At 60.5% G+C, this 57,671-nt stretch carries 46 protein-coding genes (1 of these 46 running past the window's edge); 24 read left to right on the top strand and 22 right to left on the bottom strand.

Translation table 11 applies throughout. The features are described from left to right. From NHU87_RS24730 to gloB, 7 genes are all read right to left on the bottom strand, one after another. Positions 1 to 770, bottom strand: the beginning of a protein-coding gene (locus NHU87_RS24730; RefSeq protein WP_253553191.1) for an ABC transporter ATP-binding protein. It extends 841 nt beyond the left edge of the window; only the first 770 of its 1,611 coding nucleotides appear in the window; the start codon lies at positions 768 to 770; the stop codon falls past the left edge of the window. 1 nt (position 771) lies between these two features. Then, on the bottom strand, positions 772 to 1,791 hold the full coding sequence (locus NHU87_RS24725) for an ABC transporter permease (protein ID WP_008074378.1): 1,020 nt from the start codon (positions 1,789 to 1,791) through the stop codon (positions 772 to 774). Position 1,792: 1 nt separating this feature from the next. Beyond that, positions 1,793 to 2,866, bottom strand: a complete 1,074-nt coding sequence (locus NHU87_RS24720) for a microcin C ABC transporter permease YejB (protein WP_095054850.1) — start codon at positions 2,864 to 2,866, stop codon at positions 1,793 to 1,795. Positions 2,867 to 2,870: 4 nt separating this feature from the next. Continuing rightward, complete coding sequence (locus tag NHU87_RS24715; protein ID WP_253553189.1) at positions 2,871 to 4,712, bottom strand: extracellular solute-binding protein; 1,842 nt, start codon at positions 4,710 to 4,712, stop codon at positions 2,871 to 2,873. Next, positions 4,709 to 6,541, bottom strand: coding sequence for an extracellular solute-binding protein (locus NHU87_RS24710; protein WP_253553187.1), 1,833 nt, complete (start codon positions 6,539 to 6,541; stop codon positions 4,709 to 4,711). Before NHU87_RS24710 ends, NHU87_RS24715 begins: the two co-directional genes overlap by 4 nt. Before the next feature lie 275 nt (positions 6,542 to 6,816). Beyond that, entirely contained in the window at positions 6,817 to 8,271 is a 1,455-nt protein-coding gene (locus NHU87_RS24705; protein WP_253553185.1) for a transglycosylase SLT domain-containing protein, read from the bottom strand. Between the two features lie 99 nt (positions 8,272 to 8,370). Further along, complete coding sequence (gene gloB, locus NHU87_RS24700; RefSeq protein WP_253553182.1) at positions 8,371 to 9,138, bottom strand: hydroxyacylglutathione hydrolase; 768 nt, start codon at positions 9,136 to 9,138, stop codon at positions 8,371 to 8,373. A gap of 65 nt (positions 9,139 to 9,203) precedes the next feature. Here gloB and NHU87_RS24695 point away from each other — a divergent pair, with 65 nt between their 5' ends. From NHU87_RS24695 to NHU87_RS24675, 5 genes are all read left to right on the top strand, one after another. After that, entirely contained in the window at positions 9,204 to 9,962 is a 759-nt protein-coding gene (locus NHU87_RS24695) for a methyltransferase domain-containing protein (RefSeq protein ID WP_008074391.1), read from the top strand. A gap of 92 nt (positions 9,963 to 10,054) precedes the next feature. Further along, positions 10,055 to 10,507, top strand: coding sequence for a ribonuclease HI (gene rnhA / locus NHU87_RS24690; protein ID WP_253553180.1), 453 nt, complete (start codon positions 10,055 to 10,057; stop codon positions 10,505 to 10,507). A 156-nt stretch (positions 10,508 to 10,663) separates the two neighbouring features. Further along, the gene (gene dnaQ / locus NHU87_RS24685) at positions 10,664 to 11,422 is read left to right on the top strand and encodes a DNA polymerase III subunit epsilon (RefSeq protein WP_052964264.1); all 759 of its coding nucleotides are present in this window, start codon (positions 10,664 to 10,666) and stop codon (positions 11,420 to 11,422) included. A gap of 280 nt (positions 11,423 to 11,702) precedes the next feature. Beyond that, entirely contained in the window at positions 11,703 to 13,958 is a 2,256-nt protein-coding gene (locus tag NHU87_RS24680) for an Orn/Lys/Arg decarboxylase N-terminal domain-containing protein (protein ID WP_253553178.1), read from the top strand. 14 nt (positions 13,959 to 13,972) lie between these two features. Next, complete coding sequence (locus NHU87_RS24675; RefSeq protein WP_253553177.1) at positions 13,973 to 14,587, top strand: GNAT family N-acetyltransferase; 615 nt, start codon at positions 13,973 to 13,975, stop codon at positions 14,585 to 14,587. Here the strand turns inward: NHU87_RS24675 and NHU87_RS24670 are convergent. Next, entirely contained in the window at positions 14,553 to 15,446 is an 894-nt protein-coding gene (locus tag NHU87_RS24670) for a LysR family transcriptional regulator (RefSeq protein ID WP_253553176.1), read from the bottom strand. The genes NHU87_RS24675 and NHU87_RS24670 overlap by 35 nt on opposite strands. An 88-nt stretch (positions 15,447 to 15,534) precedes the next feature. Beyond that, complete coding sequence (locus NHU87_RS24665; protein WP_253553175.1) at positions 15,535 to 15,771, bottom strand: hypothetical protein; 237 nt, start codon at positions 15,769 to 15,771, stop codon at positions 15,535 to 15,537. A 184-nt stretch (positions 15,772 to 15,955) separates the two neighbouring features. Between NHU87_RS24665 and NHU87_RS24660 the strand changes: the two genes are divergently transcribed. Beyond that, entirely contained in the window at positions 15,956 to 16,516 is a 561-nt protein-coding gene (locus NHU87_RS24660; RefSeq protein WP_123359687.1) for an NADPH-dependent FMN reductase, read from the top strand. Positions 16,517 to 16,710: 194 nt separating this feature from the next. Here the strand turns inward: NHU87_RS24660 and NHU87_RS24655 are convergent, their stop codons facing one another. Beyond that, positions 16,711 to 17,661, bottom strand: a complete 951-nt coding sequence (locus NHU87_RS24655) for a DUF1853 family protein (RefSeq protein WP_253553174.1) — start codon at positions 17,659 to 17,661, stop codon at positions 16,711 to 16,713. 124 nt (positions 17,662 to 17,785) lie between these two features. Between NHU87_RS24655 and NHU87_RS24650 the strand changes: the two genes are divergently transcribed. The 8 genes from NHU87_RS24650 (at position 17,786) to NHU87_RS24615 (ending at position 28,888) form a co-directional block, all read left to right on the top strand. After that, entirely contained in the window at positions 17,786 to 18,676 is an 891-nt protein-coding gene (locus NHU87_RS24650; RefSeq protein WP_030130396.1) for an NAD(+) kinase, read from the top strand. Further along, positions 18,673 to 19,647: a metallophosphoesterase gene (locus NHU87_RS24645; RefSeq protein ID WP_253553207.1), complete on the top strand. Its 975-nt coding sequence runs from the start codon at positions 18,673 to 18,675 to the stop codon at positions 19,645 to 19,647. Before NHU87_RS24650 ends, NHU87_RS24645 begins: the two co-directional genes overlap by 4 nt. Then, entirely contained in the window at positions 19,644 to 20,516 is an 873-nt protein-coding gene (locus NHU87_RS24640) for a rhomboid family intramembrane serine protease (RefSeq protein WP_253553172.1), read from the top strand. The genes NHU87_RS24645 and NHU87_RS24640 overlap by 4 nt, the downstream gene beginning before the upstream one ends. Positions 20,517 to 20,547: 31 nt before the next feature. Beyond that, complete coding sequence (locus NHU87_RS24635) at positions 20,548 to 20,808, top strand: YeaC family protein (protein ID WP_007906784.1); 261 nt, start codon at positions 20,548 to 20,550, stop codon at positions 20,806 to 20,808. Next, positions 20,805 to 21,635, top strand: coding sequence for a DUF2797 domain-containing protein (locus tag NHU87_RS24630; protein WP_253553170.1), 831 nt, complete (start codon positions 20,805 to 20,807; stop codon positions 21,633 to 21,635). The genes NHU87_RS24635 and NHU87_RS24630 overlap by 4 nt, the downstream gene beginning before the upstream one ends. A 10-nt stretch (positions 21,636 to 21,645) precedes the next feature. Beyond that, positions 21,646 to 24,303 (top strand): aminopeptidase N, encoded by a 2,658-nt coding sequence (gene pepN, locus NHU87_RS24625; protein WP_253553168.1) that lies wholly within the window; start codon positions 21,646 to 21,648, stop codon positions 24,301 to 24,303. 1,104 nt (positions 24,304 to 25,407) lie between these two features. After that, positions 25,408 to 26,475 carry a WD40/YVTN/BNR-like repeat-containing protein gene (locus tag NHU87_RS24620; RefSeq protein WP_253553166.1) on the top strand — a complete coding sequence of 356 codons (1,068 nt, stop codon included), beginning with the start codon at positions 25,408 to 25,410 and terminating at the stop codon, positions 26,473 to 26,475. Positions 26,476 to 26,503: 28 nt separating this feature from the next. Next, complete coding sequence (locus NHU87_RS24615; protein WP_253553164.1) at positions 26,504 to 28,888, top strand: efflux RND transporter permease subunit; 2,385 nt, start codon at positions 26,504 to 26,506, stop codon at positions 28,886 to 28,888. A gap of 174 nt (positions 28,889 to 29,062) precedes the next feature. On the opposite strand, the gene NHU87_RS24610 is transcribed toward NHU87_RS24615, so the two are convergent. Beyond that, positions 29,063 to 29,782, bottom strand: coding sequence for a FadR/GntR family transcriptional regulator (locus tag NHU87_RS24610; protein WP_253553162.1), 720 nt, complete (start codon positions 29,780 to 29,782; stop codon positions 29,063 to 29,065). Positions 29,783 to 29,966: 184 nt separating this feature from the next. Then, complete coding sequence (locus NHU87_RS24605; RefSeq protein WP_253553160.1) at positions 29,967 to 31,703, bottom strand: IlvD/Edd family dehydratase; 1,737 nt, start codon at positions 31,701 to 31,703, stop codon at positions 29,967 to 29,969. Between the two features lie 193 nt (positions 31,704 to 31,896). Between NHU87_RS24605 and NHU87_RS24600 the strand changes: the two genes are divergently transcribed. The 9 genes from NHU87_RS24600 (at position 31,897) to NHU87_RS24565 (ending at position 38,830) form a co-directional block, all read left to right on the top strand. Continuing rightward, positions 31,897 to 33,219 carry an MFS transporter gene (locus NHU87_RS24600; RefSeq protein ID WP_253553157.1) on the top strand — a complete coding sequence of 441 codons (1,323 nt, stop codon included), beginning with the start codon at positions 31,897 to 31,899 and terminating at the stop codon, positions 33,217 to 33,219. A gap of 150 nt (positions 33,220 to 33,369) precedes the next feature. Further along, positions 33,370 to 34,362, top strand: coding sequence for an AraD1 family protein (araD1, locus tag NHU87_RS24595; protein ID WP_253553155.1), 993 nt, complete (start codon positions 33,370 to 33,372; stop codon positions 34,360 to 34,362). Between the two features lie 10 nt (positions 34,363 to 34,372). Next, entirely contained in the window at positions 34,373 to 35,953 is a 1,581-nt protein-coding gene (locus tag NHU87_RS24590) for an aldehyde dehydrogenase (NADP(+)) (RefSeq protein ID WP_253553153.1), read from the top strand. Positions 35,954 to 36,130: 177 nt separating this feature from the next. Beyond that, positions 36,131 to 36,427 carry a DUF5629 family protein gene (locus NHU87_RS24585; RefSeq protein WP_253553150.1) on the top strand — a complete coding sequence of 99 codons (297 nt, stop codon included), beginning with the start codon at positions 36,131 to 36,133 and terminating at the stop codon, positions 36,425 to 36,427. Then, positions 36,420 to 37,589 carry a lactonase family protein gene (locus NHU87_RS24580; RefSeq protein ID WP_253553205.1) on the top strand — a complete coding sequence of 390 codons (1,170 nt, stop codon included), beginning with the start codon at positions 36,420 to 36,422 and terminating at the stop codon, positions 37,587 to 37,589. Before NHU87_RS24585 ends, NHU87_RS24580 begins: the two co-directional genes overlap by 8 nt. A gap of 155 nt (positions 37,590 to 37,744) precedes the next feature. Further along, entirely contained in the window at positions 37,745 to 37,924 is a 180-nt protein-coding gene (locus tag NHU87_RS24575) for a hypothetical protein (protein WP_253553148.1), read from the top strand. Between the two features lie 198 nt (positions 37,925 to 38,122). Next, the gene (locus NHU87_RS28430; protein WP_301271561.1) at positions 38,123 to 38,248 is read left to right on the top strand and encodes a hypothetical protein; all 126 of its coding nucleotides are present in this window, start codon (positions 38,123 to 38,125) and stop codon (positions 38,246 to 38,248) included. 115 nt (positions 38,249 to 38,363) lie between these two features. Further along, the gene (locus NHU87_RS24570) at positions 38,364 to 38,576 is read left to right on the top strand and encodes a hypothetical protein (RefSeq protein ID WP_253553146.1); all 213 of its coding nucleotides are present in this window, start codon (positions 38,364 to 38,366) and stop codon (positions 38,574 to 38,576) included. Continuing rightward, entirely contained in the window at positions 38,573 to 38,830 is a 258-nt protein-coding gene (locus NHU87_RS24565) for a hypothetical protein (RefSeq protein ID WP_253553144.1), read from the top strand. The genes NHU87_RS24570 and NHU87_RS24565 overlap by 4 nt, the downstream gene beginning before the upstream one ends. Positions 38,831 to 38,944: 114 nt before the next feature. Here the strand turns inward: NHU87_RS24565 and NHU87_RS24560 are convergent, their stop codons facing one another. The 10 genes from NHU87_RS24560 to NHU87_RS24515 form a co-directional block, all read right to left on the bottom strand. Then, positions 38,945 to 39,541, bottom strand: coding sequence for a glutathione S-transferase (locus tag NHU87_RS24560; protein ID WP_253553142.1), 597 nt, complete (start codon positions 39,539 to 39,541; stop codon positions 38,945 to 38,947). Then, a complete protein-coding gene (locus NHU87_RS24555; RefSeq protein WP_253553140.1) occupies positions 39,538 to 43,179 on the bottom strand; it encodes an AAA family ATPase in 3,642 nt (1,213 codons plus the stop codon). Before NHU87_RS24555 ends, NHU87_RS24560 begins: the two co-directional genes overlap by 4 nt. After that, positions 43,176 to 44,420 carry an exonuclease SbcCD subunit D C-terminal domain-containing protein gene (locus NHU87_RS24550; protein WP_253553138.1) on the bottom strand — a complete coding sequence of 415 codons (1,245 nt, stop codon included), beginning with the start codon at positions 44,418 to 44,420 and terminating at the stop codon, positions 43,176 to 43,178. The genes NHU87_RS24555 and NHU87_RS24550 overlap by 4 nt, the downstream gene beginning before the upstream one ends. A 241-nt stretch (positions 44,421 to 44,661) precedes the next feature. Beyond that, positions 44,662 to 46,314 carry a BatD family protein gene (locus NHU87_RS24545; RefSeq protein WP_253553136.1) on the bottom strand — a complete coding sequence of 551 codons (1,653 nt, stop codon included), beginning with the start codon at positions 46,312 to 46,314 and terminating at the stop codon, positions 44,662 to 44,664. Beyond that, the gene (locus NHU87_RS24540) at positions 46,311 to 48,047 is read right to left on the bottom strand and encodes a tetratricopeptide repeat protein (RefSeq protein WP_253553134.1); all 1,737 of its coding nucleotides are present in this window, start codon (positions 48,045 to 48,047) and stop codon (positions 46,311 to 46,313) included. The genes NHU87_RS24545 and NHU87_RS24540 overlap by 4 nt, the downstream gene beginning before the upstream one ends. Then, on the bottom strand, positions 48,044 to 49,123 hold the full coding sequence (locus NHU87_RS24535) for a vWA domain-containing protein (RefSeq protein WP_253553132.1): 1,080 nt from the start codon (positions 49,121 to 49,123) through the stop codon (positions 48,044 to 48,046). The genes NHU87_RS24540 and NHU87_RS24535 overlap by 4 nt, the downstream gene beginning before the upstream one ends. Then, the gene (locus NHU87_RS24530; protein ID WP_253553130.1) at positions 49,116 to 49,610 is read right to left on the bottom strand and encodes a DUF4381 domain-containing protein; all 495 of its coding nucleotides are present in this window, start codon (positions 49,608 to 49,610) and stop codon (positions 49,116 to 49,118) included. The genes NHU87_RS24535 and NHU87_RS24530 overlap by 8 nt, the downstream gene beginning before the upstream one ends. Further along, on the bottom strand, positions 49,607 to 50,551 hold the full coding sequence (locus NHU87_RS24525) for a DUF58 domain-containing protein (RefSeq protein WP_253553128.1): 945 nt from the start codon (positions 50,549 to 50,551) through the stop codon (positions 49,607 to 49,609). The genes NHU87_RS24530 and NHU87_RS24525 overlap by 4 nt, the downstream gene beginning before the upstream one ends. Before the next feature lie 5 nt (positions 50,552 to 50,556). Next, a complete protein-coding gene (locus tag NHU87_RS24520; protein WP_095053787.1) occupies positions 50,557 to 51,516 on the bottom strand; it encodes an AAA family ATPase in 960 nt (319 codons plus the stop codon). A 283-nt stretch (positions 51,517 to 51,799) separates the two neighbouring features. Next, positions 51,800 to 52,153, bottom strand: coding sequence for a hypothetical protein (locus tag NHU87_RS24515; RefSeq protein WP_253553125.1), 354 nt, complete (start codon positions 52,151 to 52,153; stop codon positions 51,800 to 51,802). Between the two features lie 525 nt (positions 52,154 to 52,678). Here NHU87_RS24515 and NHU87_RS24510 point away from each other — a divergent pair. Next, positions 52,679 to 57,586: an NAD-glutamate dehydrogenase gene (locus NHU87_RS24510; RefSeq protein ID WP_253553123.1), complete on the top strand. Its 4,908-nt coding sequence runs from the start codon at positions 52,679 to 52,681 to the stop codon at positions 57,584 to 57,586. The last annotated feature ends 85 nt before the right edge of the window (positions 57,587 to 57,671 follow it).

Raw genomic sequence — 57,671 nt, 5'->3', positions numbered from 1 at the left:
AGTTCCCGCGTGTACGGATGCTGCGGCGCGCGGAACAATTCTTCGCACGATGCCTGTTCGACGATGCAACCGCGCTGCATGACACATACCCGATGCGCAATTCTTCGAACAAGGTTCAAATCATGACTGATCAGTAACAACGCCATGCCCAGACGGGCCTGCAATTCCTTGAGCAGCTCGAGAATTTTCAGTTGAACGGTCACGTCCAGCGCCGTGGTCGGTTCGTCGGCGATCAGCAATTCCGGCTCATTGGCCAGGGCCATTGCGATCATCACCCGCTGACGTTGGCCGCCGGACAATTCGTGGGGCAGGGCCTTGAGACGCTTCTCGGGCTCGGGGATGCCGACCATTTCCAGCAGTTCCAGCGTGCGCTTGGTCGCGACTTTGCCGGTCAGGCCTTTGTGGATGCCCAACACTTCGTTGATCTGTTTTTCGATCGAATGCAGCGGATTGAGCGAGGTCATCGGCTCTTGAAAGATCATCGCGATCCGGTTGCCGCGGATATGGCGAATGGTTTTCTCTTTCAGCTCCAGCAGATTCCGGTCGGAATAGGTGATAGTGCCGGACGGATGCCGGGCCAGCGGGTAGGGCAGCAGTCGCAGGATCGAGTGCGCGGTCACCGATTTGCCGGAGCCGCTTTCGCCCACCAGCGCCAGTGTTTCACCGCGCTTGATATCGAAGCTCACGCCTTCGACCACCCGCTGAACGCGCTCGCCGACGATAAATTCGACGGCCAGGTCGCGCACTTCGATCAGATTGTCCTGATTCATTTCACTTCCTCGGGTCGAAGGCATCGCGAGCGGACTCGCCGATGAACACCAGCAGACTCAACATCAACGCCAGCACCGCAAACGCACTCATACCCAGCCACGGCGCTTGCAGGTTGGATTTGCCCTGGGCCACCAGTTCACCCAGGGACGGCGCGCCCGGCGGCAGGCCGAAGCCGAGGAAATCCAGGGCGGTCAGCGTGCCGATGGCGCCGGTCAGGATGAACGGCATGAAGGTCATAGTCGAGACCATGGCGTTGGGCAGGATGTGGCGGAACATGATCGCACCATTCTGCATGCCCAGCGCCCGGGCCGCGCGCACGTATTCCAGGTTGCGACCGCGCAGGAACTCGGCGCGCACCACATCCACCAGGCTCATCCACGAGAACAGCAGCATGATCCCCAGCAGCCACCAGAAATTCGGCTGCACGAAACTGGCCAGAATGATCAGCAAATACAGCACCGGCAACCCGGACCAGATCTCCAGAAAGCGCTGCCCGGCCAGATCGACCCAGCCGCCATAAAAACCCTGCAACGCCCCGGCGATCACGCCGATGATCGAGCTGAGAATGGTCAGCGTCAAAGCGAACAGCACCGAAATCCGAAAGCCATAAATCACCCGGGCCAGCACATCGCGGCCCTGATCGTCGGTGCCAAGCAGGTTATCGGCCGAAGGCGGCGCGGGGGCCGGGACTTTCAGGTCGTAGTTGATGCTCTGGTAGCTGTAGGGAATTGGCGCCCACAAAACCCAGGCGTCCTTGGCCTTGAGCAGTTCGCGGATGTACGGGCTCTTGTAGTTGGCTTCCAGCGGGAATTCGCCGCCGAACGCGGTTTCCGGGTAGCGCTTGAGGGCCGGGAAGTACCAGGCGTTGTCGTAATGCACCACCAGCGGTTTGTCGTTGGCGATCAGTTCGGCACCGAGGCTTGCGCCGAACAGAATCAGGAACAGCCACAGCGACCACCAGCCACGCTTGTTGGCCTTGAACAGTTCGAAACGTCGGCGATTGAGAGGGGACAGGTTCATCTCAATGCTCCCGGCTTTCGAAGTCGATGCGCGGATCGACAAAGGTGTAAGTGAGGTCGCCGATCAGTTTCACCACCAACCCCAGCAGGGTGAAGATGAACAGCGTGCCGAAAACCACCGGGTAGTCGCGATTGATCGCTGCCTCAAAACTCATCAAACCGAGGCCATCGAGGGAGAAAATCACTTCCACCAGCAACGAACCGGTGAAAAAGATCCCGATGAACGCCGAAGGAAAACCGGCAATCACCAACAGCATGGCGTTGCGAAATACATGGCCGTACAGCACGCGGTGACGGGTCAGGCCCTTGGCCTTGGCGGTGACCACGTATTGCTTGTTGATTTCATCGAGGAAGCTGTTCTTGGTCAGCAAGGTCATGGTCGCGAAGTTGCCGATCACCAATGCGGTCACCGGCAGTGCCAAGTGCCAGAAATAATCGAGGATCTTGCCGCTGGTGCTCAGCTCATCGAAGTTGTTCGAGGTCAGGCCCCGTAACGGGAACCAGTCGAAATAGCTGCCGCCAGCGAACACCACAATCAGCAGGATGGCGAACAGGAACGCCGGGATCGCGTAACCGACGATGATCGCCGAACTGGTCCAGACGTCGAAGTGGCTGCCGTGTCGCGTCGCCTTCGCGATCCCCAGCGGGATCGACACCAGGTACATGATCAGCGTGCTCCATAGCCCCAGGGAGATCGACACCGGCAGCTTTTCCTTGATCAGGTCGATGACCTTGGCGTCGCGAAAGAAGCTGTCGCCGAAATCCAGGGTGGCGTAGTTCTTGATCATGATCCACAAGCGTTCCGGCGCCGATTTGTCGAAGCCGTACATGTGCTCGATTTCCTTGACCAGCGCCGGGTCCAGGCCTTGCGCCCCGCGATAGGCGGAACCGGCCACCGACACTTCGGCACCGCCGCCGGCGATGCGGCTGGTGGCGCCTTCGAAGCCTTCGAGCTTGGCGATCATCTGTTCCACCGGCCCACCGGGGGCGGCCTGGATGATCACGAAGTTGATCAGCAAAATGCCGAGCAGGGTCGGGATGATCAGCAGCAGTCGCCGAAAAATATACGCCAGCATCTGATTACTCCGTGCCCGCAGGATCGGCTTGCAGTTTGGTTTCGACTTCTATCGGCAATGTCGCGTTGGGCTTGACCCACCAGGTATTGATGCCGATGTCATATTTGGGCGAAACCTTCGGGTGACCGATGTGGTTCCAGTACGCCACACGCCAGGTCTTGATGTGCCAGTTGGGGATCACGTAATAGCCCCATTGCAGCACCCGGTCCAGCGCCCGGGCATGGGCCACCAAGCTTTGGCGCGAATCGGCGTTGATCAGTTGTTCGACCAGTTGATCCACCACCGGGTCTTTCAGGCTCATGGAGTTGCGGCTGCCGGGTTTGTCGGCGGCGTCGGTCATCCAGAACTCACGTTGTTCGTTACCCGGCGAGTTGGATTGCGGGAAGCTGCCGACGATCATGTCGAAGTCCCGGGAGCGCACGCGGTTGATGTATTGCGAGACGTCGACCCGGCGGATCACCAGATCGATGCCCAAGTCGCTGAGGTTGCGCTTGAACGGCAGCAGTATTCGCTCGAACTCGGTCTGGGCCAGCAGGAATTCGATGGTCACCGGTTTGCCGGTGGCGTCGACCATTTTGTCGTCGACGATCCGCCAGCCGGCCTCTTGCAGCAGTTGATACGCCTTGCGCTGCTGGGTGCGGATCATTCCGCTGGCGTCGGTCACCGGATTCTGGAACGCTTCGCTGAACACTTGCTCGGGTACCTTGCCGCGGAACGGGTCGAGGATCGCCAATTGATCGGCGTCCGGCAGGCCAGTGGCGGCCATTTCCGAGTTTTCGAAATAACTGCGGGTGCGCACGTAAGCACCGTTGAACAGTTGCTTGTTGGTCCATTCGAAATCCAGCAACAGGCTCAGAGCCTGACGCACACGCACATCCTGAAACACCGGGCGGCGCAGGTTGAATACGAAACCTTGCATGCCAGTGGGATTGCCGTTGGGGATTTCTTCCTTGATCAGCCGACCTTCGGCCACCGCCGGAATGTTGTAGGCCTTGGCCCAGTTTTTCGCGGCCGATTCCAGCCAGTAGTCGAACTGACCGGCCTTGAGCGCTTCCAGCGCGACGGTGTTGTCGCGGTAGTAGTCGGTGGTCAGCACGTCGAAGTTGTAGAAGCCTCGATTGACCGGCAGGTCCTTGCCCCAGTAATCCTTGACCCGTTCATAGCGCACCGAACGTCCGGCCTTCACTTCGCTGACTTTGTACGGGCCGCTGCCCAGCGGCAATTCCAGGTTGCCCTTGTTGAAGTCGCGGGTCGCCCACCAATGCTTGGGCAGCACCGGCAACTGGCCGAGGATCAGCGGCAGTTCACGGTTGTTTTTGTGCTTGAACTTGAACAGCACTTTGAGCGGGTCTTCGGCGATCACTTCTTCGACGTCGCTGTAATAGCCGCGGAAGAGCGGGGCGCCGTCCTTGATCAGGGTCTGGAAGCTGAACACCACGTCTTCGGCACGTACCGGGTGACCGTCGTGGAAGCGTGCTTCGGGACGCAGGTAGAAACGCACCCAACTGTTGTCCGGGGCTTTTTCGATTTTGCCGGCGATCAGGCCGTATTCGGTAAACGGCTCATCCAGGCCCTGTTTGGCCAGGGTGTCGTAGATCATGCTGATGTCGTCGGCCGGCACGCCTTTATTGATGAACGGGTTGAGGCTGTCGAAGCCACCGAACCCGGCCTGACGGAAGATCCCGCCCTTGGGCGCGTCGGGGTTTACGTAATCGAAATGTTTGAAATCGGCCGGGTATTTCGGCGGCTCGTTGTACAGGGTCAGGGCATGTTGCGGAGCGGCGCAGGCCAGCCCGGCGAACAACAGACCGCTGGCCTGCAAGAGCAGGGCGCGTACGGATTTCATCGATCTTTCTCCGAAGATTTCAGCCACCACGCGCTCAGGCCCAGGGTGTAGGGCGGCGTGGTGACGAAGGCGAACCGGTTGCGGTAGGCCAGGCGGTGATAATTGAGGTACCAATTGGGAATGATGTAGTGCTGCCACAGCAGCACCCGGTCGAGCGCCTTGCCGGCGGCGACTTGTGCATCGCGGGTCTGGGCGGCGAGCAGTTGTTCGAGCAAATGGTCGACAATCGGGTTGGCGATACCGGCGTAATTCTTGCTGCCCTTGACCCCGACCTGGCTGGAGTGGAAGTACTGCCATTGTTCCAGGCCCGGGCTGAGGGTCTGGTTGAGGGTCATCAGGATCATGTCGAAATCGAACTGATCGAGGCGCTGCTTGTACTGAGCACGATCGACCGTGCGCAGCCGTGCATCGATGCCGATGCTGGCGAGGTTTTCGACGTAGGGCTGAAGGATGCGTTCCAGGTTCGGATTGACCAGCAGGATCTCGAAGCGCAGCGGTTGGCCGATGCTGTTCTGTAGCCGCTGACCGTGGAGCTTCCAGCCGGCCTCGGCCAGCAGGCTCAAGGCCTGGCGCATGGTTTCTCGCGGAATGCCGCGGCCTTCGGTCTGCGGCAGGCTGAACGGCTCTGTGAGCAGCTTGGCGGGCAACTGATCGCGATAGGGCTTGAGCAGCAGCCATTCATGACCGACTGGTAGCCCGGTGGCGGAGAACTCGCTGTTGGGGTAATAACTCATGGCGCGCTTGTAGGCGCCGCTGAACAGCGTGCGGTTGGTCCACTCGAAGTCGAACATCAGCCCCAGCGCTTCGCGGACCTTGGCCTCGGCGAAGGCCGGTCGCCGGGTGTTCATGAACAAGCCCTGGCTCTGGGTCGGAATCTGATGCGCGATTTGCGCCTTGATCACCTCGCCACGGCGCACGGCGGGGAAGTTGTAACCGTTGGCCCAGTTCTTCGCCTGATGCTCAATGTAAATGTCGAACTCGCCGGCCTTGAACGCTTCGAAAGCCACGTCGCTGTCACGGTAAAACTCGACTTCCATGCGATCGACGTTGTACTTGCCGCGATTGACCGGCAGGTCCTTGCCCCAATAATCCTTGACCCGTTCGAAAATAATCTGCCGCCCGGGCGTTACCGAGGTGATGCGATACGGCCCGCTGCCCAATGGCGGCTCGAAGGTGGTGGCCTTGAAGTCGCGACCTTCCCAGTAATGCTGGGGCAACACCGGCAACTCGCCCAGACGCAGGATCAGCAGCGGATTGCCGGCGCGCTTGAAGACGAAACGGATGCGCCGTGGGCTGAGGATATCCACCCGCGACACTTCCTGAAGGTTGGTGCGGTATTGCGGGTGACCGTCCTTGAGCAGCAAACGGTAAGAAAACGCGACGTCGTAAGCGGTGATCGGCGTGCCATCGTGGAAACGCGCTTCGGGGCGCAGGTTGAACACCACCCAACTGCGGTCCTCGCTGTATTCCACCGATTGGGCAATCAGGCCATAACTGGAGGTCGGCTCATCGCCGGACGGCGCGTATTGGCCGGTGCCGACCATCAATGGTTCATTGAGTTCGTTGATGCCGTACTGCAGGAAGTTGCCGGTGGAAACCGGGCTCGAGCCTTTGAATGTGTAAGGGTTGAGCGTATCGAAGGTGCCAAACGCCATCACCCGCAACGTACCGCCCTTGGGCGCTTGCGGGTTGACCCAGTCGAAGTGGGTAAATCTGGCCGGGTACTTGAGCGTGCCGAACTGCGCATAACCATGGCTTTCGCTGATCGTCGCGCTTGCGGGGGAGCTCAAGGCCAGGCTGATCAGGAGCAGGAGGAGGGGACGCTTCAAGTCAGAGATCCGATCCAGGCGGCTTGGGCTTTGTGGGCCGTACAGTAACAGCTTGTATCGACAGGAAAAAGACGGGGGTTTAATGCGTCGTTAATTGTGCCGGTGCCGCCGTGTAGCAGCTGGCGAAGCCTGCGTTCGGCTGCGCAGCAGTCGTGAATCCGGCTAACGTGGTTTGCCTGACGTATTGCAATCTCTGATTTTACGACTGCTGCGCAGCCGAACGCAGGCTTCGCCAGCTGCTACAGGGCTGCGATCTTTTCGGCATCACATCAATCTTAATTCGGCGAAGCAACCGTCAGCATCTGCCCCGGTTTCAGCGCCTGGCCAACCCGAGGGTTCCAGCGCTTGAGGTGCTGCATTTCAACGTTGAAGCGTTTGGCGACCATGTACAGTGAGTCGCCTTGCTTGACCTTGTATTGGGTCTTTTGCGTCTTGTTGGTTACCTTGCCGTTCGCCTTGCTGTTCGCCGCGACCACTGTGTTGACGCGCCCGGATTTGCGCTTGGTGGTGTCTTGCATTACCAGGGTCTGGCCGACCTTGAGATTCTTGCCGGTCAGTTTGTTCCAGCGTTGCAGGTCCTTGACGTCGACCTTGTTGGCCTTGGCAATGGTGCCCAGGTTGTCGCCGCGCTTGACCCGATAGGCGCGCTTGAGGCTGGCGATTTCGCTGTCGTCTGCGCCTTCGAACACCGGCTTGAGCGAACGCGGACTGATCAGCTCTTCGGGGCGCATGGTCGACAGGCTGGTCGTCAGCAGTTGCGCCTTGGATGTTGGCACCAGCAGATGCTGGGGGCCGTCGATGGTGGTGCGCTGCTTGAAGGCCGGGTTGAGCTGGAACAGTTCGTCTTCGTCGATGTTAGCCACCGCGGCAACCTTGGACAGGTCCATGCGCTGGTTGATTTCGACGACCTGGAAGTACGGTTCGTTGGCGATCGGGTTGAGGTTCACGCCATAGGCTTCGGGCGCCAGGACCACTTGCGACAATGCCAGCAGTTTCGGCACATAGGCCTGGGTTTCAGCAGGCAGCGGCAGGTTCCAGTAATCGGTTGGCAGGCCGAGTCGTTCGTTGCGCTCGATGGCCCGGCTGACCGTGCCTTCGCCAGCGTTGTAGGCCGCCAGGGCCAGCAACCAGTCACCGTTGAACATGTCGTGCAGGCGGGTCAGGTAATCCATGGCCGCGGTGGTCGAGGCGGTGATGTCGCGACGGCCATCATAGAAGCGGGTCTGACGCAGGTTGAAGTAACGCCCGGTGGAAGGAATGAATTGCCAAAGACCCACCGCGTTGGCCCGGGAATAGGCCATCGGGTTGTAGGCGCTTTCAATCACCGGCAACAGCGCCAGTTCCAGCGGCATGTTGCGTTCTTCAAGGCGTTCGACGATGTAGTGAATGTAGAGGCTGCCGCGTTCGCCGGCGTTTTCGAGGAAGGACGGGTTACTGGCGAACCACAGGCGCTGTTGCTCGATGCGCGGGTTGACGCCCAGGTTGTCCTGCAACTGGAAGCCTTGGCGCATGCGCTCCCAGACGTCCTGTGGAATTTGCGGTGTCGGTTTTTCGCTGAGCCAGATGGGTTTTTGCTTGGCTCGAGCGGCGATGTTCGGCGTGTGTGTCGCTTCGGTCTGCGGCACATGGCTGGAACAGCCCGCCAAAGTGGCGGACACAGCCACCGCGATGGCTTGAGCCAAGCGGGTCAATGCGTCTGAATTGATGGCTTTACGAATAGGTGACGACATTGGCTGGAAGTAAGTTCCGGGCAAAAATGTCGGGCGATTCTAGAAAGCGCACCCCCTTCGGTCAACCATTCAGAATTTTTGTATCAGCAAGCAGCCTCCCTAGAACGTATCTTTCCAAGCTCGAAGAGCAGCAAAAACCGCACTCGGAGCCCGGTTATTGGTGCCGGTCCGTTCGTCCACTTTTTCTTTAACGGATGTTTCGCCGGTACGCAAAAACGGATTGGTGAGCTTTTCCAGTGTCAGCGTCGAAGGCAGCGTCATGATTCCGGCTTCGCGTTGCCGGGTCACTTTGGCCAGGCGTTCGAGGGTATCGGGGTTGTTCGGTTCGACCGCTGCGGCAAACTTCAGATTGCTCAGGGTGTACTCGTGGGTGCAGTACACCAGCGTGTCTTCGGGCAGCGCTGCGAGGCGGCTCAGCGAGTGATGCATTTGCTCGGGCGTGCCTTCGAATAACCGTCCGCAACCGGCGGCGAACAGGGTGTCGCCGCAAAACAAATGGCCCTGGTGATAAAAGGCAATGTGCCCCAGGGTATGGCCCGGCACCTGGATGACGTCGAAGTCCCATCCCAGCACGCTGATGTGGTCATTGTCCTTGAGGGCCACGTCCCGCGCCGGGATGTTTTCGCTGGCCGGGCCGTAGACGGTCGCGTCTGTCGCTTTTTTCAGCCGCTCGACGCCGCCGACATGGTCATGATGGTGATGAGTGATCAAAATATCGCTTAATACCCAACCCGGGTGCGCCGCGAGCCAGGCTTGTACTGGCGCGGCATCGCCCGGATCGACCACGGCGCAGCGCTGAGTGCCGTGGTCTTGTAACAACCAGATGTAGTTGTCGGTGAAGGCGGGCAGGGCAGTGATCTGTATCATCGTCGGATTCGCCAAGCGGAAAACATTGGCGCATCTTAGAGCTTCCTGGCGCGTTGGAGAATGCAATGACCGATAAAGCGTTTGCTCAGGCGGATCCTGAGTGGCTGACATTGATCAGCGCGGCCCGTGAATGGCTGTCCGGGCCCATCGGGCAATTTCTGCTGGACGAAGAACGACGCATGCTCGAAGACGAGTTGGGGCGCTTCTTCGGCGGTTACCTGGTGCATTACGGCCCTTCGGCGCAAACACCGCCGTCGGCACCGCAGGTCCAGCGCAATGTGCGGCTCGGTGCGCCGTTGCCGGGGGTCGAGATTGTTTGCGAAGAACAGGCCTGGCCTTTGAGCGAGCACGCCGCCGATGTGGTGGTGTTGCAACATGGGCTGGATTTCTGCCTGTCGCCCCACGGTTTGCTGCGCGAAGCAGCGAGCAGTGTTCGGCCTGGCGGGCATCTGCTGATTGTCGGGATCAACCCCTGGAGCAGCTGGGGCTTGCGTCATGTGTTCGCCCATGACGCCTTGCGCAAGGCCCGTTGCATTTCGCCGTCGCGGGTTGCCGACTGGCTGAACCTGCTGGGCTTCGCGCTGGAGAAACGCCGCTTCGGGTGCTATCGTCCGCCCCTTGCGTCGCCTGCCTGGCAGGCCCGTCTGGCCGGTTGGGAGCGCAAGGCCGGTGACTGGCAATTGTCGGGTGGTGGCTTCTATTTATTGGTCGCGCGCAAGATCGTCGTGGGCCTGCGCCCGGTACGTCAGGAACGGCGCGAACCGATGGGCAAACTGATTCCGTTGCCGATGGCCAAGGTCAACCGTCGTCACCTCGAACCGTAATACACATTTTATTTTCCCGGCCGGGTTCGCCCCGGCCTCGGGCATCGTCGGTCACCGATCGGCGAGCCACCGCATTTTCTGGATAGATTGGCATGAGCGATAGCGTAGAACTCTTCACCGATGGCGCCTGCAAGGGCAACCCTGGCCCGGGCGGCTGGGGCGCGTTGCTGGTGTGCAAGGGCATTGAAAAAGAACTCTGGGGCGGCGAAGCCAACACCACCAACAACCGCATGGAGTTGATGGGCGCGATCCGTGGCCTGGAAGAGCTCAAACGCTCCTGTGACGTACTGCTGGTAACTGACTCCCAGTACGTGATGAAAGGCATCAACGAGTGGATGGCCAACTGGAAGAAACGCGGCTGGAAAACCGCTGCCAAGGAACCGGTGAAAAACGCCGACCTGTGGAAACTGCTCGACGAGCAGGTCAACCGCCACAACGTCACCTGGAAATGGGTGCGCGGGCACATCGGCCATCACGGCAACGAACGGGCCGACCAACTGGCCAATCGTGGTGTTGATGAAGTGCGCGGGTACAAGCAGGCTTGATCCCCCCGACCACTGATCGTTCCCACGCAGAGCGTGGGAACGATCAGTGGAGCGAGCCTGCTCGCGATGGGTGCCACACGGTGTATCTGAAAGACCCCGGCGAGCGTGTTAACATCGCCGCTTTTGCACGATTGACCCGTTGAGAGCTGAGCACTGATGGCCACCAGATCCGTTGTACTCGATACCGAAACCACCGGCATGCCGGTGACCGACGGCCACCGGATTATCGAAATCGGTTGTGTCGAGTTGATTGGTCGGCGCCTGACCGGCCGGCATTTCCACGTTTACCTGCAACCGGATCGCGAGAGTGACGAAGGCGCCATCGGCGTCCACGGCATCACTAACGAATTCCTGGTGGGCAAGCCGCGCTTCACCGAAGTGGCCGATGAATTCTTCGAGTTCATCAAGGGCGCGCAGTTGATCATCCATAACGCGGCGTTCGACGTTGGCTTCATCAACAACGAATTCGCCCTGATGGGCCACCACGATCGCGCGGACATCACGCAACACTGCTCGATCCTCGACACCCTGATGATGGCCCGGGAACGTCACCCGGGGCAGCGCAACAGCCTCGACGCCTTGTGCAAACGCTATGGCGTCGACAACTCAGGCCGTGAACTGCACGGCGCCTTGCTCGACTCCGAGATTCTCGCCGACGTTTACCTGACCATGACGGGCGGCCAGACCAGCCTGTCGCTGGCCGGTAATGCGTCCGATGGCAATGGTTCAGGCGAAGGCGCGGACAACTCCGCCACCGAAATCCGTCGTCTGCCGGCCGATCGTCAGCCGATCCGGATCATTCGCGCCAGTGAAGAAGACCTGGCCCAGCACATTGCGCGCCTTGAAGCCATCGCCAAATCCGCCGGCGCTCCGTCGCTGTGGCAGCAATTGGCCGAGGCCAAGGCTCAGGCGTAACTCACCGAATCCATGTAGCAGCTGCCGCAGGCTGCGTTCGAGCGCGTAGCGGTCGCAATAGGTGATATGCAGTCGTCCTGACACACCGCAGGCGAGGGCTTCGCCCTCGAACGCAGCCTTCGGCAGCTGCTACAGGTGGGGTGTCCGGGCCGCTGTCCTTGCCACAAAAGAGTGCAGTAGCTGATCCGCTCCAGGGCATCCCCCTCGCCACATGCGCTCCAACCCTCTACCCTGAGGTTATTGGCAGGCCACGGTCTGCTGCCTCAGGACACCGAGCCCCATGTATAAAGATTTGAAATTCCCGGTCCTGATCGTCCACCGCGACATCAAGGCCGACACCGTTGCCGGTGATCGTGTGCGTGGCATCGCCCGGGAGCTTGAGCAGGAAGGCTTCAACATCGTCTCGGCGGTCGATTACAACGAAGGGCGTCTGGTCGCCTCGACCCATCATGGCCTTTCTTGCATGTTGATTGCCGCCGAAGACGCCGGCACCAATGCTCATCTTCTGCATAACATGGCCGAGCTGATCCGCCTGGCACGGGTTCGGGCGCCAGACCTGCCGATCTTTGCCCTCGGCGAACAGGTCACCCTGGAAAATGCCCCAGCCGATGCCATGGCCGAACTCAATCAGCTGCGCGGCATTCTTTATTTGTTCGAAGACACCGTGCCCTTCCTTGCCCGGCAAGTCGCCCGCGCGGCACGCAAATATCTGGACGGTCTGTTGCCGCCGTTTTTCAAGGCGCTTGTGCAACACACCGCCGACTCCAATTATTCCTGGCACACCCCCGGCCATGGCGGCGGCGTGGCCTATCACAAGAGCCCGGTGGGGCAGGCGTTTCACCAGTTCTTCGGGGAAAACACCCTGCGTTCGGATTTGTCGGTGTCGGTACCGGAACTCGGTTCGCTGCTCGATCACACCGGCCCGCTGGCCGAGGCAGAAGCGCGAGCCGCGCGCAATTTCGGTGCCGATCACACCTTTTTCGTGATCAATGGCACCTCGACCGCCAACAAGATCGTCTGGCACTCCATGGTGGCCCGCGATGACTTGGTGCTGGTGGATCGCAACTGCCATAAGTCGGTGCTGCACTCGATCATCATGACCGGTGCGATTCCGTTGTACCTGTGCCCGGAGCGCAATGAGCTGGGGATTATCGGCCCGATTCCGTTGAGCGAATTCAGCCGCGAATCGATCCAGGCCAAGATCGACGCCAGCCCGCTGACCCAGGGCCGCGAGCCCAAGGTCAAGTTGGCGGTGGTGACCAACTCGACTTACGACGGCCTCTGTTACAACGCCGAGCTGATCAAGCAGAGCCTGGGCAACAGCGTCGAGGTGTTGCATTTCGACGAGGCCTGGTTCGCCTACGCGGCGTTTCACGAGTTCTTCGCCAGCCGTTACGGCATGGGCACTTCCCGCAGCGAAGACAGCCCGCTGGTGTTCACTACGCACTCCACGCACAAACTGCTGGCGGCGTTCAGTCAGGCGTCGATGATTCACGTTCAGGACGGTGGTGCGCGGCAGCTGGATCGCGACCGTTTCAACGAAGCATTCATGATGCACATCTCGACCTCGCCGCAGTACAGCATCATCGCCTCGCTGGATGTAGCCTCGGCGATGATGGAAGGGCCGGCCGGGCGTTCGCTGTTGCAGGAAATGTTCGACGAGGCCCTGAGTTTTCGCCGGGCTCTGGCCAATTTGCGCCAGCATATTGCCGCCGATGACTGGTGGTTTTCCATCTGGCAACCACCCTCGGCGGAGGGAATCGAGCATGTCGTCACCGAAGACTGGTTGCTGCAACCCGACGCCGATTGGCACGGCTTTGGCGGCGTGACCGACGACTACGTGCTGCTCGATCCAATCAAGGTCACGCTGGTGATGCCGGGTTTGACGGCGGGCGGAGCCCTGAGCGCGCGGGGAATTCCGGCGGCGGTGGTCAGCAAATTCCTCTGGGAACGTGGGCTGGTCGTGGAAAAGACCGGGCTGTATTCGTTTCTGGTGCTGTTTTCCATGGGTATCACCAAGGGCAAATGGAGCACGCTGCTGACCGAGCTGCTGGAGTTCAAGCGCAGTTACGACGCCAACGTCAGCCTGGCCACCTGCCTGCCATGCGTGGCGCAACACAATATTGGCCGTTATCAGGGCATGGGTCTGCGCGATCTGTGTGATCAATTGCACGCCTGTTATCGCAGCAATGCCACGGCCAAACACCTCAAACGCATGTACACGGTGCTGCCGGAAGTCGCGATGAAGCCGGCGGACGCCTATGATCAATTGGTACGCGGGGAGGTTGAGGCTGTTTCGATCGATGCTCTGGACGGGCGGATCGCGGCGGTAATGCTGGTGCCATACCCGCCGGGGATCCCGTTGATCATGCCCGGCGAGCGGTTTACCGAAGCGACCCGTTCGATCATCGATTACCTTAAGTTTGCTCGTACGTTCGACAGCAGCTTCCCCGGATTTGTCGCCGATGTGCATGGCTTGCAACACGAAGACGAGGGCAATGGACGGCATTACACCGTCGATTGCATCAAGGAATGAGGACCTTTCCGAGTATGCAACCAGTCATGAATCCCAAATACCCGGGCCTCTCGGTGCGTGTCGCCGATGAGGGTTTTGCGGCTTATATCTGGGGCAGTGATTTCAGTTTTGAAGTCGCCGCCTATGGTGCCGCGCAAATCGGTAAGCCGGTGGCGCAATGGCCGGTGACGCCAATCACCCCGTATCGCAAGTGTTATGGCATCGATCCCGAGGAATTCAGCAGTTTTCGCGATGCCGCTGACAGCGAGATTTTCATGGCCTATCTGGATGACGAGCCGGTGGGTCATTTAGTGGTCAGTACCAACTGGAACGGTTTCGCCCATATCGACGAATTGGCGGTGCATGCACCGGCGCGTCGTCATGGTGTGGCCAAGGCGCTACTGGACGTCGCGCAGTTCTGGAGTCGCAAGAAAAAGCTGCCGGGCATCATGCTGGAAACCCAGAACAACAATCTGGGCGCCTGTCGACTTTATGAGCGCTGTGGCTATGTGGTTGGCGGCGTCGATCATCTGCGCTATCGGGGGATCGATCCGAACACCGCCGAAGTGGCGCTGTTCTGGTATCGATTGTTCGATAATCAGCTGGAAAGCAAGCTCAGCTCGCCAGCATCGCCACGGCTTGTTCCGTGATGATGTCCAGCAGTGCTTGAACGGCTGAAGAGTGCTCGGCGCTCTTCAGGCTCAAGGCATACACGCTGATCGGAATGGCAGGCGCCAGCGGGCAGGCGTCGAGCCCGGCCGATTTGGCGCCGAGGGCGGTGAACGGGTCGACGATCGCCAGGCCTTCACCGGCCTCGACCATGCTGCGCATCATTTGATGAGTCTGGACCCGGGTCTGGATGACCGGGGCAGGGCGCAGCGCATGCAGCTTGTTGTCCAGCGCCGGGCTTAACGGATCGTGACCTTCCAGGCCGACCATCGACTGGCCGGCCAGGTCCTGCAGCGAGATGTACTTCTGTTTCGGTTGCAGCCAGCCATGGGGCGCCAGCAGCTGGAGCTTGCCTTGAGCGATGACCTGGCAATGGATATCGGCGTGGTCCGGGTCATGCAGGCTCAGGCCCAGATCGCTTTCACGCAGTAGCAGGCTTCTGACAATCTCGCGGGTCGGCTGGCTCAGGAGGGTGCAAGGTGCGTCGGGCAGGCGTCGGCGCAGGGCCGCGATGCTGTGTGGCAACAATTGTTGTGCCAACGGCGGGGTGCAGATGATTCGCAGGGGCGGGGCCAAATACTGCTTGAGGCTGTTGGCCAGTCGCTGGACCGGCTCAAGGGCTTCGTAGACGTGGGCGATCTCGACCTGCAACTCCCGCGCCTCGCGCGTGGCTTGCAGGCGACCACGCACGCTGGCAAACAGCATGAAACCCAACTGATCCTCGGCATCACGCAGGGTGCGTTCAACCTCGGCCACCGGCAGTTGCAGCCATTCGGCGGCGGTGCCCAGGTGACCGGTCTGCAGGAGCGCCTGGATCACTTCGATATGACGTAAACGCATGCGTGAAGTCCATGTTCAGCAGGTGAGGGAGTCAGTCACTGAATCCTAACTCAAGTGCGCGCATATGACTTCTGCTCATAACAGCGGGTTATGAGGCGACGTTCGTTTCAGGTTCGCGAATAAGGGTGACACCTGATTGCACAAGCAAAAACTCGTTGTCGTCGAGTTTGTTGACCCGGTCGCCAATGGCCAGCTTATAGGTGGTGACAGGCGCAGAGCCGGCGAGACCGTCGTGCGACGGGGTGGATTCCTGGAACTCATGCACGGAATAAACGCGGCCTTCCGCGTCTCTTGCATGGAACTGACCGACGAGTACTGCTGCCATCTGCTTAGAACCTCTGGAGATAAATCACTCAATTTGCGGTTCTGTAGACCGTGGTTGGGCGAGGTAAGTTTTCCTACAGGAAAAAAATAGTCAGGGGCGGCGATTTTCCGTCGCCCGCTGGTTGAATCGTCATTTGATCATCTATAACTAGAAGCTCTTCCCATCGGATAGTCGAGAATCTTCCATGAGCAACGTCTACGAGATCGCCGTTCTGGTCGGCAGCCTGAGAAAAGCGTCGATCAACCGCAAGGTCGCGCTGGCGCTGGCCGAGCTGGCGCCTGCCAATTTGAAGCTGAATATCGTCGAAATCGGCGATTTGCCGCTCTACAACGAAGACATCGATGGCGAGTCACCGCCGGCAGCCTACAGCACTTTCCGGCAACAAGTGAGCTCATCCGACGCGGTGCTGTTCGTAACCCCGGAATATAACCGTTCGGTGCCGGCGCCATTGAAGAATGCGATCGACGTGGGGTCGCGCCCCTATGGCAAGAGCGCCTGGAACGGCAAGCCGGGTGCGGTGATCAGCGCTTCACCGGGCGCCGTCGGCGGATTTGGGGCCAACCACAACGTGCGCCAGTCCATGGTGTTTCTCAATGTGCCGTGCATGCAGCAGCCGGAAGCCTATCTGGGCGGCGCCGGTTCAGCGTTTGACGAGGCAGGGAAGTTGTCGGAGTCGGTGAGGCCGTTCTTGCAGAAATTCATCGATGCGTATGCGTTGTGGGTTGAGCAGCATAAGAAGCAATGACCGGCGCCTTGTAGCTTGTGTAGCAGCTGCCGAGCCTGCGAGGCTGCGTTCGGCGGCGAAGCCGTCGTAAATCCTTGTGCACGGTATTCCTGAAGTACTGCGTTGTTTGCTTTCACGACGGCTTCGCCGCCGAACGCAGCCTCGCAGGCTCGGCAGCTGCTACATAGGGTGCGCTTATCCATTCACCACAAAACTCAACCATTACCCGGCACATTCGGCCAAAGATCGGACACCAGAAACAGCCGCTCGGCTTCTTCCCAATCGCCTTCGCCATTTTCTGTCAGCCGCACCATCAATTGCGCCGGTGCCAGCGGGTCCAGATCGCTCAGCCATGCACTCAGCTGCTCAGCGTTCCAGGTTTGCTCTTCGGGATAATGCGCCGGCGCCAGCCAGGCATGGCGGGGCAGGGGTTGCCAGCGACCGGATGGGCGCTGCACGACAAAGTCCGCCCAGTCTTTCTGATGCAACCAGCTACCGCGCAAATGCTGAGGGTGCGCGCCGCTGGGGGACTCAGCCTGCCCCGGCCACGGATAAAGCAGATAACCGCCCAGCCACAAATGCGCGCTGAACTGCTGGATATCCAGCGACGCCAACACTGCACGGCTCTCCGCTCGCGCGGAAATCGGCAATTGATGCTGGCTCAGGTGCTTCAGTTTACGGTCGAGCCGATCATGACAACCCGGTCCGAGCCACTGCGCGGTGTCATGGCCGTCACCGTTCTGTGGTCCCAGATAGAGCTTGATCGCCAGTTCCAGGTGATGCACACCATCGCGATCACGCAGCAGCATGTCCAGCTCACCCAAGGTGTGGCCTTCACGGCGGATCGGCATGTTGGCGGCAATCAGATCGATGCCCGGCGCGTGCCGCACGGCGTATTGCCATAGGCGCTCGTAATACAGACCCAGCCGTCGGGTCCTGGCTTGGGCCAGCCAGTGCAGCAAATCGTAACTGTCGCGATCCAGTTGCCTGAGCCAGTATTCCAGGCGCTCCGGTGCCTGCACCCAATCGCTGCCGGCCAGCGGATGACGCTGTGGCCACGGGGTGACGCTGAGCATCGGCGGCGCGAGGATGACCCAAGCCAGGTCGCGCACTTCAGGGTGGCGCAACTGGTGAGGTAACTGGAGCAAATCTGGAAATAGGATCATCTTGCGAGCATAGCCCGAAACGCGAGCGCACCGTCGTGGCTGAAAGGGTTTTGTCTACGCCGCGCTTTCGCCCATAATCGTGTTTTTCGCCGTCGCAGGCCCTCCGCGTCCCAATAGGAGCCCCATGGAGCAATTTCGTAATATCGGCATCATCGGTCGCCTGGGCAGTTCCCAGGTGCTGGATACCGTCCGCCGACTGAAACGGTTTCTGCTCGATCGTCACCTGCACGTGATCCTCGAAGACACCATCGCCGAAGTCCTGCCGGGGCATGGCCTGCAAACTTCGTCGCGCAAGATGCTCGGTGAAGTCTGTGACATGGTGATTGTGGTCGGGGGTGACGGCAGTCTGCTGGGCGCCGCCCGTGCCCTGGCCAAGCACAATATTCCGGTGCTCGGCATCAACCGGGGCAGCCTGGGGTTCCTGACCGATATTCGTCCCGATGAGCTGGAAGTCAAAGTCGCCGAAGTGCTCGACGGCCACTATCTGGTGGAAAACCGCTTCCTGCTGCAAGCCGAAGTCCGTCGCCACGCCGAGGCCATCGGCCAGGGCGATGCGCTGAACGACGTGGTGCTGCACCCCGGCAAATCGACGCGGATGATCGAGTTCGAGTTGTACATCGACGGCCAGTTCGTCTGCAGCCAGAAGGCCGACGGCCTGATCGTCGCCACGCCGACCGGCTCGACCGCTTACGCACTGTCGGCGGGCGGCCCGATCATGCATCCCAAGCTCGACGCCATTGTGATTGTGCCGATGTACCCCCATACCTTGTCAGGCAGGCCGATCGTGGTCGATGGCAACAGTGAGCTGAAAATCGTCGTGTCCAAAGATATGCAGATTTACCCGCAAGTCTCCTGTGACGGGCAGAATCACTTCACCTGCGCGCCCGGTGACACCATCACCATCAGCAAGAAAGCGCAGAAACTGCGGCTGATTCATCCGCTGGACCACAACTACTATGAAGTCTGCCGGACCAAACTCGGCTGGGGCAGCAAGTTGGGTGGTGGAGGCGACTGATGCTCGATCCCGCGCGTAGCTACGACCTGATCGGTGACGTGCACGGTTGCGCTCTGACCCTTGAGCACTTGCTTGACCGGCTCGGTTACCACAAACAGGCAGGCGTCTGGCGGCATCCGTCGCGCATGGCGGTGTTCCTCGGCGACATCATCGACCGCGGCCCGCGGATTCGCGAGGCGCTGCACATCGTCCACGACATGGTCGAGGCCGGGCAGGCGCTGTGCATCATGGGCAACCATGAATTCAACGCCCTCGGCTGGAGCACGCCGGCGCCGCCGGGCAGTGGCCAGCAGTTCGTGCGTGAACACACGCCGCGCCACGCGCGCCTGCTCAAGGAAACCCTGGCCCAGTTCGAGGATCACCCCGCTGAATGGCATGACTTCCTGCAATGGTTTTATAAGCTGCCATTGTTCATCGATGCCGGGCGTTTCCGGGTGGTGCATGCCTGCTGGGATGCCGGCCTGATCGAGCCGTTGCGCGGGTTGTTTCCCGACGGCTGCATCGATGAACATTTCCTCCAGGCCTCCGCGGTACCGGGCAGTTTTGCCTGCACCGTGTTCGATCGCCTGTTGCGCGGCACCGACATGCGCTTGCCCGACGGGTTGACCATGACCAGTGGCGATGGCCTGACGCGCTCGTTTTTCCGCACCAAGTTCTGGGAAGACGACCCGCAAACCTACGGAGACATCGTGTTCCAGCCCGACGCCTTGCCTGAGCCGGTGGCCCGCACACCACTGTCGTCCAGCGAAAAAGACACCTTGCTGCGCTACGGCATCGATGAGCCGTTGTTGTTTGTCGGCCACTACTGGCGTAGCGGTAAACCGGCGCCGATCCGCCCGAACCTGGCGTGCCTGGATTACAGCGCAGTGCTCTACGGCAAACTGGTGGCTTATCGTCTGGATCAGGAAACCCGTCTCGACCCGCATAAATTTGTCTGGGTCGATGTCGAACGACCGGAGGTGCTGCAATGACGGCGGTGGCGGTATTGCGTCTGCCTCTGGCGGTGGATTTGAGCGGGTTCGTCCAACTGCTGCAGCGCATGCAAGTGCCCCATCGGGTCAGCGAAGAGGCGGGCGAGCAAGTGCTGTGGGTGCCGGCCAACATCAGCGAAGACGTGCGCTCATTGTACGAACGCTTCCCGGCAGGCGACCCCGATCAGCAATTGGATATCCCAACCGCGCAGGCGCAGCCGCGTCCAGGCTTCGCCGAGCAGTTGCGCAGCAGCAAGGCTACGGCGTTGGTGCTGCTGCTGAGCCTGATCGTCGCCATGGTGACGCTGCTGGGCGATAACCTCGAGACGATACGCTGGCTGACCTTCCTCGATTTCCGAGTGATCGGTGAGTACATCCATTTCACGCCACTGGCCGACAGCTTGGCGGCGGGGCAGTGGTGGCGTCTGGTGACGCCGATGCTGATCCACTTCGGCATCTTGCACCTGGCCATGAACGGCATGTGGTACTGGGAACTGGGGCGGCGTATCGAGTCGCGTCAGGGCAGCATCAACCTGATCGGCCTCACGCTGCTGTTCAGCCTGGTGTCCAACTTTGTCCAATTCCTTTTCAGCGGCCCGAGCCTGTTTGGCGGGTTGTCCGGGGTGCTGTACGGCCTGCTCGGGCATTGCTGGATCTTCCAGGTTCTGTCGCCGAGCCCGGCGTATCGCCTGCCCCGAGGGGTGTTGGTGATGATGCTGGTGTGGTTGCTGGTGTGCCTGTCCGGGTTGGTCTCGATGATCGGTTTCGGCCAGATTGCCAACGCGGCCCACGTCAGCGGGTTACTCATCGGATGCTTCACCGGTTTGTTGGGCGGTTTGTACAACCGCCGTAAACTGACTTCCAAATAAGTTATGTGAATTAAAGAGCGCGGAGCCCTTGATGTCCTCTTTTAACGAAATGATCAAAAACATCACCCCGGATATCTACCAGAGCCTGAAACTGGCGGTGGAAATCGGTAAATGGTCCGACGGCGGCAAACTCACTGCCGAGCAGCGCGAACTCTCGCTGCAAGCGATGATCGCCTGGGAAATCCAGAACCTGCCCGAAGAAGAGCGCACCGGCTACATGGGCCCGCAGGAATGCTCGTCGAAGTCGATCGAAGTGCCAAACATTCTGTTCAAATCGGATGCCATCCATTGATCGAGATTGGCCGCGGTGCAATCAGCAAAATGTCGGCGCGCCTTGACGGGCCGAACGTGCAGTACGCTTTTCGTCTGGGCGACGCCGAGGTACCGGTCAATCCGTTGATCGGCACCACGGTGCGCCTGGAATACCTGGGGGCGATCCACTGCACCCATTGCGGACGCAAGACCAAAACCAGTTTCAGCCAGGGTTACTGCTACCCGTGCATGACCAAACTGGCGCAGTGCGACCTCTGCATCATGAGCCCTGAGCGTTGCCACTACGACGCCGGCACGTGCCGCGATCCGGAGTGGGGCGAAAAATTCTGCATGACCGATCACGTGGTGTATCTGGCCAATTCGTCGGGAATCAAGGTCGGCATTACTCGCGCCACGCAACTGCCTACGCGTTGGCTCGATCAGGGCGCCAGCCAGGCCTTGCCGATCATGCGCGTCGCGACCCGTCAGCAGTCGGGCTTCGTCGAAGACCTGTTCCGCAGCCAGGTAGCCGACAAAACCAACTGGCGTGCTTTACTCAAGGGCGATGCGGTGTCGGTGGATCTGGCGCAGGTTCGAGATCAGCTGTTCGAGAGCTGCGCCGAAGGCCTGCAAACATTGCAGGAACGATTTGGCCTACAAGCAATCCAGACCATTACCGATGTCGAGCCGCTCGAGATCCGCTATCCGATCGAGCAATACCCGGTCAAGATTGTCAGCTTCAACCTGGACAAGAACCCGATTGCCGAAGGCACGCTGTTGGGGATCAAGGGGCAGTACCTGATTTTCGACACCGGCGTGATCAATATTCGTAAATACACGGCCTACCAGCTCGCCGTGCATCAGTAAGGATTCCAGTATGCGCACCGAACAACCGAAGATGATCTACCTGAAGGACTATCAGGCACCTGAGTACCTGATCGACGAGACGCACCTGACCTTCGAGTTGTTCGAGGACCACAGCCTGGTCCATGCGCAACTGGTGATGCGCCGCAATCCTGAACGTGGCCCGGGCCTGCCGCCGCTGGTGCTGGACGGCCAGCAACTCGAGCTGCTGTCGGTGACATTGGCCGATCGTGAGCTGAGCGCCGCCGACTATCAACTGACCGAGAACCATTTGACCCTGCAACCGACCGACACTAGCTTCACGGTCGACACCAGCGTCAAGATCCACCCGGAAACCAACACCGCCCTGGAAGGCCTGTACAAATCCGGCACCATGTTCTGCACCCAGTGTGAAGCCGAAGGTTTCCGCAAGATCACCTATTACCTCGACCGCCCGGACGTGATGAGCACGTTCACCACCACGGTGGTCGCCGAGCAGCACAGCTATCCGGTGCTGCTGTCCAACGGCAATCCGATTGCCTCAGGTCCGGGCGAAGACGGCCGGCACTGGGCGACCTGGGAAGACCCGTTCAAGAAACCGGCCTACCTGTTCGCGCTGGTAGCCGGTGACCTGTGGTGCGTCGAAGACACCTTCACCACCATGACCGAGCGCTCCGTGGCGCTGCGCATCTACGTCGAGCCGGAAAACATCGACAAGTGCCAGCACGCCATGAACAGCCTGAAAAAGTCCATGCGCTGGGACGAAGAGGTTTACGGTCGCGAGTACGACCTGGACATCTTTATGATCGTCGCGGTCAACGACTTCAACATGGGCGCCATGGAGAACAAGGGCCTCAACATCTTCAACTCCAGCGCCGTGCTGGCTCGCGCCGAAACCGCTACCGACGCCGCGCACCAGCGTGTGGAAGCGATCGTTGCCCACGAATACTTCCACAACTGGTCCGGCAACCGCGTGACCTGCCGCGACTGGTTCCAGCTGTCGCTGAAGGAAGGTTTCACCGTGTTCCGTGATTCGGAGTTCTCCGCCGACATGAATTCGGCCACGGTCAAGCGCATCCAGGACGTGGCGTACCTGCGCACCCACCAGTTCGCCGAAGACGCCGGCCCGATGGCACACGCCGTGCGCCCGGACAGCTTCATCGAGATTTCCAACTTCTATACCTTGACCGTGTACGAAAAGGGTTCGGAAGTGGTCGGCATGATCCACACCTTGCTTGGCGCTGAAGGCTTCCGCAAAGGCAGCGACCTGTACTTCGAGCGCCATGACGGCCAAGCCGTGACCTGCGACGACTTCATCAAGGCCATGGAAGACGCCAACGGCGTTGACCTGACTCAATTCAAACGCTGGTACAGCCAGGCCGGCACCCCACGTTTGGTGGTGAGCGAGTCCTACGACGCCGCGGCGAAAACCTACAGCCTGACCTTCCGCCAGAGCTGCCCGGAAACCCCGGACAAGGTGGAAAAACTGCCGTTCGTGATTCCAGTGGAACTGGGCCTGCTGGACAGCAAGGGCGGCGAAATTGCCCTGCGTCTTGCCGGTGAGGCCAATGCTCAAGGCACATCGCGGGTTATTTCGGTGACTGAAGCCGAGCAGACCTTCACCTTCATCGACATCGCTGAAAAGCCGCTGCCTTCATTGCTGCGCGGCTTCTCGGCGCCAGTGAAACTGAGCTTCCCGTACAACCGCGATCAGTTGATGTTCCTGATGCAGCACGACAGTGATGGTTTCAACCGCTGGGATGCCGGTCAGCAATTGTCGGTGCAGGTGCTGCAAGAGTTGATCGAACAGCAACAGAAGGGCGAAGCGCTGGTGCTGGATCAGCGTTTGGTTTCAGCGCTGCGTACCGTGCTGTCCGACGATACGCTGGATCAGGCGATGGTCGCCGAAATGCTCTCGCTGCCGGGTGAGGCGTACCTGACCGAGATCAGTGAAGTGGCTGACGTAGACGCCATTCACACGGCCCGCGAGTTTGCCCGTAAGCAATTGGCTGAAGGCTTGTTCGAGGCATTGTGGTTGCGTTATCAGGCCAATCGCGATCTCTCGAAGAAAACGCCGTATGTGGCCGAAGCCGAGCATTTCGCCCGCCGCGCCCTGCAAAACATTGCGCTGTCATACCTGATGCTCTGCGGCAAGCCGGAAGTGTTGGCGGCAAGCCTTGAACAATTCGACACCAGCGACAACATGACCGAGCGTCTGACGGCGTTGGCGGTGTTGGTCAATTCGCCGTTCGAAGAACAGAAAGCCACGGCGTTGGCGACCTTCGCCGAACACTTCAAGGACAATCCGCTGGTCATGGATCAGTGGTTCAGCGTTCAGGCCGGCAGCCCATTGCCGGGCGGTCTGGAGCGGGTCAAAGCCTTGATGCAGCATCCGGCGTTCACCATCAAGAACCCGAACAAGGTGCGGGCGCTGGTCGGCGCGTTTGCCGGGCAGAACCTGATCAACTTCCACGCGGCCGACGGTTCCGGGTATCGTTTCCTGGCGGATCTGGTGATCGAGCTGAACGGGTTTAACCCGCAGATCGCCTCTCGCCAACTGGCGCCGCTGACTCGCTGGCGCAAATACGACGATGCTCGTCAGGCATTGATGAAAGGCGAGCTGGAGCGGATTCGCGCTTCGGGGCAGCTGTCCAGTGATGTGTTTGAGGTGGTCAGCAAAAGCCTGGCCTGAGTTTGGCCTTGCTCCTGCAGGGTTCACTCAGCCCCCCGTAGGAGCGAGGCTTGCCCGCGAAGGCGTCCTGATGACCGACCTGTTTCTTGCAGATGTACACCGATCAAATTGTGGGAGCTGGCTTGCCTGCGATGGCGGCCTGATAGCCGACCGGGATTTTTGATGGTGTACATATCCGTTTCTGCGGTTGTGCCGGCTGGCGGTTTCGCTTTTACAGCGAGTCACTTTCGAAAAGCGCGAAAGTAACCAAAGCGCTCTTGCCCCTTTCGTTCGGTGCCTCGCCTCGGCTCGGCATGCCCTCGCTCCGGTCCTGCTCCGTGGGCCCGCCGCCATCGGCCATCCATGGCCGGGGGCGGCTAACCCGGCATCCATGCCGGGTTGCCCACTACGCAGAACCTCCGCTCGGCCTCTCGAGGGGGCGGTGCGTCAACATCAAAAGCAAGGCGGCCTGCCGGCCGGCCTGACTTCAAGCGCACGCATTTCCCTGTAGGAGCTGTCGAGCGAAGCGAGGCTGCGATCTTTTGATCTTGCTGTTGCTGTTGCTGTTGCTGTTGCTGTTGCTGTTGCCGTTGCTTTGGCTTTTGACCTGTTGCCCCTTTCCCAGAGGCCGAACGCAGGCGTTGCGCAGGGGGCACCGCGGCAAGGATGCCGCGGTAGCCGCCCCCGGCCATGGATGGCCGATGGCGGCGGGCCCCCGGAGCAATGCCGGAGTGAGGGCATGCCGAGCCTAAGCGAGGCACCGAATGGCGGGGCAAAAGCGCTTTGGTTACTTTCGCGCTTTTCGAAAGTGACTCGCTGTAAGAGCGAAACCATAAGCCGCCGTGACCGCAGCAATGGATATGCACACTAAACAAACAATCCCCCAATCACCCCATCTGATACCCAATCATTCACCCCCACCCCATACGCCTCAGGTTAACAAAACATAACGTGGCGTCGATTGTCAGACCTTTCCAAACCCCGATAGGATAAGCCAGCTTCCGAAGGGGCTCTGGATTGCGGGTTTCAGGACTATGCTTCCTGAATAGGTCAATCCCGATGAGCATCCCTTACGGCGCCCTGAAGGGTTGAACGACCTAACAATAATAATGTGAGGGAAGGTCTATGAGTGAGCCTGTCATGGGTGTGAGTATTGGCCGCCCGCCGGCGTTACGCAGGTTCGCGTTGCTGGCTACAGCGCTCTCGCTGTTGGGCTGTACCGTGCTGTCGGCGCCTGCGCTGGCCGCTGCCGCGTCGGCCACCGATGTGGTTTATTCCGTTGAATCCGCCAAGGCCAGCAAAGGCCTGATGCTCGATGTCGTACACGCGGGCAAACGCCTGGTGGCGGTCGGCGATCGCGGGCACATTCTGTATTCCGATGACCAGGGCGCGACCTGGACCCAGGCCAAAGTGCCGACCCGTCAACTGTTGACGGCGGTGTTTTTTGTCGATGACAAACACGGCTGGGCCGTTGGCCATGACGCGCAGATCCTCGCCAGCGAAGACGGCGGCATCACCTGGACCAAACAATTCGAAGACCTGACACGCGAATCGCCGCTGCTCGACGTCTGGTTCAAGGACGTTAACAGCGGCTTTGCCGTGGGCGCTTACGGTGCCTTGCTGGAAACCACCGATGGCGGTAAAAACTGGGAAAACGTCAGCGATCGCCTCGACAACGAAGACCAGTACCACCTCAACGCCATTGCCGCGGTCAAGGATTCCGGCATTTTCATTGTCGGCGAACAGGGCAGCATGTTCCGCTCCGCCGATGAAGGGCAGACCTGGGAAAGGCTGGAAGGCCCCTATGAAGGCTCGCTGTTCGGTGTGATCGGCACTGCGCAACCGGCGACGCTGCTGGCCTACGGCTTGCGCGGCAATCTTTACCGTTCCACCGATTTCGGCAGCACCTGGGAGCAGGTCGAGCTCAAGGCTACACGTGGCACACTGGAATTCGGCCTGTCTGGCGCCACGCTGCTCGATGACGGTTCCATCGTGATCGTCGGCAATGGCGGCAGCGTGATTCGCAGCACCGACGACGGCGAAACCTTTAGCGTGTTCAACCGTCCGGATCGCATTTCCGTCTCGGCGGTGACTGCGGCAGGCAACGGTAATCTGGTTCTGGCTGGACAGGGTGGCGTTCGCGTCACTTCGCCCACCGGCGCAGAGAATGGTAAAAACGGGTCGTCCAAATGAGCCGGGCAAATAATAAGAAGGCGGGTCTATGACATCCTTAAGCACTCCTCATCAGGATAAGGCGACGTTTCTTGAGCGCCTGATTTTCAACAACCGCCCGGCAGTCATCGTCATCTGCCTGCTGGTCAGTATTTTCCTGTTCTGGCAGGCGACGCTGATCCGGCCGTCCACCAGTTTCGAAAAAATGATCCCGCTCGAGCATCCGTTCATTGAAAAAATGATGGAGCACCGCAACGATCTGGCGAACCTGGGCAACACGGTGCGGATTTCCGTGGAAGCCACCGATGGCGACATCTTCTCCAAGGAATACATGGAGACCCTGCGTCAGATCAACGACGAGGTGTTCTACATTTCCGGCGTCGACCGTTCCGGCCTCAAGTCGTTGTGGAGCCCGAGCGTGCGCTGGACCGAGGTGACGGAGGAGGGCTTCGCCGGCGGTGAAGTGATTCCCCAGAGCTATAACGGCTCCCAGCAAAGCCTCGATCTGCTGCGCAACAACGTGCTCAAGTCCGGGCAAGTCGGGCGGCTGGTGGCCAACGACTTCAGGTCGAGCATCATCGACATCCCGCTGCTGGAGTCCTACCCGGACCCGCAGGACCAGGGCAAGTTGCTGGCGTTGGACTACCGCAAGTTCTCTCACGAACTCGAAGACAAGATCCGCAACAAGTTCGAAGCCCAAAACCCCAACGTGAAGATCCACATTGTCGGGTTCGCCAAGAAAGTCGGCGACCTGATCGATGGGCTGGTCATGGTGGTGATGTTCTTCGGCGTCGCCTTCGTCATTACCCTGATCCTGCTGTACTGGTTCACTCACTGCATGCGCAGCACCGTGGCGGTATTGAGCACGACGCTGGTGGCGGTGGTCTGGCAGCTGGGTTTGATGCACTTCTTCGGCTTCGGGCTTGATCCGTATTCGATGCTGGTGCCGTTTCTGATCTTCGCCATCGGGATTTCCCACGGCGTGCAGAAAATCAACGGTATCGCCTTGCAGTCCAGCGAGGCGGAGAACGCGCTGACCGCGGCACGCCGCACATTCCGTCAGCTGTTTCTGCCGGGGATGATCGCGATCCTTGCGGATGCGGTGGGCTTCATCACGCTGTTGATCATCGACATTGGCGTGATTCGTGAGCTGGCCATCGGCGCGTCCATCGGCGTGGCGGTGATCGTGTTCACCAACCTGATCCTGCTACCGGTGGCGATTTCCTACGTCGGTATCAGCAAACGCGCGGTCGAACGCAGCAAGAAAGACGCGCACCGCGAGCATCCTTTCTGGCGCCTGTTGTCGAACTTTGCCAGCCCCAAAGTCGCCCCGATTTCGATTGCCCTGGCGCTGATCGCTTTCGGTGGTGGCCTCTGGTACAGCCAGAACCTGAAAATCGGTGACCTCGACCAGGGCGCGCCGGAACTGCGTCCGGACTCGCGTTACAACAAGGACAACAGCTTCATCATCAATAACTACTCCACTAGTTCCGACGTATTGGTGGTGATGGTCAAGACCAAGTCCGAAGGCTGCTCGCGTTATGAGGCCATGGCGCCGATCGACGAGCTGATGTGGAAAATGCAGAACACCGAGGGCGTGCAGTCGGCGATCTCGCTGGTGACTGTGTCCAAGCAGATGATCAAGGGCATGAACGAGGGCAACCTGAAATGGGAAACCCTGTCGCGCAACCCGGACGTACTGAACAACTCCATCGCCCGTGCCGATGGCCTGTACAACAACAATTGCTCCCTGGCACCGGTGCTGGTGTTCCTCAACGACCACAAGGCCGAAACCCTGGACCGCGCGGTGCATGCGGTGCAGGACTTCGCCAAGGAGAACAACAAGGAAGGCCTGGAATTCATCCTCGCCGCCGGTAACGCCGGGATCGAGGCGGCCACCAACGAGGTGATCAAACGCTCCGAACTGACCATTCTGATTCTGGTGTACATCTGCGTCGCAACCATGTGCATGATCACCTTCCGCTCCTGGGCGGCGACCTTGTGCATCGTGCTGCCGCTGGTACTGACCTCGGTCCTCGGCAACGCATTGATGGCGTTCATGGGCATCGGCGTGAAAGTGGCGACTTTGCCGGTGGTGGCGCTCGGGGTGGGGATTGGCGTGGACTACGGGATCTACATCTACAGCCGTCTGGAAAGCTTCCTGCGTGCCGGCTTGCCGCTGCAAGAGGCGTACTACCAGACGCTGAAGTCCACGGGTAAAGCCGTGCTGTTCACCGGTCTGTGCCTGGCGATCGGCGTGTGCACCTGGATCTTCTCGGCCATCAAGTTCCAGGCCGACATGGGCCTGATGCTGACCTTCATGCTGCTCTGGAACATGTTCGGCGCGTTGTGGCTGCTGCCAGCGCTGGCACGATTCCTGATCAAGCCGGAAAAACTGGCAGGGCAGAAGGGCAACTCGCTGTTTGCTCACTGACCGGTCGCTGAAACAACAAAGCCGCAACCAAGGTTGCGGCTTTTTTATACCTCAAATTCACACCAGCCCCTGTGGGAGCGGGCTTGCCCGCGATGACGGCTTAACATTCAACATTTGTATCGACTGATCCGCCGCCATCGCGGGCAAGCCCGCTCCCACAGGGTTCAGTGGTGATTATGAGGGATCAGTACCCAACACCACATTCAGCGCGCTACGCGCATCATCCAGCTGCACCAGCGTCGCATGCCGCGCGCCCAGCGCATCACGATTCTCGATAGCCGTGAGGATCGCCTTGTGCCGTGGCAGCGCCAATTCATGCAGATTCGGTCGTTGGTTGGAGTGCTTCAAGGCTTCGGCAATTGCCACCGACAGCATGTTGCACAGGTTCGCCAGCAAGTCGTTATGCGTCGCGTCGGCGATGCGGCTGTGGAAATCCAGGTCCGGTTGCAACAAAGCTTCAGGCGTCGGCGCCGCTTCCATGCGTTGGTAGGCTTCACCGATGGAGGCGATGTCTTCATCCGTGGCGAACTGTGCGGCCAACGCGGCGGCGGCGGGTTCGATGATGCTGCGCACGCTGGTCAGCAGATCAAAGAATTGATTTTGCGGGCTGCTTTGCATCAGCCAGTGCAGCACGTCCGGGTCGAGCATGTGCCATTCCTTGCGCTGCTTGACCACCGTGCCCACCCGCGGACGGGAATACACCAGGCCCTTGGCGACCAACACGCGAGTGGCTTCGCGCAGCACCGGCCGGCTGACCGCGTATTCCTCGCACAACAGGGCTTCGGCGGGCAGTTTGTCGTCCGGTTTGAACCGTCCCGAAACGATCTGCATGCCCAGTTCCTGGACGATGCGCGAGTGCATGCTTTTGCGGTCGGAGGGTTTGCGGTAATCCATGGGGAACGGCGCGATCCTGTGCGATGGGGTGCCGCGCATGATAGCAGGCGCGGCGCGATCTTGAGGCACGTGCAAATCAAATGTGGGAGCGAGCTTGCTCGCGATGACGGAGTGTCAGTCAACATAGATGTTGAATGCTGAACCGCTATCGCGAGCAAGCTCGCTCCCACAGGAAACAGTGTGATTAGTGGGAGTGGCGCGGCACCTCGGATCCTCGGCATCCGACGAGGAAGTCGAAGTCGCAACCCTGATCCGCTTGCAGCACATGATCGATGTACAGCTGACGATAACCGCCCACGATCAATTGCTGTGGCGGCTGCAGATCCGCCATGCGCGCCGCCAGCTCCGCATCCGGAATGTCCAGATGCAAACGCCCGTTGGCGCAGTCGAGTTCGATCCAGTCGCCTTCCTTAACCGTCGCCAAAGGTCCGCCGGCCGCAGCTTCCGGCGCAACATGCAGAACAACAGTGCCATACGCCGTGCCGCTCATGCGGGCGTCGGAAATCCGCACCATGTCGGTCACGCCCTGGGCCAGCAGCTTGGCCGGTAATCCCATGTTGCCGACTTCGGCCATGCCCGGATAACCCTTCGGCCCGCAGTTTTTCATCACCAGAATCGAATGGGCATCCACGTCCAGTTCCGGATCGTTGATCCTTGCCTTGTACATGTCGAAGTTCTCGAACACCACTGCGCGCCCGCGATGTTGCATCAATTCGGCACTCGCGGCGGAGGGCTTGAGCACCGCACCGAGTGGCGCCAGATTGCCGCGCAACACACAGATACCGCCGTCGGCGCGGATCGGGTTGTCGAGGGTGCGGATCACTTCGTCCTGGCCGTAAATCGGCGCGTCCTTGGTGTTTTCGCCGATGGTTTTACCGTTGACGGTGAGGGCATTCGGGTTCGGAATCAGGTTGGCTTCGCCCAGGCGACGCAGCACCGCGGGCAAGCCGCCGGCGTAATAGAACTCTTCCATCAGGAAGCGCCCGGAGGGTTGCAGATCGACGATGGTCGGCATGCCGCGACCGATGCGGGTCCAGTCATCCAGGTCCAGCTCGACACCGACGCGCCCGGCGATGGCTTTCAAGTGGATCACCGCATTGGTCGAACCGCCGATGGCAGCGTTCACCCGGATGGCGTTTTCGAAGGCTTCCTTGGTCAGGATCTTCGACAGTTTCAAATCTTCACGCACCATCTCCACCGCGCGCATGCCAGACATGTGCGCCAACACATAACGGCGCGCATCGACCGCCGGAATCGCCGCGTTATGGGGCAGGGAAGTGCCGAGTGCTTCGGCCATGCAGGCCATGGTCGAGGCCGTGCCCATGGTGTTGCAGGTGCCGGCCGAGCGTGACATGCCGCCCTCGGCCGCGAGGAAATCGTCGAGGGTGATGGTGCCCGCCTTGACCTGTTCGCTGAGCTGCCAGACCACCGTGCCCGAGCCGATGTCCTGGCCCTTGTGCTTACCGTTGAGCATCGGCCCGCCGGTGACGACAATCGCCGGCACGTCGCAACTGGCCGCGCCCATCAGCAGCGCCGGGGTGGTTTTGTCGCAGCCGGTGAGCAGCACCACGCCATCGATCGGGTTGCCGCGAATCGCTTCTTCGACGTCCATGCTCGCCAGGTTTCGGGTGAGCATCGCGGTGGGGCGCAGGTTCGATTCGCCGTTGGAGAACACCGGGAATTCCACTGGAAAACCGCCGGCTTCGATCACTCCGCGTTTGACGTGCTCGGCGATCTGCCGGAAATGCGCGTTGCACGGGGTCAGTTCCGACCAGGTATTGCAGATGCCGATGATCGGCTTGCCGTGGAACTGATGGTCGGCGATGCCCTGATTCTTCATCCAGCTGCGGTACATGAAGCCGTTCTTGTCGGCGGTGCCAAACCATTGGGCGGAGCGCAGGGTGGGTTTCTTATCGGACATAATCGGTTCTCTTATTGTATGACTATATTGTTCGAGCTATGACGTAACATAAGCGACATTTCGGCCATTTGGAAGTGTTGTTGGTTAAATAGTATTACTATATAGTCGTTTTCAGCGGAGGGATGGCCCTGGCGGTTTTCTGCGAGAGGCGTCCCCCGAGGTTCTATAACAACAACAATCGGAGACCGAACTCATGAGCCAGGAACTGCGGCTTATTCGTCGCATCACGCTGAAACTGATTCCCTTCCTGATCCTGCTGTACCTGATCGCCTATGTGGATCGCTCCGCGGTAGGTTTCGCCAAGCTGCACATGGGCGCCGACATCGGCCTGGGTGACGCGGCTTATGGCCTGGGTGCCGGGCTGTTTTTCATTGGCTATTTCCTGCTGGAAATCCCCAGCAACCTGATGCTCGACCGCTTCGGTGCCCGGCGCTGGTTCGCGCGGATCATGGTCACCTGGGGTGCCATCACCATCGGCATGGCGTTCGTCCAGGGACCGAACAGCTTCTATGTGATGCGCTTTCTGCTCGGCGCGGCCGAAGCCGGGTTCTTCCCGGGCGTCCTGTACTACATCACCCAATGGTTTCCGGTCCGCCATCGCGGCAAGATCCTCGGGTTGTTCATCCTTTCCCAACCCATCGCGATGATGATCACCGGCCCGGTGTCCGGCGGCTTGCTGGGCATGGATGGCATTCTTGGGCTGCACGGTTGGCAGTGGCTGTTCATCGTCATCGGTATGCCGGCGATCCTGCTGACCTGGCCAGTGCTGCGTTACCTGCCGGATGGCCCGCAGCAGGTGAAATGGCTGGATCAGGCAGAGAAAGACTGGCTGACCGGCGAGCTGAAAAAGGACCTGGAAGAATACGGCCAGACCCGCCACGGCAATCCGCTGCATGCGCTGAAGGACAAACGCGTGTTGCTGCTGGCGCTGTTCTATCTGCCGGTGACCCTGAGCATCTACGGTCTCGGTTTGTGGTTGCCGACGTTGATCAAGCAGTTCGGTGGCACTGACTTGGTGACGGGTTTCGTGTCATCGGTGCCGTACATCTTCGGGATCATCGGTTTGCTGATCATCCCGCGCAGTTCCGATCGCTTGAATGATCGCTACGGTCATTTGGCGGTGCTGTATGTGTTGGGCGCCATCGGTCTATTCCTCAGCGCCTGGCTGACCATGCCGGTGCTGCAATTGGCGGCGCTTTGCCTGGTGGCGTTCGCGCTGTTTTCCTGCACCGCGGTGTTCTGGACCTTGCCGGGTCGCTTCTTCGCCGGCGCCAGTGCAGCGGCGGGGATCGCGTTGATCAACTCGGTGGGCAACCTCGGCGGTTACATCGGTCCGTTCGTGATCGGCGCGTTGAAGGAATACACCGGCAATCTGGCGTCGGGGTTGTACTTCTTATCTTGCGTGATGGTGTTCGGCCTGGTGCTGACGGGCGTGGTTTATCGGCTGCTGGAGCGTAAGCATGTGCTGCCGGCCGACCAGTTCGCCGCTAGTGCTCGGGGGGCGACCCGCACCTGAGACATTACACAAATTCCCTGTGGGAGCGAGCTTGCTCGCGATGGCGGAGTGTCAGTCCCTATCAATGTTGAATGTTAGGCCGCTATCGCGAGCAAGCTCGCTCCCACAGAGGGCTGCGTTGGATTTGAGATTTGTTTACAGGAGAAAATCATGCGTTTAGTTCAGTTCGAATTGAGTAACGGCGAGCGTCGTGTCGGCGTGGTCGAGGACGGCCTGGTGCGCGAAGTGCAGGATGCGCGCTCGGTGCGGGATCTGGCGCTGGCGGCGATCGAGGCGGGGGTCAATCTTGAGCAACAGGTTCAAACCTTGGGGTTGGGCATCAATCACGACTATTCAGCGCTGCTGGCCAATCTGCAAATCCTGCCGCCGCTGGATCACCCGGACCCGGCGCACATGCTGGTCAGCGGCACCGGCCTGACCCATTTGGGCAGCGCTTCGGCGCGGGACAAAATGCATCAGCAGGTCGGCGACGAAATCGCCATGACCGACACCATGCGCATCTTCAAGTGGGGCGTGGAGGGCGGTAAACCCGCGACCGGCCAGGCCGGCGTGCAACCAGAATGGTTCTACAAAGGCGATGGCAGCATCGTCGTGCGACCGGGCAAACCGTTCCCGCTGCCGCCGTTTGCCGAAGATGCCGGGGAGGAGCCTGAACTCAGCGGGCTCTATGTGATCGGCCACGACGGCAAACCGTATCGCCTCGGTTTCGCCGTGGGCAATGAGTTCTCCGATCATGTGATGGAGCGCAAGAATTACCTCTACCTGGCGCATTCGAAGTTGCGCAGTTGCAGCTATGGTCCGGAGCTTCGGGTCGGCGAATTGCCGCAGCATCTGGCAGGCACCAGTCGCATCCTGCGCGATGGTGAGGTGCTGTGGCAGAACGAGTTCCTCAGTGGCGAAGCGAACATGTGCCACAGCCTGGAAAACCTCGAGTATCACCATTTCAAATACAGCCAGTTCCTGCGCCCCGGCGACGTGCACATTCACTTCTTCGGCACCGCGACCCTGTCTTTCGCTGACGGCATCCGCACCCGACCGGGTGATGTGTTCGAGATCAGTCAGGCCGAGTTCGGTGCGCCCTTGATCAACGGTATTGAGCCCGTTGAAGCGGCGTTCCAACCCGGCACCGTCGGCACACTTTAAGGAGACATCCATGACCCGAATTTTTGGCCACAACTACATCGGCGGTCAGCGCAGCGCTACCGGCTCCGTCAAACTCCAGAGCATCGACGCCAGCACCGGCGAGGCTTTGCCTCACGATTTCTATCAAGCCACTCCTGAAGAGGTCGACGCCGCCGCGAAGGCTGCCGCCGCTGCTTACCCGGCCTATCGCAGCCTGAGCGCCGAACGGCGTGCGCAATTTCTCGATGCGATTGCCGATGAACTGGACGCTTTGGGCGATGATTTTGTCGCCGTAGTCTGCCGCGAAACCGCATTGCCGGCCGGCCGCATTCAAGGCGAGCGTGGTCGCACCAGCGGTCAGATGCGTTTGTTCGCCAAGGTCCTGCGGCGTGGTGATTTCTATGGCGCGCGGATTGATCGCGCGCTGCCAGAACGTACGCCATTGCCGCGTCCGGACCTGCGTCAGTACCGCATCGGTCTCGGGCCGGTTGCCGTGTTTGGCGCGAGTAACTTTCCATTGGCATTTTCCACGGCGGGCGGCGACACCGCTTCGGCATTGGCCGCCGGCTGCCCGGTAGTGTTCAAGGCGCACAGTGGCCACATGGCAACCGCTGAGTGGGTGGCTGACGCCGTGATCCGCGCGGCCGAGAAAACGTCGATGCCGGCCGGTGTGTTCAACATGATCTACGGCGGCGGGGTGGGTGAAGCGCTGGTCAAGCATCCGGCGATTCGGGCGGTCGGTTTTACTGGCTCACTGAAGGGTGGTCGTGCACTGTGCGACATGGCCGCGGCACGGGCGCAGCCGATTCCGGTATTTGCCGAGATGTCGAGCATTAACCCGGTGATCGTGTTGCCGCAGGCGCTGGAAGCTCGGGCTGAAAGTATCGCCCGTGATCTCACAGCTTCGGTGGTCCAGGGGTGTGGTCAGTTCTGCACCAATCCGGGGTTGGTGATCGGCATTCGTTCGCCGCAGTTCAGCGCGTTCGTGCAGCAGGTGGCGGGGCTGATTGGCGATCAACCGGCGCAAACCATGCTCAACGCCGGTACGTTGAGTAGCTACGGCAAAGGCCTGCAGAAGCTTCTCGCGCATCCGCAGATCGAGCATCTGGCGGGCAGTCCGCAACAAGGCAATCAGGCGCAACCGCAACTGTTCAAGGCCGATGTCAGCCTGTTGCTCGATGGCGATGAAGTGCTGCAAGAGGAAGTGTTCGGCCCGACCGCGGTGTTCGTCGAAGTGGCGGATCAGGTGCAACTCAATGCCGCGTTGCACGGCCTGCATGGGCAGTTGACGGCAACGATCATCGGTGAGCCGGCAGACTTCGAGCAGTTCGGTGAGCTGACGGCATTGCTGGAACAGAAGGTCGGGCGGATCCTGCTCAACGGCTATCCGACTGGCGTGGAAGTCTGTGACGCGATGGTTCATGGCGGGCCGTATCCGGCGACTTCCGATGCGCGCGGCACGTCGGTGGGCACCTTGGCCATCGACCGTTTCCTGCGCCCGGTGTGCTTCCAGAACTACCCCGACAGCCTGCTGCCGGAAGCGCTGAAAAATGGCAATCCGCTGCGCATCCAGCGCCTGGTCGATGGCAAGCCATCGCGCGAAGCGCTCTAACGGCCGATCACCATCCCTGTGGGAGCGGGCTTGCCCGCGATAGCGATCTGACAATCACCAAATTGTTGGATGTACTGCCGCCATCGCGGGCAAGCCCGCTCCCACAGGGTCGAGTGGAACGATCATTGCGGTGTGATGAGCTATCATTGCCACTTTCCCATTCAAAGATTGACTGCCATGACTGCCGTAACCAACACCTTGATCGAAGCCCTTGAGCACTGCGACATGCTGGAAATCGACGGGCTGCACGCCTTCGACTTCTCTCTCGATGAAGACGATAACCTGCACATCGAATGCATGGACGGTCGGGCGCTCAAGCGCTGGGAGTTCAGCGTGGCGCAGATCGCGGCGGCGACTTTTGATCCCGACTTGAAGAGCTGGATCATCACCGGCGATTCCGGCGAGCACCGGTTGGTGCCTATGGAAGCGTTCGGCGGCGCTGACGACGAGGACGAAACGAATGAGGATGCGTAACCTCTGGCCGCTGTTGATGGCCGGCAGCGTCGGCGCAATGGGCGTGCAAGCGGCCCCGGCCGACAGTTACGAATTGCTGGTGGGCTCGTACACCGCGGGCCAGAGCCAGGGGATTTATCGTCTGAGTTTCGACAGCCGCACGGGGCAGATCGACGCCAAACCCCTGCAAGTGGTGAAGAGCGCCAACCCATCCTGGCTGGCCGTGTCCAAGGATCAACAGCGCCTGTTCGCGGTCAACGAAAACGGCCCCGGTCAGGCCGATCCGGTAGGGCGTGTCAGCAGTTATGCGATTGATCCCAAGACCCATGAGTTGAGCCTGATCAGTCAGGCGCAAACCCTGGGCAACGAACCGACGCACTCGAGCGTCAGCGGCGACGCCAGTCACGTGTTTGTCAGCAACTACTCGGTGGCTGAAGACCCGGGCGGCACCATGGCGGTGTTACCAGTGGGCACCGATGGCACGCTCAAACCGGTGGTGCAGATGAGCAGTCATCCGTCCAGCCGGGTCAACCCTGAGCGGCAGAAGTCGGCGCACGTGCATTCGGTGGTTTCATCGCCGGATGGTCAATACGTGTTTTCCAACGATTTGGGGGCGGACAAGATTTTCGTCTATCGCTTCGACCCCAAGGCCAATCCGGAACTGCCGCTGACCGCCGCTAAACCCGCGTTCGTCCAGTTGCCACCCGGCAGCGGACCGCGACACTTGCTGTTCAGCGCCGACGGCAAACACGCCTGGCTGACCATGGAAATGAGCGCGCAAGTCGCAGTGTTCGATTACCGAGACGGCAAGCTTGAGGAAACGCAGTTGGTCGATCTTGCGGCGGGTCTGCCCACCTCGGGCAAGGCCGCGGCTGCGCTTCATGCCTCGGCCGATGGCAAGTTTCTATACGTCAGCAACCGTGGCACCACCAATCAGTTGCTGGTGTTCGCCATCGACCCGGCGACCGGCCACCTCAAAGAGCTTCAGCGCCGCTCTGTGGACGGTGATCACCCCCGCGAGTTCAGCCTCGATCCGAGTGGCAAGTTTGTGCTGATTGCCAACCAGAAGAGCAACCAGATTGTCGTCGTCGAGCGCGATGCCAAGACCGGTCTGTTGGGTAAAACCGTGCAGAAACTGCCAATGGATGCCCCGAGCGATCTCAAGTTCCTGGTGCGTCAATAGAGCGCAGGCCCCGATTGATGGGGCCTGCAACTTTCTATTAATGAGAGTGATATCGGCTAATGCTACAAAGCATTTCAAGGCGCCGACCCTCGGGAGTTAAGTTTGCTTCACGGCCCCACCGGTCAAGCAAGCCAACTGAATCGAGGATTCCCGCCATGAACTTCAATCTCTTCTCCGTCATCGCCGCTTCCGCTATCTCCGCCACCGTTGCTCTGCCCGCAAACGCCAACGTTGAAATCAGCGACAAAAAATCCCACACCCAAAGCTACACCCCGAAATACCTGCAACAGAGCGCCAACTTCTACGCCGCGCTGGATCACAAAACCCAACACTGAAACTTCCGCGCTGCTGGCTCTCGAGTAGGAGCTGCCGCAGGCTGCGATCTTTTGACTTTTAAAATCAAAAGATCGCAGCCTGCGGCAGCTCCTACAGGGAGACATAAAATTAACATCAATCTCGCGCTTGATATCACATCGCCATGAGTTTAAATTTGACGCTGATTTTTTGACTCCTTCTCTAAAAGGATCGACAGCATGGCGATGCGTCTGGCAGTAGTTCTCCTGTTTCTCTATTCCACCCCGATTCTGTCGGCCGCCGAGCCCGTTCCCAACGAGCCGGAGGCGGCCCGCGAGCGCTTGATGAGCTTTATCGAGGACTGAAACACGCTGGGTTCACGATCAATAAAACTGATAGCGACTATGCATAAAGGTCGCTAGTGATCCTCTGTTTTTTGATCGATTCTGTGGGCACTGAAACATGCCCACGGAGAACCCCATGGCCAGCGCAATCATTATTTCTGCCAAACACGGCGCCTATCTGGCCATCGGTCTTTACGTGGCCATGGTGTTGGTCGTCAGCCTTTCGGCTCAATCGCAACATAGTCTTCAAGCACCGATTCAGGTCGCTTATCCCGCCATTCAATTTGAACACCGCGCGCAAAGCGTAACGGTCGATCACGCCGACGTGGCGGGAGTGGTGGGGGCATGAAAGGACGCAAACTCTGGGTCATCGCCTTCCTGGCGTTCATGACCAATGGCGCTTCTTTGTTGGGGCTCGGGCAGGGCTCGGCGGGGTCGGTGGCGCGGGCCATCGAATGCAATCACAACATCGCTCACAACATTCAGACGGCCAAGGCCTTGGGGTTGCTGGTGGGCAATCCGCCGTTCAAGTCCGATAGCGAATTCTTCGGGCCATTCCAAGTGGATTGCTCAGCGTTGGGGATGTGCTCAGTATTGGCATGAGTCCCCACCCCCCCCTGTAGGAGCGAGGCTTGCCCGCGAAGAACGATGACGCGGTCTACTTGAACACCGCAGTGGATTCTTCGCGGGCAAGCCTCGCTCCTACAAGGGGCGCGGTTATTTCTTCATTATTGATGTGAACAGGTCTGACTCGATGAAGCGCTGCAACCACGCTTGCAATCGCACATAAGGCGTCTGCGCGAACCACTCGCGATCCACGTGGGCGAATTGCCGCACGAACGGCATCACGGCGACATCCGCCAGGCTCGGGTGCCCGGCCAGCAAGTAGTCGCGTCCCTCCAGCAACTCATCCAGCCTGCGCAAAAACACCTCGCCCTCGGCGCGATAAAACTCCATTGGTTGCTCGGGATAACGCTCGGCGTACTTGTAGCGATTCAGGTGCACCTTGAACACTTGATCGTTCTCTTCGATCAACGCGGCGCTGTGTTCCTGTCCTTGCGGGTCATCCTTGAGCAACCAGTCCTGCGGATCGTTCTGCGCCAATGCCCAGCGCATGATTTCCAGGCTTTCATCGATCACCTGCCCATCCACACTCAGCACCGGCACCGTGCCTTTGCTCGACAGTGCGAGCATTTCGGCGGGTTTGGCCTTGAGGCTGACCTCGACGATATTCACCTCAACCCCTGAATACCGCAGTGCCATGCGTGCGCGCATGGCGTAGGGGCAGCGGCGGAACGAATACAGCGTATTCATTTCACCTCCAGCGTACTCAGGCCGTTGCCTTGGCGCTGGACCTGAATCTGCACCGGAATCCGTTCATGCATTTCCTGCACGTGGGAAATCACCGCGACCTTGCGGCCCTGCGCTTGTAAACCGTCGAGGGCGTCCATGGCCAGTTGCAGGGATTCCGGATCGAGGCTGCCGAAGCCTTCGTCGATGAATAGCGATTCGATTTTTAGCGTGCTCGAAGCCATCGACGCCAAACCGAGCGCCAGGGCCAGCGACACCAGGAACGTCTCGCCGCCGGACAGCGAATGCACCGAGCGCAGTTCATCGCCCATCTCGGTGTCCATCACCAATAACCCGAGCATGCTGCCGCCACGCTTCAGGCGATAGCGCCGCACCAGTTGCCGCAACTGGACGTTGGCGTGATGCACCAGCAGGTCGAGGTTGTAGGCCTGGGCGATCTTGCGGAAGGTGTCGCCGGTGGCCGAACCGATCAGCGCATTCAAGCGTGCCCAGCGCTGGTATTCGGTATAGGCATCGGCGATCTGCTGCGCCAGCGCCTGATTGGCGTTTTGTCGACGCTGATCCTCGGCCTGTTCAGCGCGCAATTCAGCGCAACGATGCTCGCTGGCGGCGAACAGGTTTTGCAGCTCGGCGAGCGTCGTGGCCAGTTGTTCGGCATCGAGATTGCCGTTGTGCTGCGCCTGATGATCGAGCAAGCGTTGATCGCGCTCCTGCAACAGCACCTTGGCTTGCTCGATGGCTTTTTCGCTCTGCTGCAATCGTTGACGCAGTTCGCTGACCTGTTGGTCGTCGACGCCCAACAAATCTTCAAGTCCGCCGTCGTCCAGCTCTGGATGTTGCGCGCGCCAGTCGGCGATCTTGCCGCTCAACTCGTGATCTTCGGTTTCCAGCGCTTGCGAACGTTCCTGCTGCGCCTTGAGTTCGGCGGCCAATTGCACCAACCGTGTGCGCACGGTTTGCAATTCCTGATTGGCCGTCGCTTCGGCACTACGCGCCTGATCGACGGCCTGATCCAGTTGCTGCTGCCACTCATCGGCGCTGGCATGTTCACCCAGCAGTTGCGTCAGTTTTTCCTGGCAAGCCTGTTGCTGCCCGGCCAGCGCCGTGAACTGCTGCTGCGCAGCTTCCTGTTGCTGAATGCGGGTCTGCTGACGGTCCTGTTCTTTCTCCAGCGTTTGCTGGCGCTGTTGCTGTTCGCCGAGTTCATCGCGCTGCTGGTCAAGTTGTTGCAGACGCTGGGCGATCTGCTGATCGAGTTGCATGAAGGTCGCGGCGGGTTCGTTGCGCAGGGCCTCGAGCGTGTCGGCCGGCAGCAGGTTGCTGAAAGCGGTCAGTTCTTCGTCCAGACGTTGGCGATCGCTGCTCAATTCGCGTTGCTGGTTGATCAGGTGTTGTGTTGCTTGCTGACTCGCCGCTTCCGCGCTGCGCAGTTGTTGCGCAAGACGCGCGGCATCCTGTTGCAGGGTGAGCAGGGCGGTTTGCCGTTGTTCGTCCTGCGTGATGCTCTGGTTCAACTGGCCGCTTTGTTGCGTTAGCCAGGCATCGCGTTTGCTGGCGTCCTGGGCCAACAGTTGCGCGGACAGTGGGTGCGCTTCCAGGCTTGGCGCCAAGCCTTGTTGCTGAGTCGCGAGCTGTTCTTGCTGTTGCAGCAATTCCTTTTGCTGAGCGATCAAACCGCCGACTTCGGCGCGCAGATCGGTGAGTTTTTCTTTGAGCAGGTCGACGGCTTTCTGAGCGTTGGCCTGTTCGCTTTCATCGTGTCGACCGAGGCTTTGCAGCAACGCTTCGGGCTGATGATAAGGATGGTCCGGGCTGCCACAAACCGGGCACGGCTGATCGTCCTGCAACTGCGCACGCAGTTCTTCGACACTGGCACTGCGCGCCAGACGCTGACGCTCCAGCAGTTCGCGGGTGACGGTCAGGGTCTGTTCGGCGACGGTCAGTTCTGCCTTGGTCTTCACGCCGTCCTGGGTCAGACGATCGCGATCTTGCTGCGCGGCAAGTTGCCGCTGCTGCAGCTCGGCGCCGCGCTTGTCCAGTTCCTGCTGGCTGGCCCACAGACGTGTCAGCTCTTCAAAGGCCCGCAGTTGCTTGCGGTTGTCTTGCAGCAGGCTGCCGAGGATCTGAATCTGCTCGGCCACCGCTTCGGGCTCGGCGCCGGCTTCTTTGTACAACACCTCCAGGCTCTGGCGCTGGGTGGCCAATTCCCCGGCGGCGCGGGCGGCGCTTTGCTCCAGCGCGGCCAGTTCGGCTTGGCCCTTGTTCAGACGATTACCGATCAGCATCAGTTGTTGCAGGCGATCGCGGTAGGCGTTCCATGCGTCGCTCAACGGCGCCAGATGAGTGCTTTGCTCCAGTTCACCGGCAATCCGCTGCAACCGCTCGGCAACCTGTTTCTGTTGGTCGAGCAAGCCCTGAATCGTGCCCTGACCCTGAGTGCAGGCCAGTTCCGCCTGCTGCTTGAGGTCGGCACTGAGGCTGGCGTCCTTGACCAGACGGGCGAGGGTGCTTTGCTCTTCGAAGGCCTGACGCAGCAGTGGCGCGCTGGAGGCATGTTGGCTTTGCGCTTGGGTCAGCGCCGTTTGGGCGGCGCTCAGGCTCTGCTCGAGTTGAGTCTGTCGCGCGGTCAGTTCGCTTTGCTGTTGCGTGTGCTGCTGAATCTGCGCCGCCAGCGGCGTGAGCTGGGCGGTGAGTTCGGTCTTGCGCGCGAACTGATGCCGTTGCGGGGCCAGTTGCTCCAGGCGGGTCAGCTTCAAGCGCTCGCCGGCCAGGCTGTTCCAGTGTTGCTGGGCGGAGTGCAGTTGTTCGGTGGCGCTCTGTTGCGCGTCCTGCATCTGGCGCAGGTCCTTGAGCCAGGTGTGTTGCAACTCCAACTGTTTGAGCTGCGCTTGTTGGGTCTTGAGTTGCTGTTGAGCGTCGTTGAAGCGCTCATCCAGTTCCGCCCGGGCTTCCGGCGACAGCGGCGTAACCCCGGTGGCCTGATCCTGCAGCAGCTTATGGGCTTCGCGAGCTTCTTTGGTCTTGTCGAAAGCGCGGCGACCGAGACGGGTGTAGAGCGCGGTGTCGGTGAGCTTTTCCAGCAGTTCGCTGCGGTCGTTGTCGTCAGCCTTGAGGAAGGCGCTGAACTCGCTCTGAGCCAGCATGACGGCGCGGGTGAACTGTTCGAAGTTCAGGCCCAGCGCGGCTTCGAGCTGCGCTTTGTATTCGCCTTTCTGGCTGGCCAGCAGTTGATCCTGATCGATGTCGCGCAGGCTCTGGCGACTGGCTTGCAGCTTGCCGCCAGCCTTTTCCCTGGCGCGATTGGCCTCCCAGCGAGCGCGATAGCGGCGACCGTCGATGCCGACGAAATCCACTTCCGCATAGCCTTCGCCGGTGCCACGACGCAGCAGGGTGCGCGGGTCGCCGGTGCCGATTTCGCCATCGGCATCCGGGACCTTGGCGTCGCGGCCGGTGTTGTTCAGGCGCGGCACGGCGCCAAACAGCGCCAGGCACAGGGCGTCGAGCAGCGTGCTTTTGCCAGCGCCGGTCGGCCCGGTAATCGCGAACAGGCCGGCACTGGCCAAGGGTTCGGCGGTGAAGTCGATTTCAAACGGCCCGGCCAGGGAGGCGAGGTTTTTCAGGCGGATCGCGAGGATCTTCATGGCTGTTCGCTCTCCATCTGCACGTCTTGCAACAGCTCGGCGAAGTCCTTGAGCGTTTGCTCGTCGACCTCGCTGCCGTAGTTGTCCTGCCAGGCGCGGCTGAACAGTTCCTGGGGCGAAAGCTGATCCAGTTCGATCAAGGTTGTGCCGTCATCGACGCCGTCGCGGCTGCCATTGCCGGCGTATTCGGCGGCAATTCGCACCAGCCGCACAGCCTTGCCTTGCAGCGCCGTTTCCACTTGATGGCGCAGGTCCGGTTGCGGTTCGTCGAGACGGACCCGCACTTCCAGCCACGGCTGACGCTGGATATCGGCGAGCAGGTCGATGTTGGGCAGGTCGGCCAGTTGCAGCAGGATTTCCGCCAACGGCGCGGAGCCGAGGCGTTGCAGATGGACGGAACGCGGAATCAAGCGCGGTTCGACGCTGACCAATGTTTCTCCATCGAGCTGAATGTCGAGGATCTGATGCTGGTAATTGATCTCGGAGAACGACAACGGAATCGGCGAGCCGCAGTAGCGGATGCGCTCTTCACCGTTGACCTTCTGCGGCTTGTGCAAATGCCCAAGGGCGACATAGCTGATGCTCGGCCCGAACAGACTGGCGGGCAGGGCTTCGGCGTTGCCGATGATCAGACTGCGTTCGGAATCTTCCGAAACCGAACCGCCGGCCATGTGCGCATGGCTGATGGCGATCAGCGCCTGGCCCGGCTTGCGCTTGGTGTTCGCGGCTTCAATCAGCCATTCATGAACCTGGCCGATGCCGCGCAAATAGTTATCGCCCAAATGCGCGCCAGTCACTTCGGCGGGGCGCAGGAACGGCAGCGCCAGGCACCAGGCGCCGATTTCGCCGCTGGCATCAGGCAGCGGCAACAACAGGCGTTCGGCATCCAGTTGACCGTCATCGAGCCACAGCACGCGACCGAGGGCGTGGGTGCGCAAACGCCGCATCAACGGCGCGGGCAGTTCGATTCGCGAGCCGGAGTCGTGGTTGCCGGCGATCATCACGATGGTCAGCAACGGCTGCTGTTCGTGGGCGCCGACGATGAAATCGTAGAGGCGTTCCTGGGCTTTGACCGGCGGGTTGACCGTGTCAAAGATATCGCCGGCGATCAGCAGCACCTCAGGCTGGTCCAGCTTCAGCTGGCGCAGCAGCCAGTCAAGAAAGCAGGCGTGCTCGAAATCGCGCTCCTGGCCATGCAGGTTCTGCCCAAGGTGCCAGTCGGAGGTGTGAAACAGACGCAAGGCGTACTCCGTAGGAAATAAGGTAATGGTCGCGAGGAAAATGACAGCGACTAAAGGGAGGAGAGTTTACTGGCAAATGTGCAAAGGAACACGGGTTTGGGGGATGTTCAGAGGAACACGAGTCTCTGTAGGAGCGAGGCTTGCCCGCGAAGAACGATGACTCGATGCATTTGTCAGACCGCGTCATCGTTCTTCGCGGGCAAGCCTCGCTCCTACAGGGGGATTGGTGTGTCTTTTGGTTCTATTTCGGATAAAGCGGCGGCAACCCGGTATCGCCAACCAGATCCTGAACCCCTTCGGCCGTCGGGATCGCACGAATCGCGCGCCAGAGATCCTCGCCCTGCCAGTACTGGCCGGTTTCGCTGTACAGCGCGCCGTTCAGGCCGTCCAGCGCATCGGACAGCGGCACGAAGCGCGCCGCCATGTCGGCCAGGGTTTCCGGTTGTTGTCGGGCCCAGGCGTCGAGGGCCTGACGGGTGGCGTGGGAGTCGTTGGCCTGGCAGGCGCGTTTGAGGTCGTCGAGCAAGGTGCGTGGGCTTGGGCCGGTTTGGGCGGCACGCAGGATCGCCGGTTGCGAGCGGGCGCGCCACCAGAGGCCGAAGCCCAGCAGGGTGGTGCAGGCCAGAATCATGCTGCTGAGTTTCCACCACCAGAGGGCTTCGCTGTTGGCGTCGGACATTGTCTGCGGGCTGCCCGCCGGGGCATCGACGATCAGGCTCGGATTGCTCGCCACGTGCAGCGTGCGGGCCGGCAGACTGCTGTGTTCCAGGTGATCCTCGAAGGTGTTCCACCAGACCACTTCGACGCTCGGCAAATCAATGTTGCCAGTGCGGGTTGGTACCAGGGCTTCACGGTCCTCACGACTGCCGATCAAGCCGCGTTCGCTGCTTTGGTTGCCGAGCACCGGTTGGTCGGGGTAGCGCCGCAGGCCGTTGATCTCGGTGGCGGGCAACGGTGGCAATTGCGAACTGGCAAGGCCTTCGGCGTTCAAGGTCAGACTGCGGGTCAGTGAGTCACCGACCTGCGCGTGATCCGGTTCCGGGCTCCAGCTTTCGCTTAGGCTCAGGCTGCGGGCCGGCAGCCAGGGCACATCGGCCGGATAGGTGCCGGGTTTGGCCTTGACCGTCAGCGGGATCTCGGCGGATTTGACGCGCATTTGCTTGCCCGGTTTTGGCCCTTGGGGTGTTGCGTCCTGGGACGGCCGGGTATCGACCGGCGTGGCACTGAACATCTGCGCCGGAATGGTCAATTCGCCGCTGTGCTGTGGGTAGATTGCGTAGCGCATTTCGATCACGCCATGACGTAATCCGTTGATGACTTTTTCGTAGGTGCGCGAGTCGCCCAGCTGTTCGATGCGCGCATCGGGTATCTGCAACGGGGTCAGGCTGCTGTCGTCGTACAGCGACACCGAATGATAGATGCGCAAGGTCAGAATCGCCTGAGCCTGCACATAGACGCTGTTCTGGTCGAGACTGGCCTCGATGAACACCGGCGCCAGTGTATTGCTGCTGTCCTGGGGTTCGCTTTCGATCACCTGCACGGTAATCGGCTGGCTCTGGACGTCGCCCAGTTGCAGCGATGGAATCACCACGCTGCCGTTTTGCCGGGGCAGCAGGGTGATGATCCAGCGGGTGGTCGCCTGAGTGTTGCCGTTGAGGGTGTTCAGTTGGTTGACCTGGCGGGTGCCGCGCACTTCGAACAGCGGCTCCAGCGGGGTCAGGTCGGGTTTGCCGAACTGGGTCACGTCGCTGGTCTCCAGGGTCAGTTCGACCGTCTCGCCGGAATTCAGGCGGCTGCGATCGACGCTGGCGACCAGTTCCGTAGCCTGAGCCTGAACGGTGCAGAGCAACAGGGTGGGCAACAGTGCGAGCAAGAAGGCGGTGAAGCGGGTCATCGAGTTTTTCCCTGATCCTGATGTTGTTGCTGTTCGTACCAGAATTTGCGTCTGAGCAGTTCGCCCGGGTCATCCGGGATCTTGCGCAGCCATTGCTCCAGCGCCTGGAGCTGTTCGCCTTCAATCATGTCGCTGGCCGGGCGCCGCGGTGGCGTGGTGCTTTGCTCATCCCCCAACTCACTGCCCGGGACTTCATTGGCGCCCGGTTGCGGTGGTGTAGTGGGTGGCTGCCCGGCATCCGGCGTGGTCTGCTCGGCGTCGGTTTTCGGCTGGCCATCGCTGGGTTGGGTGGCGCTGCCCGGCGGCGGTTCCTGGGTGATGGTTTCGGTTTTGCCATCGGCGGCTTTGTCCGGTTCGACGGGCGGCGCTGAGGTTTTCTGTTTGAGCAGACTTTCCACCAGTGCCTTGTTGGTCAGGGCGGGGCGCAGATCCGGTTGACGTTCCAGCGCTTGATCGTAAGCATCCAGCGCCGCTTCCAGCTCACCGCTTTTGGCCAGGGCGTTACCCCGATTGTAGTGGGCGTGAGCGTCGTTGCCTTGGGCAAACCGCTGGGCGGCGCCACTGTAGTCGCCGGCTTCATAGAGCGCCACGCCTTGCCATTGCAGATTTTCGAAATGCTGCGCGGCCTCGGCCGGGCGCTTTTGTTTGAGCAAATGCAGGCCTTGCTGATCGGGACGTAGCCACAAGTCTTCGAAATCGAAGGCGTAGCTCGGTTGCGGCAGCATGAACAACAACGGCAGGCAGAACAACCAACCCCGGCGCCCGGCACAGGCGGCCAGTAATAACAGTGGCAGCAGCAGCCAGTAGCCCTGATCGGCCCAGGTATCGAGGCGCAATGTCTGGCCGTCGTTGCGCAGATCCCGTGGGCCGTCGAACAGGCCAAGGCCGCGCAGGTCGGCATCGTCCAGACGCGCCTGGCGATAACGCCCGCCCAGGCCGTTGGCAAAGGCTTTCAGGCTGGGGCCGTCCAGGCGGGGCACCAGAATTGCGCCCACGTCATCCTTGAGGAAACTGCCGTCGTCCTGCGCAACCGGCGCACCTTCGGCGGTGCCGATACCGAGCATCAGAAATTGCGTGGACGTGTCGTCCAGCGCCTGACGAATCCCTTGGCGTTCCTGTTCCGTCAGTGACGAGCCGATCAGCAGGATCCGACCTTGGCCGAGGGCACCCTGATCCAGCAGCGCAAGGGCCTTGATCACCGCCAGATCGGCACGATGACCGGCCAGGGGCATCAGCGATGGCTTGAGGGCATCCACCAGATTGCGGCTGGTCGACAGGTCATCTGACAGTGGCACCAAGGTGTGGGCGCTGCCGGCGTAAACGATGATTGCGGTCTGGGCGTCGCTGCGGTTTTGCAGCAGGTCGAACAGCTTGCGCCGGGCGTGTTCGAGCCTATTCGGCGCAATGTCGGTGGCGAGCATTTCCGGGGTCAGCTCAAGCAACACTACCAGCGGGTCGGCGGGTTTCTGGCTGGTTTGTTCGACGCGCTGCCAGCTCGGCCCCAGTAGGGCCAGCACCGTCAGCACCCAGGCCAGGCCCAGGGCGACCCATGGCAGTTTGCTCTCGCGACCGCTGCCACCACTGAGCAACGCGGCATGGAAGGCCGGCGGCAAAATCATTTGCCAGCGCCCGGCGCGTTTCTGCCGGTGCCAGAGTTGCCAGAGCAACCAGCCCAGCAACGGCAACAACAGCAGCCACCAGGGCCGGAACCAGTGCGGCCAGAGCGCAATCATCGGCGCCTCCGCAGACGCAGGCGTTTAAGCCGTTGACGCCAGTCGGGCAGTTGCGTTTGCAAAAACAGCTTCTTGGTAAACAGCCGTTGCAACGGGTTGTCCGGCCAGCGCTCGCGGATCACCAGCAGCATGCTCAACAGCAGCGCCATCGCCAGAGGCCAGTGATACAACGCTTGGGCCGGGCGGGCTTGGGTGGGTTGTTGAGTCACGGGTTCCAGTTGGTCGAGGGTGCGTTTGATCGCCTGTAATTCCTCGCTGTTGTGGGCGCGGAAGTACTGGCCGCCGGTAGCTTGGGCGATGGCTTTCAAGGCCGGTTCGTCGAGGTCCAGGCTCGGGTTGATGCCCAGGAATCCCAAGGTGCCGCCTTGTTCCGGATCGGCGCCGATACCAATCGGGTAGATTTTCACGCCTTCGCTGGCCGCCAGTCGCGCGGCGGTCAGCGGGTCGATCTCACCGCCATTGTTGGCGCCGTCGGTGACCAGAATCAGCACGCGGCTTTGTGCCGGGCGTTGGCGCAGGCGTTTGAGGCCCAGGCCGATGGCGTCACCAATCGCGGTGTTCTTGCCGGCGATGCCGATCCGCGCTTCGTCGAGCCATACGCGCACGGTGTGCCGGTCGAAGGTCAGTGGCGCTTGCAGATAGGCCTTGCTGCCGAACAGGATCAACCCGACCCGGTCGCCGTCGCGACTTTCGAGAAAATCACCGAGCAAATGCTGCACCAGCGACAGTCGGCTGACGTCTTCGCCTTGCCACTGCATGTCGGGGAAATCCATCGAGCCGGACACGTCGACCGCCACCAGCAGATCGCGACCACTGGCGGCAATCGGCAGGGGTTCGCCGAGCCATTGCGGGCGCGCCGCGGCGATCAGCAATAACAGCCACAGCAGAATGAATGGGGCTTGCTGGCGCCACGCCGGCAGATTCGCCCGGGCGCGGCGGCGAGCGAGGCCTTCGAGGTCGCTGAGGAAACTGACCTTGAGCGCCGGTTCGCCACTGTCGGCCACCGGCAGCAGCACCCGCATCAGCCAGGGCAGTGGCAGCAGGACGAAGATCCACGGCCAGGCGAACTCAAACATGTTTGCGAATCCAGGTGTCGACGGCTTGAGTCAGGCCAGCGATGGCCTTGTCGTCGAGTTTGCATTCGGGTTTGTAGGCGCCTTCCACCAGTACCATCCAGCGCGTAAGGCCGGCGGCCGGGCAGCGGTTATCGAGGAACGCCAGCCATTTGCGCCCATTAAGGGTGTGACTCTGGCTGTAGGGGTAATGGTTGCGGCACAGGCGTTTGAGCAAGCCATTGAGTTGCTGCAGCCATGCACCGGCCGGAGCGCCGTCGTAGGGTTTAGGCATCAGGGCGAGTTCGGCCAGGGCCGCAAGACGCACCGGGTCCAGCGGTTGTTCGGCGCGGACGACAGGGCGCTTGTCCGGAATGAAACGGCGCAATTGCCACAGGCCAAAACCGATCAATGGTAGCAATAACAGCAGCAGCCACCAGCCCGGCGCCGGCGGCCAGAAGCCGATCGGTGGCGGGGAAATCAGCGGTTGCAGTTGATCGAGGCTGCTCATCGGCTTTTCCCCGGACGCTGCGGGTTCAGGTATTCGCGCAGTTGCTCGACCATTTCGCTTTGGGTGCTCAAAGGCATCAACAATACCCGCAACTTCTGCGCCAGCAGTTCCCAGCGGGCGATGCGCGCTTCCGCTTGTGCGCGATAGGCCTGGCGCAAGTCGAAATTCAACGTGTCGAGTTCCAGTTGCGCCCCCCGTTCCGCGAAGCGTAAAAGCCCGGCAGCGGGCAGGGCGTGATCCAGCGGATCGGACACGGGCAGCAGCAACAGGTCGCAATGGCGTGACAACAGGCTCAATTGCTGCTCGGCACCGTCGGACAAGGCGCGTTCGTCGCAGATCACGATCACCAGGCTGCCGGGGCGCAATACTTCCCGGGCGCGCCGCAGGGCAATGCCGAAGGCGTCGCGGTCCGGCTCGCGTTCGGTGTGCAGCGACTGATTGACCCGCACCAGTCGGTTAAGCAATTGCAGCAGGCTCTGTTTGCTGCGTCGCGGCTTGATCTCGTAGTGCTCGTCATCGCCGAACACCAGCCCGCCGACCCGGTCGTTATGGCCCAGGGCGGCCCAGCCAATCAGGCTCGCCGCTTGGGCAGCAAGCACCGATTTGAACATCAGCCCCGAGCCGAAAAACAGCCGGCGGCTCTGTTCGACCATGATGAAAATCGGCCGCTCGCGTTCTTCGTGGAACAGCTTGGTGTGAGGCTCCTGGGTGCGGGCGGTGACGCGCCAGTCGATGCTGCGCACGTCATCACCGGCCTGATAGACCCGCACCTGATCGAAATCCACCCCGCGCCCGCGCAGTTTGGAGTGGTGCAGGCCGATCAGCGGGCTGCGCTGGCTCGGCGTGGAAAACAGCTGCACTTCACGCACGCGATGGCGCATCTCGATCAGCTCGGCGAGGCTGACACGGATGCCCGGCTCGGGCGGCAGGAGGGCGTTCATCGGGGTCAAGCGACGGCTACGACGTCGAGAATCCGCTGGACCACCCGGTCCTGGTCGATGCCAGCGGCTTCGGCTTCAAAGGAAAGAATGATGCGGTGGCGCAACACATCGAACAGCACCGCCTGAATGTCTTCCGGGCTGACGAAGTCGCGACCGGCCAGCCAGGCGTGGGCCCGGGCGCAACGGTCGAGAGCGATGGAACCCCGCGGGCTGGCGCCGTAGGCGATCCATTCGGCCATTTCCGGGTCGAACTTGGCCGGGATGCGCGTCGCCATGACCAGTTGCACCAGGTATTCCTCCACGGCGTCGGCCATGTACAACCCGAGGATTTCCTTGCGCGCGGCGAAGATTGCCTGCTGGCTGACCCGGCGTTCGGGTTTGGTTTCGCCGTGCAGCGCTTCACCGCGGGCCTGTTGCAGAATCCGCCGTTCGACTGCGGCGTCAGGGAAGCCGATTTTCACGTGCATCAGGAAACGGTCGAGCTGGGCTTCGGGCAGCGGGTAAGTGCCTTCCTGCTCGATGGGGTTCTGCGTGGCCATGACCAGAAACAGCGGCGACAGGTCGTAAGTGCTGCGCCCGACGCTGACCTGGCGTTCGCCCATGGCTTCAAGCAGGGCCGACTGGACCTTGGCCGGGGCACGGTTGATTTCGTCTGCCAGCACCAGGTTGTGGAAGATCGGGCCTTGCTGGAACACGAAGCTGCCGGTTTCCGGACGATAGATTTCCGTGCCGGTGATGTCGGCCGGCAGCAGGTCGGGGGTGAACTGGATGCGATGGAACTGTGCTTCGATGCCTTCGGCGAGCTCTTTGATGGCCTTGGTCTTGGCCAGCCCCGGGGCGCCCTCGACCAGCATGTGGCCGTCGGCGAGCAAGGCGATGAGCAAGCGCTCGATGAGTTTTTCCTGGCCGAGAATCTGCGTTGAAAGAAAGGTTCGCAGCGCGAGCAGCGCTTCACGATGTTCCATCGATGACTGTTCCTGGAAAGGGTGACCGAAGACGTTCGAATAACGCCAGGGCTGGGGGCGTTACTTTAATCCATCGCGGGGGGCGGCGACTAACGGCATTTTGTGCAAAGTGCGGGAATTGATGGGCAAATTGTTGGGATTTTGTAGAGCGCGCAGAATGGTGCTGTTCTGTCGGACGCCTTCGCGGGCAAGCCTCGCTCCTACGGGATCGGTGCAGACCCAACACTGTAGGAGCGAGGCTTGCCCGCGAAGGCGCCGGTTCAGGCGATAAAAACCTTGAAGCTCAGAGCTGGCTTATATAGGTACCCGTCCCCTTGAGAATGTTCTGCAAGGTCTCTTCCACTTCCGCCAAATCCTGCGCATCGGTGCTGTGCAGGATTTCCAGCGAATCTTCGCCATCGAGCACATCGATGTCCGCGGCGGCGATTTCGATCAGCAGGCGATCAGGGCTGAGGGTGACTTTCACACCGTTGAGGGCCGAAGGCTTGTCGTGGAAGATGATCTCCAGCTCATCCTCGTCCGGAAAGCGACTCATCAGGAACATTTCGCCCTCGGCGCTGGTGCAGCAGAGCATGGCCAAGTTGTCTTCTTCTTCGTCGCACGGGTTGACGATCAAGAGATCAGTTGTCATTTGCATGGGAAAATCCTGGCTCGGCGAGCGTGGTGAACGTAACAAAAGGCAATTCTGCCAGCCCTCGGGAATTTCTGCTCGGCTGAGTGTCAGAAGATGTGTCGTGAACATTCACCGTGTCATTGGTCATTTTTGGCACGCGGGTGCCGTAAAACCGGCCATAAAACGCCCATTTTGCTGCGCGGCTGCTAGTGTTGTTCGAGGCACATGCCGCGAGCTGCGTGCCGATGACCGAATATGTCGCAGCGCTGCAAGCACGGCCCTTGCCGCACTCGTTAAGCTGCGCAACGGATGAGCACCCGTAAAGGCATTGCCGATGGCTCCGATGTACTCAAAGAGGGTAGCCCGGCAGTCGTTTTTGCAGATGCCCATTCAATGGAAGGTGAATGTGACCTGAGTGTCTCGTCCAGCTTCACCCACCTGTCGTCCTGTTTCCTCTGCCCGAGAATCAGGAACAGGGTGACGGATTGCCCCGAAAGGGGTTTGCACGCGACGCTTCCATCAATAACAAGCCCAAGCGGAGTACCACAGATGGCGTTCTTCACCGCAGCCAGCAAAGCCGACTTCCAGCACCAACTGCAAGCGGCACTGGCGCAGCACATCAGTGAACAGGCACTGCCACAAGTGGCGCTGTTCGCTGAACAATTCTTCGGCATCATTTCCCTGGACGAGCTGACCCAGCGTCGGTTGTCCGACCTCGCCGGCTGCACCCTTTCTGCGTGGCGCCTGCTTGAGCGCTTCGATCACGCGCATCCGCAAGTGCGCGTCTACAACCCCGATTACGAACGCCACGGCTGGCAGTCGACCCACACCGCGGTCGAAGTGCTGCACCACGATCTGCCGTTTCTGGTGGACTCGGTGCGTACCGAGCTGAACCGCCGCGGCTACAGCATTCATACCCTGCAAACCACTGTGCTGAGCGTGCGTCGCGGCAGCAAGGGCGAGCTGCTGGAAATCCTGCCGAAGGGCACCCAGGGCGAAGGCATTCTGCAAGAATCGCTGATGTACCTGGAAATCGACCGTTGCGCCAACACGGCCGAACTGAATGTCCTGAGCAAAGAGCTGGAGCAGGTTCTCGGTGAAGTCCGCGTGGCGGTCGCCGATTTCGAACCGATGAAAGCCAAGGTCCAGGAGCTGATCGAAGGCATCGACAACAGCCAATTCATCATCAACGCCGACGAAAAGTCCGAAATCAAGAGCTTCCTGGAATGGCTGGTGGGCAACCACTTCACCTTCCTGGGCTACGAAGAATTCGTGGTGGGCGAAGATCAGAACGGCGGTCACATCGAATATGACCAGAACTCGTTCCTCGGCCTGACCAAATTGCTGCGCGCCGGCCTGACCGTCGATGATTTGCGCATCGAAGATTACGCCGTCAATTACCTGCGCGAACCGACGCCACTGTCGTTCGCCAAGGCTGCACACCCAAGCCGCGTACACCGTCCGGCTTACCCGGATTACGTGTCGATCCGTCAGATCGATGCCGATGGCAAAGTCGTTAAAGAATGCCGCTTCATGGGCCTGTACACCTCCTCGGTGTATGGCGAAAGCGTGCGGGTCATTCCTTACATCCGTCGCAAGGTCGAGATCATCGAACAGCGTTCGGGCTTCCAGGCCAAGGCTCACTTGGGCAAGGAATTGGCCCAGGTGCTTGAAGTGTTGCCGCGCGACGACTTGTTCCAGACCCCGGTGGACGAGCTGTTCACCACCGTGATGTCGATCGTGCAGATCCAGGAACGCAACAAGATCCGCGTGTTCCTGCGCAAAGACCCGTACGGCCGCTTCTGCTACTGCCTGGCCTATGTGCCGCGCGACATCTACTCCACCGAAGTGCGCCAGAAGATCCAGCAAGTGCTGATGGACCGCCTGAAAGCCTCGGACTGCGAGTTCTGGACCTTCTTCTCCGAGTCCGTGCTGGCCCGTGTACAGCTGATTCTGCGCGTCGATCCGAAGAACCGTCTGGACATCGATCCGGTTCTGCTGGAAAAAGAAGTGGTGCAGGCCTGCCGCAGCTGGCAGGACGACTACGCGAGCCTGGTGGTCGAAAGCTTCGGCGAAGCCCAGGGCACCAATGTGCTGGCCGACTTCCCGAAAGGCTTCCCGGCCGGTTACCGCGAGCGTTTCGCCGCCCACTCGGCTGTGGTCGACATGCAGCACTTGCTGAGCCTGAGCGAAAAAAATCCGCTGGTCATGAGCTTTTATCAGCCGCTGGCTCAGGTCTCCGGTCAGCGCATGTTGCACTGCAAGCTGTATCACGCTGATACGCCGCTGGCGTTGTCCGACGTGTTGCCGATCCTGGAAAACCTCGGCCTGCGTGTGCTGGGTGAATTCCCGTATCGCCTGCGTCACAACAATGGCCGCGAATTCTGGATTCACGATTTCGCGTTCACCGCCGCCGAAGGCCTGGAACTCGACATTCAGCAACTCAACGACACCTTGCAGGACGCGTTCGTCCACATCGTGCGTGGCGATGCCGAGAACGATGCGTTCAACCGTCTGGTGCTGACCGCCGGCCTGCCATGGCGCGATGTGGCGCTGCTGCGTGCCTACGCCCGTTACATGAAGCAGATCCGTCTGGGCTTCGACCTGGGCTACATCGCCAGCACCCTGAACAACCACACCGACATCGCTCGCGAGTTGACCCGGTTGTTCAAAACCCGTTTCTACCTAGCGCGCAAGCTGACCAGCGATGATCTGGAAGACAAGCAGCAACGCCTGGAACACGCGATTCTGGCGGCACTGGACGATGTTCAGGTGCTGAACGAAGACCGCATCCTGCGTCGTTACCTGGACCTGATCAAAGCGACCCTGCGGACCAACTTCTACCAGACCGATGCACACGGTCATAACAAGTCCTACTTCAGCTTCAAGTTCAACCCGCACCAGATTCCAGAGCTGCCGAAGCCGGTACCGAAGTTCGAAATCTTCGTTTACTCGCCTCGTGTTGAAGGCGTGCACCTGCGCTTCGGCAACGTGGCTCGCGGTGGTCTGCGCTGGTCCGACCGTGAAGAAGACTTCCGTACCGAAGTCCTGGGCCTGGTAAAAGCCCAGCAAGTGAAGAACTCGGTCATCGTGCCGGTGGGTGCGAAGGGCGGCTTCCTGCCGCGTCGCCTGCCACTGGGCGGCAGCCGTGACGAGATCGCGGCCGAGGGCATCGCCTGCTACCGCATCTTCATTTCGGGCCTGCTGGACATCACCGACAACCTGAAAGACGGCGTGCTGGTTCCGCCGGCCAACGTCGTGCGTCATGACGACGATGACCCGTACCTGGTAGTGGCGGCGGACAAGGGCACTGCGACCTTCTCCGACATCGCCAACGGTATCGCCATCGACTACGGCTTCTGGCTCGGCGACGCCTTTGCGTCCGGCGGCTCGGCTGGTTACGACCACAAGAAAATGGGCATTACCGCCAAGGGCGCGTGGGTTGGCGTACAACGCCACTTCCGCGAGCGCGGCATCAATGTTCAGGAAGACAGCATCACTGTGGTGGGCGTCGGCGACATGGCCGGTGACGTGTTCGGTAACGGTTTGTTGATGTCCGACAAGCTGCAACTGGTCGCAGCGTTCAACCACCTGCACATCTTCATCGACCCGAATCCTGCGCCTGCCAACAGCTTCGCCGAGCGTCAGCGTCTGTTCGACTTGCCGCGTTCGGCCTGGTCGGACTACGACACCAGCATCATGTCCGAAGGCGGCGGGATCTTCTCGCGCAGCGCAAAAAGCATCGCGATTTCCCCGCAGATGCAAGAGCGCTTCGACATTCAAGCGGACAAACTGACGCCGACCGAACTGCTGAATGCCTTGCTCAAGGCACCGGTAGACCTGTTGTGGAACGGCGGTATCGGTACGTACGTGAAAGCCAGCACCGAAAGCCACGCCGATGTCGGCGACAAGGCCAACGATGCATTGCGCGTGAACGGCAACGAACTGCGCTGCAAAGTTGTGGGCGAGGGCGGTAACCTCGGTATGACCCAGTTGGGTCGTGTCGAATTCGGCCTCAATGGCGGCGGCTCCAACACCGACTTCATCGACAACGCCGGTGGTGTGGACTGCTCCGACCACGAAGTGAACATCAAGATCCTGCTCAACGAAGTGGTACACGCAGGTGACATGACCGACAAGCAACGCAACCAGTTGCTGGCGAGCATGACCGACGAAGTCGGCAACCTGGTGCTCGGCAACAACTACAAGCAGACCCAGGCCCTGTCCCTGGCGGCTCGCCGTGCCTTGCCGCGGATTGCTGAATACAAGCGTCTGATGAACGATCTGGAAGGCCGCGGCAAGCTGGATCGCGCCATCGAGTTCCTGCCGTCCGAAGAGGCCATCAACGAGCGTGTCGCGGAAGGCCATGGCCTGACCCGTGCCGAGCTGTCGGTGCTGATCTCCTACAGCAAGATCGACCTCAAGGAAGCGCTGCTCAACTCCTTGGTGCCGGATGACGACTACCTGACCCGCGACATGGAAACCGCTTTCCCGCCGTCGCTGGTGAGCAAGTTCTCCGCCGCCATGCGCCGTCACCGTCTGAAGCGTGAAATCGTCAGCACCCAGATCGCCAACGATCTGGTCAACCACATGGGCATCACCTTCGTTCAGCGACTCAAAGAGTCTACCGGTATGAGCCCGGCGAACGTGGCCGGTGCTTATGTGATCGTGCGCGACATCTTCCATCTCCCGCATTGGTTCCGTCAGATCGAAGCCCTGGATTATCAGGTATCGGCCGACGTACAACTGGAGCTGATGGACGAGCTGATGCGTCTGGGCCGTCGCGCCACGCGCTGGTTCCTGCGTGCCCGTCGCAACGAGCAGAACGCTGCCCGTGACGTCGCACACTTCGGTCCGCATCTGAAGGAGTTGGGTCTCAAGCTCGACGAATTGCTGAGTGGCGAGATCCACGAGAACTGGCAGGCTCGCTATGAGGCGTACGTCGAAGCCGGTGTGCCGGAATTGCTTGCTCGCATGGTGGCTGGCACCTCGCACCTGTACACCCTGTTGCCGATCATCGAGGCCTCCGACGTGACCGGCCAGAACCCTGCGGACGTTGCGAAGGCTTACTTCGCCGTGGGCAGCGCGCTGGACATCACCTGGTACCTGCAACAGATCAGCGCTCTGCCGGTTGAAAACAACTGGCAGGCCCTGGCCCGTGAAGCGTTCCGCGATGACGTCGATTGGCAACAACGTGCGATCACCATCTCCGTCCTGCAACAGGGCGACGGCACCCAGGACGTGGAAACACGCCTGGCGCTGTGGATGGAAGAGCACGAAGGCATGATCGAACGCTGGCGCGCCATGCTGGTGGAAATCCGTGCCGCCAGCGGCACTGACTACGCCATGTACGCGGTCGCCAACCGCGAACTGCTGGACCTGGCGTTGAGCGGTCAAGCGGTGGTGCCTGCCACTGCGACTGCCGCGGTCAGCACCGAGCTGGAACCGGCTGCCTGATAGGCGTTTGTCTAGTCCTGAAATAGGTTTACACCTGTTTCACCCTAACGCCCGATGCACCGCATCGGGCGTTTTGTATTTCAGG

Origin of the sequence: Pseudomonas mandelii (assembly GCF_024138395.1) — a bacterium.
Classification (GTDB): Bacteria; Pseudomonadota; Gammaproteobacteria; order Pseudomonadales; family Pseudomonadaceae; genus Aquipseudomonas; species Aquipseudomonas mandelii_E.
This window is presented reverse-complemented; position numbering and strand designations above follow the sequence as displayed.

Excerpts from the sequence above, each read along its gene's own strand:
- NHU87_RS24725 (WP_008074378.1), bottom strand. The coding sequence starts at position 1,791 with ATGAACCTGTCCCCTCTCAATCGCCGACGTTTCGAACTGTTCAAGGCC.
- NHU87_RS24720 (WP_095054850.1), bottom strand. The coding sequence starts at position 2,866 with ATGCTGGCGTATATTTTTCGGCGACTGCTGCTGATCATCCCGACCCTG.
- NHU87_RS24715 (WP_253553189.1), bottom strand. The coding sequence starts at position 4,712 with ATGAAATCCGTACGCGCCCTGCTCTTGCAGGCCAGCGGTCTGTTGTTC.
- NHU87_RS24705 (WP_253553185.1), bottom strand. The coding sequence starts at position 8,271 with ATGTCGTCACCTATTCGTAAAGCCATCAATTCAGACGCATTGACCCGC.
- gloB (WP_253553182.1), bottom strand. The coding sequence starts at position 9,138 with ATGATACAGATCACTGCCCTGCCCGCCTTCACCGACAACTACATCTGG.
- NHU87_RS24695 (WP_008074391.1), top strand. The coding sequence starts at position 9,204 with ATGACCGATAAAGCGTTTGCTCAGGCGGATCCTGAGTGGCTGACATTG.
- rnhA (WP_253553180.1), top strand. The coding sequence starts at position 10,055 with ATGAGCGATAGCGTAGAACTCTTCACCGATGGCGCCTGCAAGGGCAAC.
- dnaQ (WP_052964264.1), top strand. The coding sequence starts at position 10,664 with ATGGCCACCAGATCCGTTGTACTCGATACCGAAACCACCGGCATGCCG.
- NHU87_RS24680 (WP_253553178.1), top strand. The coding sequence starts at position 11,703 with ATGTATAAAGATTTGAAATTCCCGGTCCTGATCGTCCACCGCGACATC.
- NHU87_RS24675 (WP_253553177.1), top strand. The coding sequence starts at position 13,973 with ATGCAACCAGTCATGAATCCCAAATACCCGGGCCTCTCGGTGCGTGTC.
- NHU87_RS24670 (WP_253553176.1), bottom strand. The coding sequence starts at position 15,446 with ATGCGTTTACGTCATATCGAAGTGATCCAGGCGCTCCTGCAGACCGGT.
- NHU87_RS24665 (WP_253553175.1), bottom strand. The coding sequence starts at position 15,771 with ATGGCAGCAGTACTCGTCGGTCAGTTCCATGCAAGAGACGCGGAAGGC.
- NHU87_RS24660 (WP_123359687.1), top strand. The coding sequence starts at position 15,956 with ATGAGCAACGTCTACGAGATCGCCGTTCTGGTCGGCAGCCTGAGAAAA.
- NHU87_RS24655 (WP_253553174.1), bottom strand. The coding sequence starts at position 17,661 with ATGATCCTATTTCCAGATTTGCTCCAGTTACCTCACCAGTTGCGCCAC.
- NHU87_RS24650 (WP_030130396.1), top strand. The coding sequence starts at position 17,786 with ATGGAGCAATTTCGTAATATCGGCATCATCGGTCGCCTGGGCAGTTCC.
- NHU87_RS24640 (WP_253553172.1), top strand. The coding sequence starts at position 19,644 with ATGACGGCGGTGGCGGTATTGCGTCTGCCTCTGGCGGTGGATTTGAGC.
- NHU87_RS24635 (WP_007906784.1), top strand. The coding sequence starts at position 20,548 with ATGTCCTCTTTTAACGAAATGATCAAAAACATCACCCCGGATATCTAC.
- pepN (WP_253553168.1), top strand. The coding sequence starts at position 21,646 with ATGCGCACCGAACAACCGAAGATGATCTACCTGAAGGACTATCAGGCA.
- NHU87_RS24620 (WP_253553166.1), top strand. The coding sequence starts at position 25,408 with ATGAGTGAGCCTGTCATGGGTGTGAGTATTGGCCGCCCGCCGGCGTTA.
- NHU87_RS24615 (WP_253553164.1), top strand. The coding sequence starts at position 26,504 with ATGACATCCTTAAGCACTCCTCATCAGGATAAGGCGACGTTTCTTGAG.
- NHU87_RS24610 (WP_253553162.1), bottom strand. The coding sequence starts at position 29,782 with ATGGATTACCGCAAACCCTCCGACCGCAAAAGCATGCACTCGCGCATC.
- NHU87_RS24605 (WP_253553160.1), bottom strand. The coding sequence starts at position 31,703 with ATGTCCGATAAGAAACCCACCCTGCGCTCCGCCCAATGGTTTGGCACC.
- NHU87_RS24600 (WP_253553157.1), top strand. The coding sequence starts at position 31,897 with ATGAGCCAGGAACTGCGGCTTATTCGTCGCATCACGCTGAAACTGATT.
- araD1 (WP_253553155.1), top strand. The coding sequence starts at position 33,370 with ATGCGTTTAGTTCAGTTCGAATTGAGTAACGGCGAGCGTCGTGTCGGC.
- NHU87_RS24590 (WP_253553153.1), top strand. The coding sequence starts at position 34,373 with ATGACCCGAATTTTTGGCCACAACTACATCGGCGGTCAGCGCAGCGCT.
- NHU87_RS24585 (WP_253553150.1), top strand. The coding sequence starts at position 36,131 with ATGACTGCCGTAACCAACACCTTGATCGAAGCCCTTGAGCACTGCGAC.
- NHU87_RS24580 (WP_253553205.1), top strand. The coding sequence starts at position 36,420 with ATGCGTAACCTCTGGCCGCTGTTGATGGCCGGCAGCGTCGGCGCAATG.
- NHU87_RS24575 (WP_253553148.1), top strand. The coding sequence starts at position 37,745 with ATGAACTTCAATCTCTTCTCCGTCATCGCCGCTTCCGCTATCTCCGCC.
- NHU87_RS28430 (WP_301271561.1), top strand. The coding sequence starts at position 38,123 with ATGGCGATGCGTCTGGCAGTAGTTCTCCTGTTTCTCTATTCCACCCCG.
- NHU87_RS24570 (WP_253553146.1), top strand. The coding sequence starts at position 38,364 with ATGGCCAGCGCAATCATTATTTCTGCCAAACACGGCGCCTATCTGGCC.
- NHU87_RS24565 (WP_253553144.1), top strand. The coding sequence starts at position 38,573 with ATGAAAGGACGCAAACTCTGGGTCATCGCCTTCCTGGCGTTCATGACC.
- NHU87_RS24560 (WP_253553142.1), bottom strand. The coding sequence starts at position 39,541 with ATGAATACGCTGTATTCGTTCCGCCGCTGCCCCTACGCCATGCGCGCA.
- NHU87_RS24555 (WP_253553140.1), bottom strand. The coding sequence starts at position 43,179 with ATGAAGATCCTCGCGATCCGCCTGAAAAACCTCGCCTCCCTGGCCGGG.
- NHU87_RS24545 (WP_253553136.1), bottom strand. The coding sequence starts at position 46,314 with ATGACCCGCTTCACCGCCTTCTTGCTCGCACTGTTGCCCACCCTGTTG.
- NHU87_RS24540 (WP_253553134.1), bottom strand. The coding sequence starts at position 48,047 with ATGATTGCGCTCTGGCCGCACTGGTTCCGGCCCTGGTGGCTGCTGTTG.
- NHU87_RS24535 (WP_253553132.1), bottom strand. The coding sequence starts at position 49,123 with ATGTTTGAGTTCGCCTGGCCGTGGATCTTCGTCCTGCTGCCACTGCCC.
- NHU87_RS24530 (WP_253553130.1), bottom strand. The coding sequence starts at position 49,610 with ATGAGCAGCCTCGATCAACTGCAACCGCTGATTTCCCCGCCACCGATC.
- NHU87_RS24525 (WP_253553128.1), bottom strand. The coding sequence starts at position 50,551 with ATGAACGCCCTCCTGCCGCCCGAGCCGGGCATCCGTGTCAGCCTCGCC.
- NHU87_RS24520 (WP_095053787.1), bottom strand. The coding sequence starts at position 51,516 with ATGGAACATCGTGAAGCGCTGCTCGCGCTGCGAACCTTTCTTTCAACG.
- NHU87_RS24515 (WP_253553125.1), bottom strand. The coding sequence starts at position 52,153 with ATGCAAATGACAACTGATCTCTTGATCGTCAACCCGTGCGACGAAGAA.
- NHU87_RS24510 (WP_253553123.1), top strand. The coding sequence starts at position 52,679 with ATGGCGTTCTTCACCGCAGCCAGCAAAGCCGACTTCCAGCACCAACTG.